Annotated in this window: 41 protein-coding genes; 29 read left to right on the top strand and 12 right to left on the bottom strand. The window is 53.8% G+C overall.

What is annotated here, in order from left to right; all coding sequences use genetic code 11:
- The first annotated feature begins 206 nt into the window (after positions 1–206).
- From SBI19_RS24610 to SBI19_RS24560, 11 genes are all read left to right on the top strand, one after another.
- Complete coding sequence (locus SBI19_RS24610) at positions 207–797, top strand: hypothetical protein (RefSeq protein WP_317972174.1); 591 nt, start codon at positions 207–209, stop codon at positions 795–797.
- Between the two features lie 87 nt (positions 798–884).
- Complete coding sequence (gene pdaA / locus SBI19_RS24605) at positions 885–1,661, top strand: delta-lactam-biosynthetic de-N-acetylase (protein ID WP_317972173.1); 777 nt, start codon at positions 885–887, stop codon at positions 1,659–1,661.
- A gap of 110 nt (positions 1,662–1,771) precedes the next feature.
- The gene (locus SBI19_RS24600) at positions 1,772–1,933 is read left to right on the top strand and encodes a hypothetical protein (protein ID WP_174812501.1); all 162 of its coding nucleotides are present in this window, start codon (positions 1,772–1,774) and stop codon (positions 1,931–1,933) included.
- Between the two features lie 260 nt (positions 1,934–2,193).
- Positions 2,194–4,362 carry a methyl-accepting chemotaxis protein gene (locus SBI19_RS24595; RefSeq protein ID WP_317972172.1) on the top strand — a complete coding sequence of 723 codons (2,169 nt, stop codon included), beginning with the start codon at positions 2,194–2,196 and terminating at the stop codon, positions 4,360–4,362.
- Positions 4,363–4,484: 122 nt separating this feature from the next.
- Positions 4,485–4,970: a cytochrome c biogenesis protein CcdC gene (locus SBI19_RS24590; protein WP_317972171.1), complete on the top strand. Its 486-nt coding sequence runs from the start codon at positions 4,485–4,487 to the stop codon at positions 4,968–4,970.
- A gap of 1,127 nt (positions 4,971–6,097) precedes the next feature.
- A complete protein-coding gene (locus tag SBI19_RS24585) occupies positions 6,098–6,715 on the top strand; it encodes a TVP38/TMEM64 family protein (RefSeq protein WP_317972170.1) in 618 nt (205 codons plus the stop codon).
- Between the two features lie 172 nt (positions 6,716–6,887).
- On the top strand, positions 6,888–7,817 hold the full coding sequence (locus tag SBI19_RS24580; protein ID WP_317972169.1) for an ArsR/SmtB family transcription factor: 930 nt from the start codon (positions 6,888–6,890) through the stop codon (positions 7,815–7,817).
- A gap of 193 nt (positions 7,818–8,010) precedes the next feature.
- Complete coding sequence (locus SBI19_RS24575; protein WP_317972168.1) at positions 8,011–9,768, top strand: glycoside hydrolase family 2 protein; 1,758 nt, start codon at positions 8,011–8,013, stop codon at positions 9,766–9,768.
- Between the two features lie 75 nt (positions 9,769–9,843).
- Positions 9,844–10,809, top strand: coding sequence for a C40 family peptidase (locus SBI19_RS24570; RefSeq protein WP_317972167.1), 966 nt, complete (start codon positions 9,844–9,846; stop codon positions 10,807–10,809).
- Positions 10,810–11,186: 377 nt separating this feature from the next.
- Positions 11,187–11,885, top strand: coding sequence for a ribonuclease H (rnhA, locus tag SBI19_RS24565; protein WP_317972166.1), 699 nt, complete (start codon positions 11,187–11,189; stop codon positions 11,883–11,885).
- A 225-nt stretch (positions 11,886–12,110) separates the two neighbouring features.
- Entirely contained in the window at positions 12,111–12,962 is an 852-nt protein-coding gene (locus tag SBI19_RS24560; protein ID WP_317972165.1) for a copper amine oxidase N-terminal domain-containing protein, read from the top strand.
- Positions 12,963–13,031: 69 nt separating this feature from the next.
- On the opposite strand, the gene SBI19_RS24555 is transcribed toward SBI19_RS24560, so the two are convergent.
- From SBI19_RS24555 to SBI19_RS24545, 3 genes are all read right to left on the bottom strand, one after another.
- Positions 13,032–13,439, bottom strand: coding sequence for a hypothetical protein (locus SBI19_RS24555; protein ID WP_317972164.1), 408 nt, complete (start codon positions 13,437–13,439; stop codon positions 13,032–13,034).
- Positions 13,440–13,626: 187 nt separating this feature from the next.
- Positions 13,627–13,842: a helix-turn-helix domain-containing protein gene (locus SBI19_RS24550; protein ID WP_317972163.1), complete on the bottom strand. Its 216-nt coding sequence runs from the start codon at positions 13,840–13,842 to the stop codon at positions 13,627–13,629.
- 10 nt (positions 13,843–13,852) lie between these two features.
- The gene (locus SBI19_RS24545) at positions 13,853–14,329 is read right to left on the bottom strand and encodes a DUF2975 domain-containing protein (RefSeq protein ID WP_317972162.1); all 477 of its coding nucleotides are present in this window, start codon (positions 14,327–14,329) and stop codon (positions 13,853–13,855) included.
- Positions 14,330–14,512: 183 nt separating this feature from the next.
- Between SBI19_RS24545 and SBI19_RS24540 the strand changes: the two genes are divergently transcribed.
- Positions 14,513–14,830 carry a thioredoxin family protein gene (locus tag SBI19_RS24540; RefSeq protein WP_317972161.1) on the top strand — a complete coding sequence of 106 codons (318 nt, stop codon included), beginning with the start codon at positions 14,513–14,515 and terminating at the stop codon, positions 14,828–14,830.
- Positions 14,831–14,941: 111 nt separating this feature from the next.
- Here the strand turns inward: SBI19_RS24540 and SBI19_RS24535 are convergent, their stop codons facing one another.
- From SBI19_RS24535 to SBI19_RS24525, 3 genes are all read right to left on the bottom strand, one after another.
- Complete coding sequence (locus tag SBI19_RS24535) at positions 14,942–15,124, bottom strand: twin-arginine translocase TatA/TatE family subunit (RefSeq protein WP_317972160.1); 183 nt, start codon at positions 15,122–15,124, stop codon at positions 14,942–14,944.
- Positions 15,125–15,215: 91 nt separating this feature from the next.
- Entirely contained in the window at positions 15,216–15,785 is a 570-nt protein-coding gene (locus SBI19_RS24530; RefSeq protein ID WP_317972159.1) for a RidA family protein, read from the bottom strand.
- A gap of 28 nt (positions 15,786–15,813) precedes the next feature.
- A complete protein-coding gene (locus SBI19_RS24525) occupies positions 15,814–17,421 on the bottom strand; it encodes a flavin monoamine oxidase family protein (protein ID WP_317972158.1) in 1,608 nt (535 codons plus the stop codon).
- Between the two features lie 345 nt (positions 17,422–17,766).
- Between SBI19_RS24525 and SBI19_RS24520 the strand changes: the two genes are divergently transcribed.
- The 8 genes from SBI19_RS24520 to SBI19_RS24485 all read left to right on the top strand — a co-directional run bounded on the left by SBI19_RS24520 (position 17,767) and on the right by SBI19_RS24485 (position 29,454).
- Positions 17,767–17,997: a MerR family transcriptional regulator gene (locus tag SBI19_RS24520; RefSeq protein WP_317972157.1), complete on the top strand. Its 231-nt coding sequence runs from the start codon at positions 17,767–17,769 to the stop codon at positions 17,995–17,997.
- A complete protein-coding gene (gene tatC, locus SBI19_RS24515; protein ID WP_317972156.1) occupies positions 17,994–18,746 on the top strand; it encodes a twin-arginine translocase subunit TatC in 753 nt (250 codons plus the stop codon). Before SBI19_RS24520 ends, tatC begins: the two co-directional genes overlap by 4 nt.
- A gap of 228 nt (positions 18,747–18,974) precedes the next feature.
- On the top strand, positions 18,975–19,766 hold the full coding sequence (locus SBI19_RS24510) for a formate/nitrite transporter family protein (protein ID WP_317972155.1): 792 nt from the start codon (positions 18,975–18,977) through the stop codon (positions 19,764–19,766).
- Positions 19,763–20,686, top strand: coding sequence for an L-lactate dehydrogenase (locus SBI19_RS24505; protein ID WP_317972154.1), 924 nt, complete (start codon positions 19,763–19,765; stop codon positions 20,684–20,686). The genes SBI19_RS24510 and SBI19_RS24505 overlap by 4 nt, the downstream gene beginning before the upstream one ends.
- A gap of 1,147 nt (positions 20,687–21,833) precedes the next feature.
- On the top strand, positions 21,834–25,997 hold the full coding sequence (locus SBI19_RS24500; RefSeq protein ID WP_317972153.1) for a choice-of-anchor I family protein: 4,164 nt from the start codon (positions 21,834–21,836) through the stop codon (positions 25,995–25,997).
- Positions 25,998–26,539: 542 nt separating this feature from the next.
- Complete coding sequence (locus SBI19_RS24495; protein WP_317972152.1) at positions 26,540–27,319, top strand: NUDIX domain-containing protein; 780 nt, start codon at positions 26,540–26,542, stop codon at positions 27,317–27,319.
- 102 nt (positions 27,320–27,421) lie between these two features.
- Positions 27,422–28,825: a nicotinamide phosphoribosyltransferase domain-containing protein gene (locus tag SBI19_RS24490; RefSeq protein ID WP_317972151.1), complete on the top strand. Its 1,404-nt coding sequence runs from the start codon at positions 27,422–27,424 to the stop codon at positions 28,823–28,825.
- 29 nt (positions 28,826–28,854) lie between these two features.
- Entirely contained in the window at positions 28,855–29,454 is a 600-nt protein-coding gene (locus SBI19_RS24485; RefSeq protein ID WP_317972150.1) for an adenylyltransferase/cytidyltransferase family protein, read from the top strand.
- A gap of 94 nt (positions 29,455–29,548) precedes the next feature.
- Here the strand turns inward: SBI19_RS24485 and SBI19_RS24480 are convergent, their stop codons facing one another.
- The 4 genes from SBI19_RS24480 to SBI19_RS24465 form a co-directional block, all read right to left on the bottom strand.
- A complete protein-coding gene (locus tag SBI19_RS24480; RefSeq protein ID WP_317972175.1) occupies positions 29,549–30,952 on the bottom strand; it encodes a sugar porter family MFS transporter in 1,404 nt (467 codons plus the stop codon).
- 244 nt (positions 30,953–31,196) lie between these two features.
- Positions 31,197–32,585, bottom strand: coding sequence for an AraC family transcriptional regulator (locus SBI19_RS24475; RefSeq protein WP_317972149.1), 1,389 nt, complete (start codon positions 32,583–32,585; stop codon positions 31,197–31,199).
- Positions 32,586–32,717: 132 nt separating this feature from the next.
- On the bottom strand, positions 32,718–34,199 hold the full coding sequence (locus tag SBI19_RS24470; protein WP_317972148.1) for a sensor histidine kinase: 1,482 nt from the start codon (positions 34,197–34,199) through the stop codon (positions 32,718–32,720).
- Positions 34,196–35,317, bottom strand: a complete 1,122-nt coding sequence (locus SBI19_RS24465; protein ID WP_317972147.1) for a substrate-binding domain-containing protein — start codon at positions 35,315–35,317, stop codon at positions 34,196–34,198. Before SBI19_RS24465 ends, SBI19_RS24470 begins: the two co-directional genes overlap by 4 nt.
- A 134-nt stretch (positions 35,318–35,451) precedes the next feature.
- On the opposite strand from SBI19_RS24465, the gene SBI19_RS24460 reads away from it, so the two are divergent.
- Positions 35,452–37,791 (top strand): stalk domain-containing protein, encoded by a 2,340-nt coding sequence (locus SBI19_RS24460; protein WP_317972146.1) that lies wholly within the window; start codon positions 35,452–35,454, stop codon positions 37,789–37,791.
- Positions 37,792–37,955: 164 nt separating this feature from the next.
- Entirely contained in the window at positions 37,956–39,101 is a 1,146-nt protein-coding gene (locus SBI19_RS24455; protein WP_317972145.1) for an RDD family protein, read from the top strand.
- A gap of 80 nt (positions 39,102–39,181) precedes the next feature.
- Here SBI19_RS24455 and SBI19_RS24450 read toward each other — a convergent pair whose 3' ends face one another.
- Positions 39,182–39,955 (bottom strand): Cof-type HAD-IIB family hydrolase, encoded by a 774-nt coding sequence (locus SBI19_RS24450; RefSeq protein ID WP_317972144.1) that lies wholly within the window; start codon positions 39,953–39,955, stop codon positions 39,182–39,184.
- Between the two features lie 162 nt (positions 39,956–40,117).
- Between SBI19_RS24450 and SBI19_RS24445 the strand changes: the two genes are divergently transcribed.
- From SBI19_RS24445 to SBI19_RS24420, 6 genes are all read left to right on the top strand, one after another.
- On the top strand, positions 40,118–40,264 hold the full coding sequence (locus SBI19_RS24445) for a DUF4023 domain-containing protein (protein WP_317972143.1): 147 nt from the start codon (positions 40,118–40,120) through the stop codon (positions 40,262–40,264).
- A gap of 253 nt (positions 40,265–40,517) precedes the next feature.
- Entirely contained in the window at positions 40,518–42,311 is a 1,794-nt protein-coding gene (locus SBI19_RS24440; RefSeq protein WP_317972142.1) for a cache domain-containing sensor histidine kinase, read from the top strand.
- On the top strand, positions 42,304–43,734 hold the full coding sequence (locus tag SBI19_RS24435; protein WP_317972141.1) for a response regulator: 1,431 nt from the start codon (positions 42,304–42,306) through the stop codon (positions 43,732–43,734). Before SBI19_RS24440 ends, SBI19_RS24435 begins: the two co-directional genes overlap by 8 nt.
- A 294-nt stretch (positions 43,735–44,028) precedes the next feature.
- Complete coding sequence (locus SBI19_RS24430) at positions 44,029–45,753, top strand: extracellular solute-binding protein (RefSeq protein WP_317972140.1); 1,725 nt, start codon at positions 44,029–44,031, stop codon at positions 45,751–45,753.
- Positions 45,754–45,882: 129 nt separating this feature from the next.
- A complete protein-coding gene (locus tag SBI19_RS24425) occupies positions 45,883–46,773 on the top strand; it encodes an ABC transporter permease (protein WP_317972139.1) in 891 nt (296 codons plus the stop codon).
- An 18-nt stretch (positions 46,774–46,791) separates the two neighbouring features.
- Positions 46,792–47,685: a carbohydrate ABC transporter permease gene (locus SBI19_RS24420; protein ID WP_317972138.1), complete on the top strand. Its 894-nt coding sequence runs from the start codon at positions 46,792–46,794 to the stop codon at positions 47,683–47,685.
- Positions 47,686–47,750: 65 nt separating this feature from the next.
- Here SBI19_RS24420 and SBI19_RS24415 read toward each other — a convergent pair whose 3' ends face one another.
- Entirely contained in the window at positions 47,751–48,632 is an 882-nt protein-coding gene (locus SBI19_RS24415) for a LysR family transcriptional regulator (protein ID WP_317972137.1), read from the bottom strand.
- A gap of 97 nt (positions 48,633–48,729) precedes the next feature.
- On the opposite strand from SBI19_RS24415, the gene SBI19_RS24410 reads away from it, so the two are divergent.
- The gene (locus tag SBI19_RS24410; protein WP_317972136.1) at positions 48,730–49,614 is read left to right on the top strand and encodes a DMT family transporter; all 885 of its coding nucleotides are present in this window, start codon (positions 48,730–48,732) and stop codon (positions 49,612–49,614) included.
- The last annotated feature ends 145 nt before the right edge of the window (positions 49,615–49,759 follow it).

Genomic DNA, 49,759 nt, shown 5'->3' with positions numbered 1-49,759 from the left:
AAATGCACCATAATGGCCAGCCATGGCCGATGGGGCCTGGATATGGTGCAGAAATGCACCATAATGGCCTGCAATGGCCGATGGGGCGCTGATATGGTGCAGAAATGCACCATAATGGCCAGCTCTGGCCGATGGAGCGTGGATATGGTGCAGAAATGCACCATATCGGCCAACCATGGCCTATGAGGCCAGGATATGGTGCAGAAATGCACCATATCGGCCAGCAATGGCCGATGGGGCCTGGATATGGTGCAGAAATGCACCATATTGGCCAACCATGGCCTATGAGGCCTGGATATGGTGCAGAAATGCACCATATCGGCCAGTCATGGCCGATGGGGCCTGGATATGGTGCAGAAATGCACCATATCGGCCAGCCATGGCCTATGGGGCCTGGATATGGTGCAGAAATGCACCATATTGGCCAACCATGGCCTATGAGGCGTGGATATGGTGCAGAAATGCACCATATTGGCCAGCCATGGCCGATGGGGCCTGGATATGGTGCAGAAATGCACCATATTGGCCAACCATGGCCGATGGGGCCTGGATATGGTGCAGAAATGCACCATATCGGCCAGCCATGGCCGATGGGGCCTGGATATGGTGCAGAAATGCACCATAATGGCCAACCATGGCCGATGGGGCCTGGATATGGTGCAGAAATGCACCATATCGGCCAGCCATGGCCGATGGGGCCTGGATATGGTGCAGAAATGCACCATATCGGCCAACCATGGCCTATGGGGCCTGGATATGGTGCAGAAATGCACCATATCGGCCTGTTCTTCGCATAATTCGCCTCCTCCAAGCAGACACTACAAGCGGTCTGTGCACGCATGATGCCGGCAGAGCCCGTCTATTCTACTATGAGGAGCATGCCTATGAAGACGCTTCGGATCTTTGCAGCGATCGTCATTTTGTTCTCCGCCCTGCAGGCGTCCGCCGCCCATGCCGACGGAGGCGTGTACCATTTTGGCTTCAAGAAAAGTGTGAATGGCCAGCCGCCCTCAATCGATGAGGAAGGCTTCAAAGCGATGCTTGCTCGTTATGGTGCCGTGTTTACTGGAGATATGTCCGCGCCAGAGCTGTACTTAACCTTCGACAATGGCTACGAGAATGGTTTGACTGCCGGTATTCTGGATGTGCTGAAGGAGAAGCAGGTACCCGCGATTTTCTTCGTAACAGGCCACTATATCAAAACACAGCCGGAGCTGCTGAAGCGAATGGTCAGCGAAGGCCATCTCGTTGGCAACCATTCGTGGAGCCATCCGGATATGAGCACGTTGTCCGCCGATCGAATTAAGACTGAGCTCGATCAGGTCAAATCGGAGGTCGCCGTTCTGACCGGGCAGCAACAAATGAAATATTTGCGCGCGCCGCGCGGCATATTCAATGAGCGTTCGCTGGCAGTCAGCCAGCAGCTTGGCTATACGAATGTGTTCTGGTCCGTCGCGTATAAGGATTGGGATACGAACGATCAGAAAGGTGCGCAGTACGCCTTCGAAAAAGTAATGGCGCAGCTGCATCCTGGTGCTGTCATTCTGCTGCACAGCGTATCGCGTGATAATGCGCAGGCGCTTGGCCGAATTATCGATGCGGCAAAGGCCAAAGGCTATCAATTCAAAAGCTTGGATCAAATGAACAAACGTACGCCTTAATATCCAGGTTCAATTGCGTGGTTCTATAGACCCATCGACGCATAAGAAGGTAGCTGTAGGCAGATGATACTTAAGGCATGCGACACGGGGCAGATGGGGAGGTGTCAATAATGGCGAAACAGAATAAAGCGAACAAAGCTGCCGTTCAGTCGACGGAGCTGAACAAGCTGCCGATCAGCAATGAGGCTGATACGGAGTTTGCGTCTGCGGAACCTGCTGCGGAAGCGGCGAAGGCGTTCCAGAACAAAGTTACGGACAAAAATCTGCAGTAAATCACATATCCGCTTATGCGGAAAAGGGATGCAAAACGCCACTTCAACGAGTGGCGTTTTTTATATTGTTTACATAAATGTTAAGAATGAAAGTTTTTCGGGACGATTTTCTTTACATTTTCGACGAATTTAGCGTTCTAGTGCTAAAGTTCTTTAAGGTTAATGCCGAAGTAATATATGTTGTGGATAATAAATTAAGACATACATTAACTATTTACGACAATTGTCAACTGGGTCAAGATGGAGAAGGGGGCATATCCATGAAGTTTAATGTAACCGATTACATCAAGAAGCCATTCAAGAAGGCGGAGCGTCCTGAACAAGCTGACGAGAGTGGTGCGGCACCGATTCGTACAAGCAAGAGCAGAGGGTTTAACTTGCATTCCATTAGCACGAAGCTGTTTTTGTATTTCTTTATCAGCATCGTATTGTTCGTAGCGGTTGTAGGCACAATGTCCTATATAGTATCCCGCGATACATTGAAGAGCAAGGTGGCTGAGGCGTCGGAGCAAACCGTTGAACAGACGACGGAGAAACTTGATTTCCTATACAACACCTATGAGAACATCGCAACTCAGATTGCAGTAGACCGTACGCTGATGGGGGATCTTGAGACGCGTCAGAATTTCATCGAAGGAGACTTCACATCGACGGACCGCTATGAAGTTGACCTGAAAATTCGCAATGCCCTTGCTGAAATTGCCTCGACGAATGACATCGGACTCCAGTTGTTCGATAAAGAGCCGTTCATGAAGCCGGATGCTCTGGAATTGACGGATGCGGCTTTCTACTCAACGGCGAATGGTTCCTCGTTGTATGCCGATTATACGAAGTACTTCGAGACGCTGGAGAAGGCGGCAGGCCGCGTTATCTGGTTAGGGTCGGTTGCGAAACAGATCACGACGGATGCGAAGACGAACTACATCACGCTTGGCAAAGTGCTCAAAGCCGGCACGGGCACCTTCTTCCTGTTCATCGAGTTTAAAGACGAAGCGCTGATGAGCGCGCTTGAGAACGTTAAACTCGGCAATGGGCATCAATTGACGATCAGCGACGAAGCGGGCAACGTCATCTTCAGCTTCGATCCCAAAGCGATCCGCAAGCCGCTCGGCTTGACGCTGCCGGTATCGAAGGATAAAGAGGATGTATCCGGGTCGTTCAATCAAGGCGATAATTTGGTGTTGTACAGCACGTCTGCGGTTAACAAATGGAATGTAACGGGTTCTGTTCCGGTTGCGGAATTGACAAAGGACATTAATCGTATTTTTGTCATTACGATTGTTCTGATTGCGGTCGCTATTGTCATCTCGCTGCTGATCGGTTACTTGATCGTTCGTACGGTTGGCAAGCCGATCAACCAAGTTCGCGATTTGATGGAGAAGGTCGAGCAGGGTGATCTAACCGTGCGCATGAACGTGAATCGCAAGGATGAGATCGGCAAGCTGGGCCAGAGCTTCAATCAGATGGCAAGCAATGTGGGTAAACTCATTCAGCGTACGAACGAGACGCTCGACTATGTCGTGAACACATCGGTTCAATTGCAGGACGTATCGCGCAAAATGGGTGATTCCGCGAAGGAAGTGTCGCTCGCTACCGAAGAGATCGCACGCGGCGCATCCGACTTGTCGCAGCAATCGGAGGATGGCAGCACGCAGGCGTTCTCGATGCAGGAGGAGATGCGCTCATTCATCCGCAACAACCAAGAGATGCAAGAGCAGGCGGAGGATGTGAAGAGCGAGAGTCGCAGCGGTATTGAGCAAATGGATGTCCTGCTTGGCAAAACAAACGAGAGCGAGAAGCTGACGAGAGATACGCTTAACCGTGCGCAGAAGTTGATGGACAGCACGAAGCAGATCGGGCAAATCCTGCAACTGATGGATGAAGTTGCGAAGCGTACGAATCTGTTGTCGCTCAACGCGGCCATCGAAGCGGCGCGGGCTGGCGAGCATGGCAAAGGCTTCGCAGTCGTTGCTAATGAAGTGCGCAAGCTGGCGGAGCAGTCGAGCGGTTCGATCGGCGTCGTAACGGAGATTATCGGTACGATTGTGGATGAAGTGGAACTGACGGTTAAAGCGCTGAAGGAGAACTATCCAATTCACCAAGAGCAGGTCAATGTCGCGAAGAACGTCGATCAGATTTTCCGCCAGGTGGACATCCGGATGAACGGCTTCGTCGAGAAAATCGCTCAGACGTCGGTGTCGATCGGCAATCTGCAAGCATCGCAGAGCACTTTATCCGAGATGATCCTTCAGGTAAGCGCGACGGCGGAAGAATCGACGGCGATCTCGGAAGAGGTTGCATCGTCAGCGAATGAACAGCTGGGCATCAGCACGGAGCTGGTTCAAACGTCCGAGAAGCTGAGCGAGTTGTCTAACGAGCTGCGCAACATTTTGTCCGAGTTTGTAACGGGTGCGCCAGATCAAGAATAGCGCTGGCGAGAGGGGGCTGGAGACAGCCCTCTCTTTTTGTTCATGTAATTGACAGAAGTTGCTTAATTAGGTGACAATAGTGATGATGTCTCCATAATTAACCATATTAGTGAGGTGTGCTTGTGACTGCAACTGAGCTGTACACGATCGTTTTAATTATTGCTGCGCTTGTGCTGTTTCGGTCGACGCGTAGTTTTTATCGGCCGATTCGGGGGAACGGCGTGCGTCTGCTGCTGCCCTTAGTGTACATGCTGCCGGCAACGTATGTACTTATGAATCCGGAGGCGCATGCGACTAGCAAGGAGTGGCTCGCTGCTGCTGCAATCGGGCTGGTCCTGTCGCTGCCGCTTATTTGGACGACGCAATATGAAGTGCGATCGGATAATCAAATTTATGCGAAGCGCAATATGTGGTTTATCGTCTCGTTCCTTGCGATTCTAGCTGTTCGTTTCGTGCTTCGTACGAGCATCCAAGATATCGATTCGCAGACGCTTAGCGCTTTGTTCGTGACGGTGGCTTTCTGCTATGTGATTCCTTGGCGTGTTGTATCGTACATTAAGTTCCGTATGGTCAAGTCGTCGAGCATGGGTAAGGGGTTTACTGCTTAGTTGAAAAAAGATGAATGATTTGAATGAATTGAATGATTTAAAAGCTGAAAGTATCACTGCGCAGATGAATGTTTCCTTCGATCGCTGTTGTCCTCGGATTGTTCTGATTTTATGAATTCAGAAGTGGTAACAATCCGAGTGACAAAGGCGAACGCTAAAAGCTTTTCGGAGAAAAGCTACTTCGGAAGCATACGCTCTGCTTCTACGGAAATCATTCATCTGCTTCGTTATGCAAGGGAGCATGCGCTCCGCCACTGTGGGTGGGGAATATGGGCACTCCTCGTTTTTATTCGCTTCGTGTCATTGGTGTGGCAATCTCGGCAATAGCCGAGGTGACCGACCTAGCCATTGCTCCGAAGACAATCCTCACTGCTAGACTCGATGACAAACCTGCGAGACAAGCCCCAGAGACAAGCCCCAGAGACAAGACCCAGAGAAAAGTCCCATAGACAAGTTCCATAGACAAGTCCCATAGATAAGTCCTAGAGAAAAGCCTTAGAGATAAGCCTTAGAAAAAATCCGCAGAAACAAAGTGCGAAGAAATAAACCGCAGAGACAAACCGCAGAGACAAACCCCAGTAACTAACCCGGCAACAACCGCAGTAACAAGCTCTGGTAACAAACCCCAGAGACAGACCTCGGCAACAACCCCGGTAACAAACCCTGGCAACAAACCCTGGCAACAAACCCCGGCAACAACCTCAATCGCCTCAACCCTGGCGGCAAGTAGGAGGGCGGACCCTTAACGAACCGCAGTAGCGCTATTCGTCTTGGGATTGACCTATCCTCGATATAAGGAACTCAGTGCGTGTTAGTTGGATGAAATCTTGGTGTTTGGAGCATCGGATGGACGAATAAGATCAATTGGGTTCGTTAGCGTGGTGCAGGGGCGTATCTGCGAGCAATAGTGATGTTGCGATTCGTTAGCGAGGTGCGGTGCGCATATACGAGCGATAGCATGGTGCGATTCGTTAGCGTGGTGCGGGGCGTATCTGCGAGCGATAGTGATGGTACGATTCGTTAGCGTGGTGCGGAGTCATATGGATGAACGAGGCGGTGATGTTTCGGTTCGTTGGCTCGCCGTTTATAATAGACGAATACAGATGAGTCGGATGGGGGACGGCGGGATGAAACGACAGTGGTGGGTCGTGCTGGCGTATGCGGTGCTGATGGGGGTGTTGTTTACTCAGCGGCAGGTCATAATGGACTGGTTGGAGCGAGGGGATGCGCCGATTGGATGGCTGTTCGTCGTGGCGGTTGTTCTGGCGTTCGTGCCGGTCGTTCCTTATAAGCTCGTTATCGGTACGTTAGGCATTCTATATGGCCCGTTGACGGGGGCGGCGTTAAGCTGGCTCGCGACGACAATCGCATCGGTCGTTATATTCGGTCTTGTCCGCTCCTTCGGTCAAGAGCAGGGGAGGGCTTACTTGGCGCGTAATCGTCATACGGAACGATTGTCGCTGTTGATGGAGCGTAAGCCATTTATGTCCATTGCATTGGCCAGGCTGCTTGCTGTGTTTCCGAGTCTGATTGTTAACGTCTATGCGGCGCTGCTCCGTATTCGTTTCTCCACATTCATCATGGCGACAGCTATCGGCAAAATCCCGGCTATGCTCACGTTCGCCTTCCTCGGCCACGAATTGCTGCACGATTGGCGTACCGCGCTTGCGACAGCGCTGATCTATGTCATATTCATTGCGCTGCTGCTCGTTATCTATCGGAGATGGGAGCGGCGGCAGACCTGATAACAGACGCTTTCTGCATGCGCGGGGAGTGTCTTTTTGTTTGCGGACTGGATCATTCCAATGTGGAGAGTGCAGAGTCGGCGATATTACACAATTTCCTTTTGTCACCAAGGGGCGGATGACGTACAATAGCAATAAATAAAAGAGGGTAGGACTGCTTGGGGGTACAATTGTGCTGGAATTGGACATTAACGAACCGGACAAGCTGGTAACGGTAGCGCATGCGTTGTCGACGCGTGCGCGAGTTGAGATATTGCGGCTTCTTAACCAGAAGAGCTTGAACATTGTCGAGATTGCGGAGGCTCTGAAGCTGCCCGTGTCCTCCGTGGCGAACCATGTGCGGGTGTTGGAAGGGGCGTGGCTCATTCAGACGGAGCTGCTGCCTGCGGTTCGCGGGGCGATGAAAGTGTGCACGCGTACGTACCACGATGTGCATATGCAGTTAAACACAAGCTTCTTAGGCGCCAAAGGCGAAGAGCAAGTTTACGAGATCGATATGCCGGTCGGTCATTACACGGACTGCGAAGTGGCGCCTACCTGCGGAATGGCGGATGGGAATGGACTGCTTATTCCTGCGGACGAGCCGGCCAGCTTTTATCATCCGCGGCATGTGAGTGCGCAGTTGATCTGGTTCCGCCGAGGGTACCTGGAGTATCGGTTCCCGCTGGAGATTCCGCCGAACAGTCGAATAACAGCGTTGGAATTTACGATGGAGTTGTGCTCGGAGGCGCCGAATTACGATAATAACTGGCCTTCGGACATTACGGTTTCGGTCAACGGCGTGGATATCGGCACTTGGACTAGCCCGGGCGATTTTGGCGATCGACGAGGAAGGCTGAACCCGGCTTGGTGGGGCGATCATGCAACACAATATGGGCTTCGCAAAATATGGCGGGTCGACGATGAACGAAGCATGGTCGATATGCATACGGTTTCTGACGTCACATTGGCCCAGCTTGAGCTGGCAAGCCAATCGGGGATTCGCCTTCGCATCGGGGTCGGAGAAGATGCGAATCATAAAGGCGGCATTAACATATTCGGCCGGCAATTCGGCGATTATGAACAGGACATTCAAATGCGCGTTCACTTTATTACGGAGTGAGCGCGTTTTTCTATTTATTAATACAATAATTTTGTAACAAATATACGCAAGTGAAATACTTTGTGTAATGCGCGTTGTTTGATAACGACAGTATTGACAGCTAGGTGTATGTCTCTTATGATCGGACTATAATTACATGAAATTTGTAATAAAACAATGAACTACTAACGATAAGCTTAAGGAGACGGTGACGATGACATTGCGCAATGAATATCCGCGTCCGCAGCTGGTGCGCCAAGAGTGGCTTAGTCTGAATGGGGAATGGGAATTCGCGTTTGATGATGAAGTAGTCGGGGAGCGGGAGCGTTGGTATGTCCCGGGCAATGAAGGTTTTCCAATGCGCATTCAGGTGCCATTCTGTTTCCAGAGTGAGCTGAGCGGGATCGGCGACACATCCTTCCATGACGTTGTCTGGTACCGTCGGACGATTGAGGTGCCGGAGGCGTATGCGGGCAAGCGGCTGCTGCTTCATTTTGGCGCGGTCGATTATGAAGCGAAGGTGTGGGTCAACGGACAGCTTGTTGCGACGCATGAAGGCGGTCACACGCCGTTCTTCGCCGACATTGCCGATGCTGTACAAGCCGGCGAGAATACGATTGTCGTCAGGGCGGCGGACGATGGACGTGATGTATCGCTGCCTCGCGGTAAGCAGTATTGGAAGGAAAAGTCCGAAATCATCTGGTATACGCGGACGACGGGGATCTGGCAGAGCGTCTGGCTGGAGCCGGTGTCGGATACGCATATTAGCCGTATTCGTCTGACGCCGGATATCGATAACGGTGAGCTATGTCTGCAAGCTACCATCGCCGGAGTGCGGGCGCGTTCGAATGCGAAACTTCAACTGCGTGCTATGCTGACGTTCGGCGGCGAGTTAGTCTCGGACGACCTCTTCTCGGTCACGAACGGTGTTGTAACGCGCAGCATGATGGTGAGCGTGCCGAATGATCTGCCTGAAGCGCGCTGGTGGTCGCCGGAGCGTCCGAACCTGTACGATCTTGAGCTGACGCTGTTTGTTGATGGCGCGCCGGTCGATCATGTTGCGAGCTATGCGGGCATGCGCAAAATATCGGTTGAGGACGGCGTCGTCCTGCTCAACAATATGCCTTATACGATGAAGCTGGTTCTTGATCAAGGCTACTTCCCGGAGGGCGTGCTGACGGCGCCTAGCGACGAAGCGCTGCGCCGCGACATTGAATTGACGAAGGAGATGGGCTTCAACGGCGCTCGCAAGCACCAGAAGATCGAAGACCCTCGCTATCTGTATTGGGCGGATCGCCTTGGCTTGCTCGTCTGGGGCGAGATGGCGAATGCTTATCAATACAATGAACAGTATGTCGGGCGCATGACCCGCGAATGGCTGGAGGCGGTGGAACGGGATTATAACCATCCATGCCTCGTTGCGTGGGTGCCGATCAATGAGAGCTGGGGCGTTCGAGAGATTCTGGTCGACGAGGCGCAGCAGCAGCATGCTTTGGCGCTTTATCACATGACGAAGTCGCTCGATACGACGCGCCTGGTCATTTCCAATGATGGCTGGGAGATGGTGCGAACGGACCTCGTCACGATTCATGATTACGAGTGGCGGCGTAATGTGCTGGCAGAGCGTTATGAGACGAAGGAACGCGCCCTTGCTTCGCGTCCAGGCGGACGCTGGATTCTTGTGCCGGGCTTTGACTATGAGGGACAGCCGCTGCTGCTGACGGAATTCGGCGGCATTTCGTTCAAGAAGAGCGACTGGGATGGCTGGGGCTACTCCGGCGCATCGGATGATGCGGATTTCTTGAAGCGGCTTGATGATGTGTTCGCGCCAGCGCTGCAATCGCCTGTATTGCAGGGAGTTTGTTATACGCAACTGACGGACGTTGAGCAGGAGATTAACGGTCTGCTTACCTATGACCGCCAGCCGAAGGTGCCGCTGGAAGCGATTCGCCGTATCGTAGAGGGCCGTTAACCGCAGGCAGGCGAAGTTGAATAATTTAGGAAAGATGGAAGACCCTATTTCTAGTTCGGAAAGGGGTCTTTCTTGATGTCGACAATTCTTTATTCGGCAAAATGTGTTCTTCTTACAGCTGCCTGCGGCGCGTTGTTGTTGGCCGGCGGGGGTTGCGGCGAAGCAGATACGAATCGACCGCAACCATCGCCATCCGCATTGGCGAAGCGATCGGCGCGTATTATGGCGGCAGACTCGGCCATCCCTTCTCGCCGCATACCGATTCTGGAAGAGCGGCTGAACGGCCGCGTCTGGATTCCGCTCGACGAAGCGGTTGCTCCGATGGGGCTGCGCCTGCATGAGACGAAAGGCCGTGTTGCGATTGGTGACTCGGATGCTGCTTATAAGGTGCGTGCGAGCAGCAAAGAGGCGATGTCTGGCGATACGAAGATTGATCTGCCGGATGCGCCGAGACAGATCGATGGCGAGCTGTATATGACGCCGCGTGCGCTCGCGTCGCTGCTGCAAACGGATGTGAAATGGGATGACCATACTTCTGATTTGCATATTCGGATGCAAGATGACAGCTATCAAACGAAACAAATATTGATTCGAGAGTCTGACCTGGCAAACGGACCAGGCGGAGGCTTCAAGCCGTTTGCGCAGGTAGATATTGACCCGCAGGAAGTGGTTCGTTATGCGAAGACGTTCGTTGGCGCGCCTTATGAATTTGATGCGGATCATTATACGAAGTCTCATCGATTCGACTGTTCTTCCTTCATGCGATATGTGTATGATCGATTCGGCGTCGATCTGCCTCGTTCTTCGCGCGCGCAATCGGGAATGGGGACGAAGGTTGACTTGGATAGTCTGCAGCCCGCGGACTTGATGTTCTTCTACACGCCTGGCCGTTATGACAGCAACAAGGTTGTTGGACATGTTGGCATGTACATCGGCATGGGCAAATTCATTCAAACCTATGGCGATCCGGGCGTTGTCATTACCGATCTGAACGGGTATTGGAAGGGACGGTTCTTGTTTGGCAAGAGGGTGGCGAGATAGGCGATTGGCCTGAGGAAGGAAGTATAAATAATACTCAATACTTTCAAAACCGTCCGCTCTGACCCCGAAGAATAGGCGGGTTATCAGATTGGACGGTTATTGAAGTTCTGCATGGGCTAATTCTCTTTCTCATTCTTTCTGGCACGCTGAATCATCCGAAAGACGACTATGCCGACGGCGACGAACAAAATCACTTGAATGATCGCCATGTAGATAACGAAACTCATGAAAGCTTGCCTCCTAGCGGGACATCTATGCGATGAGTATACCACATCTGGCTGGCGCGCATGCTGCGGCGTCCGTGCAATGTCGTTCTGAAGCCTGTTGGCGAATGATTATCGAATGCGGTAATCTAGTAGCATTGGAGGGATGCAGCAATGGCGGGCAGTAAGCATTATGTCGTATGGGTTGGCCGCAAGCCGGGCGTTTATTCGGTTTGGGCGGAGTGCCAGAAGCAGACGAACGGGTTCGAAGGCGCGAAGTTTAAGTCGTTCGAATCGAAGGCGGCGGCGGACAGCGCATTCCGCGACGGTTGGGAGAAGCACTGGGGCAAGTCGTCGGGAGGCAGCAAATCAGCAGGAGCGGGAGCGAGCGCAGGCGCCGCTGCCTCGAATCGATTCCGTTCGGCAGGGCGGACCGCTTCGTCCGCGTCGGCGCAGACGATAGAGCCGATCGATTACGACAGCATCTCGGTCGACGTCGGCACGAGGGGCAACCCGGGTCCGGTCGAATATAAAGGCGTTCATACGCAAACGGGCGAAGTGTTGTTCTCCGTCGGTCCGATTGCGAAGGGGACCAACAATCTTGGCGAGTTTCTGGCGATTGTCCATGCGCTGAGATACACGCAGGAGCGCGGCAGCAAGAGCACCATCTACAGCGACTCCATGAACGCGATGAAATGGCTGCGGGAGAAGAAGGTGGCGACGACGCTTGCGAGGGATGCTTCGACTGCTGAGATTTGGCGGCTTGTCGACGAGGCGGAGGCGTGGCTTCGATCGAATCGATACGATAACAAAGTATTGAAGTGGCAGACGAAGCTGTGGGGCGAGATCAAGGCCGACTACGGACGTAAATAAAGGGTATGTGCGAATCAGGAATGAGCGGATTATATTCTGCTTGTTCCTGATTTTTTTTGCTGCATCGAGGTTAAGGGACAGGGCGGGGCTGACAATTAGAAATTCCTCATGAACATAATGCGAACATATCTCGTCTATAGGGGAGATGGAGATCATGGGCAAGGAGATAACGATAGCGATTCCTATGTATTTCCGCCCGATTATAATGAGAAGGATTGATTATCGATGAAGAAGATTATCCCTGGTATTGCGCTTGGACTCACTCTAGCTTTTGCATCCGTGCCTGCTTATGCTGCGGACAATCCTAGCATTCGTATAGATGGCATTGCGATCGGGTCCGATGTGCAGCCGGAAGTGAAGAACAGCCGTACGATGGTGCCGCTGCGCGTCATTAGCGAGAACTTGGGGGCGAAGGTCAACTGGTCGAACTCGGAAGCAACGATTACTAAAGATGATAGCAAAGTAACATTGAAGCTGAACAGCACATCGGCTGTTGTCAATGGCAAAACGGTAACGCTGGATGCGGCGCCTTATATCAAGAACAACCGAGTCGTTGTTCCGCTGCGGTTTATTGCGGAGACCTTTAATTGTACGGTTCATTACGACTCTTCGTCTGTCACGATCAGTTCCAAGCCATTGGTCATAGATGGTGTTGAAGTGAAAACGTTGCAGCAAGAATACCATATGACGATGGGCGGCGTTGTGCAGCAAATTAATGCGAAGGCAACGAACAAAACGATCTATGAAATCTTTGAGGGCAGCAAGGGAGATAAGGTGGAGGCTCCTGCCAGCTATTCGTGGATGGTGAATATCGATGTGCCGGGCTCGTACTATAAGAACGGGCAGTATGACTTCTTGGATAACCAAGGGAAAACGGTGAAACGCTATGATATCTATACATTAGTGAATGCCTTTCCGGAAGATGAGTTGAAAGGCTATTCGAAGGCGCTTCTCTATGATGCTTCCGAGGATCAGTGGTATGTGTTCAGTGAGGTTGGAGTGTCCGTTATTGGCAACCTGGTAGATACGGCGTACGCGAACGGTGTAGTGGAGATCATCAGCAACACGGTTGTTTAGCATAAAAAAAAAGACTTCTCGCCTTCCGTCCGTGACGGAGGGTGAAGTCCTTTTTTGCGTGAGGTAAGATTACAAGCCGTTCTTTCGTCCGGTGAATCGCTTGAATAGGAAGACGGCAAGCTCGGCGAGCGGGCCGATAATGAGTCCGAGAAGAACGCACTGAACGAAGGCGAGCAGGCTGGCGAGGTCCTCCCAGCCGGTATCGGTCGTAGACATGCTTGCCATCCATATGAGTCCGATTAATGTGCCGAGCATAGTGAACAACCACATGAGGCGGGCGCCGAACCAACCTGCTATCCCGGCAATGGCGCATAACACGACGGCAAGCAAGGTGAATCGAAGTAGGATGGTGAAGGAGAATGGCTGGCCGAACAATACGAAACGAATCAATAGAAGCATTGCGGCGGTAATGATGGATGTTAACGGGATGATGAGTTTGTACCAGACGCGGCTTCGCGCCGCGGGGATGGCGAACATGAGTGGCACCTCCGTGTGTTTTATGCAGGATGTTTCTATTTTGTAAATCGATATCTTCATTATAAGGCCTGCATGCATGTATGTAATGGAGGAATTCGCCTATTGCGATAGTTGGTTTGGGATATAAAAAAAGGACCTCATCTTCCACGCTGCAGGTGGAGGGTGAAGTCCTTTCGACTATAGAAATTTACGATTCCTCATCCATCTTGTACTCGAGAATGTCGCCGGGCTGGCAATCCAACGCTTTGCAAATGGCTTCTAGCGTGGAGATCCGGATCGCCTTCGCCTTGCCGTTCTTCAAGATCGAGAGATTAGCCATCGTAATGCCTACTCTCTCTGACAGTTCGGTCACGCTCATTTTGCGTTTCGCCAGCATGACGTCGATATTAATAATAATGGTCATGTTCGTCACCTCAGACTGTTAAATCGTTCTCGGATTTAATATCGATAGCGTTCTTTAACAGCCTCTGAAGAACGGCGGCGAACACGGCGACGACGAATGCGGCGCCGGCGAAGGTCATTCCGATCAGAATCACGCCCGGGGCGTCGTCGTTCTCGGCTATATAATAGAAGAGCGGCAAGGCAATCGCATACAAGAAGCTGAACGTAAACGCGCTGTATTTGATGATCTTGAGCGCCTTCACGGACAACTCGGAGAAAGCGATGTTCTTGTCGATATAGCTGAGCAGCTTATAGGATTGAACCAATGCCGTGAAATACGGGATCGCCGACGCGTATCCGAGAGCGACCAGGAGATATACCCAATACGCTGGATAATCGTCGCCGGGATCCATCGCGATTCGGGGTAGTCCGTATACGCACAACGCAAGCACCGGAAGGGCGATAACAATTAGCGTCAGCTTCAAGAATAGGGTTGTTCCGCGTTCCACACCATGCACCTCATTTCGTATTGTCACTTCCAACTTACCATAAGATTTATCGTTTTACAATAAATCTTTGTTGATATTAGCTATATTCGCATCATCTGGTTATATTCCGTCTTCTGGCTATTGAATAACGAATCAGAAATCGCTACATTGAGATGACGGGCATGTGGAAGGGGAGTGGGCAAGGTGACGATTGCCGAGTGGACGGAGAAGGAATTGCTCGGGCGAGTGGAAATGAAGGAAGGGCGAGAGGCGGTGCTGTTCTACACGGCGATGTGCGGCACGTGCAAGGTGGCTGAACGAATGCTGGAGGTTGTCGAGGCTACGGGCGTGCAGATCGGCATTCATAAAATCAATATTAACTACGCGCCTATCCTGCGAGAACGCTGGCGTGTGGCGAGTGTGCCATGTCTTGTGCTGCTGGAGGAGGGTGAGCCTGTCCGCATGGAATATGCGATGGGCTCGGTCGATCATTTGTACCGCATGCTGCAGGAGCATAGATAACGCTGTTGCTAAGAAAAATGGGCCGTCCCCCTCTGTCTGCCATCGGCAGGCGAGAGGGGGACGGCCCTTCGTGCGTTCTATCTCTCTATCGCACGGTGCGAACTAGCCGGCTCAGGACTTGCTGTCGGCCGGCTCTTCTTTCACGTCCGCTACGAGTTCCTTAGCGGACGACTTGAACTCGTGCAGCGTGCGGCCGACGGCGCGGCCGAGCTCCGGCAGCTTGGAAGGTCCGAAGATGATGAGGACGACGACCAAGATCATCATTAAACCAGGGAAGCCTACATTGGATAACATAGCGCTCAGCTCCAATTCATTTTGGGATAAGGGATGGCTTATGAAAGCTTGTTTGACATTGGGAGGTGCGAGAGTTCTTGCTTGTCTGACGTTAGTCTTGGTTATGACCGCTCGGATAAGCGGCGACCGCTTCGATCTCGATCAGCCAATCGGCGTTGACGAGGCTCGCTACGCCTACGGTTGAGCGTGCCGTCTTCGTTGGGTTCGCCTTCGTGTTGAAGAACTTCGCATACGCCTTGAACCAGCCGTCATAGTCGAACTTGCCGCCTTTCGCCGCGTCTGGCGCGACATACACCCGCAGGTAGATGACGTCCTTCATCGACAGCCCTTGATCAGCGAGCTGCTTCTCGATGTTCTGCAAAATGCTCGTGCCTTGCGCTTCTGTATCGCCATATTTCTCGTAGACGGTTTTGCCTTCCTTGTTAATGACGGAAGGGGTCGTGCCGCTTGTCAAGAAGGTGGCTGTGCCTGCCGGAACGGCAACGGCGCTGGCGATTGAAGAGGATGGGCTGCCATAGAACTCCGGCTCGTAGATCGGAGTGAGCGGCAGTTTGTTAGGTGTCGACGTTGTCGTTGTCCAAGCGGCATAAGCGCTTGCGGTAGCCATGCTGGAGATGATGATCGTACCGATAATGACCTTCAAGTTTTTATGAATGCGCATCGTGCTTCCCTCCCGAGAAATTTAGTAATTAGGCCTTCATGACGCGTTCGTGAATATCGGTAACGACCGAGCGTGCCGATTCAATGCCGCCTGCCATCCATGCCGTTATGTAGCTGATATGCTCGCCGGCAAGGTAGAATCGGCGGTCAGGCTTGCAAAGAACAGGGTAATTCGTTTTCCGTTCGTCACCCGAGTAAGATACCCAGCTGCCGAGGTTATATTTGATCGTCTTCCAGTTGACGGAGAATGACGACTCGAATTCTTTGTAGTACTGCGGGTGAATCTTGGCGCCTTGCGCAAGGGCGTGCAGCTCGCGATCCTTGAATGACATGGCGCCGATCTTGTCGGCGTTAGAGCCTTGCGCATAGTAGCCGAGCAGAAGGCCTTTCTTAGAGAAATATTTGGTCGGCGGATAATAGATAGAGGAGATGTCCATGTTCGTCAGCGTGTTGCCGCCAAAGATTTGATCGTCTTCCTCCCAGAAGCGCCGTTTGAACTGCATGCCGATTTTACCGGCATTCGCGTATTTGGTGTTGTTGATAGCTGTCGTCAACTCGGAGGACAAGTCGTGCTTGATCGTCTTAAGGACGGACAGCGGTATCGTACATATACAGAAATCGCCGACGATTTGCTTAGGCAGCCCTGTGAACAGGTCGGTGTACGTGACCTCGACGGTCTCGCCGACATGCTTGATCTCCGTTACTTCGGCGTTGAACTTAATGCGTTCTGATCCGATCCGCTTCTCGAACGCCTTCGGAATCGCGTCCATGCCGCCGACCGGGTGGAACATCATCATTTGCTGATCGTAGCTGTATTCGCTGCTGAAGAAGCTGCCGAAGCCGGAGTTGATGATCGCCTTCATGCTGAACGGATCGCGGATAACGCCGGCGTCAAGGCGTGAGCCGGGTTCGTCCTTGTAACCTCCGCGCGAAGAGCCTTTGTAGAACAGGTCGGCGTCGAGGTTGCCTTCTGAACGAAGGTAAGCGACGACCTTGTCTTTCTCCTCTGGCGTAAGCGGCAAGTCGAGGCCTGGTTGATTGACAGCCTTCGCCAGCAATTCGCTGACATAGCCTCTGTAATCGGCCTTGCCCGCACGTTTGCGGACACGTTGGCCGGACAGCTCGCCAACGCCTTCGTTGTAATAGTAGGCGCTTTCGTTGACGTTGTTGAATGGCTCGAGCTCAATGCCGAACTCTCGACAGTATTCCATCGTGACATGGAATTGCGGGATGCGCATTGGTCCAGCGTTGAGGTAGTGGCCGTCATCGAAGCGGGCGACTTGCTTCTGGCCGCCGACCTCGGTGACGGTCGTGCCTTTGCGCACCGACCAGGCGCGGCCGCCGGAGCGTGCTCTCGCTTCGAGGATCGTGCAGTCATAGCCGGCTTTGCCGAGCTCATAGGCTGCTGTCAGACCAGCGACACCTGCGCCGAGGATGACGATCTTTTTGCCGGAACGGTTCGTGCCTTTCAGATCCCAACTGGATGGAGGTTCGTATTCGGCAGCTTTCATCGTCTCTGGGGTGAATAGCCCCATCGTGCCCATGACGCTGAATACGGCCGCTGCGCCGCCGATCTTGCCGACTGTCGTTAGAAATTGCCTGCGGGATACTTCATTGGGCGTTTCTTTCGTCTCCATGTGCTCAGCTCCTTTGGTAGGTCGTTGTCTGACTCTGCCCACACTGTAGCATGGGGGATGAAAGATTCGCCAACTCTTTGTAAGGAAACCTAACATAAATAAAAGTTATCGATGCGATAATTAAAATGAATCGAAACGTTACAAACGCGATAAAAACGGCTGTTTTAACGTAGTTTATTTTAAAAAGCCTATGAAAATAGTTCTAATAGCCCCGTTGAGTTTTCAGGAGGATGCTGATAATATTTCGTCCAAGGAAGTTCTGTGTAAGGTTATATAACATAAACTTCTGCGGGGCTCTCGAGCCCGAGACCACTAACGAGACGCAGTAGGGGAGGCAGTTGGGCGATGAAGGAGAAGGTAATGAGCATCGGAACTGTGTGCGACTTGACTGGTTTGACGGAAAGACAAATCCGGTATTACGAGGAGAAACAGTTGGTTTTCCCGATCCGGACGAAGGGCGGGGCAAGGAAGTTCTCATTCGAAGATGTGGAGAAGCTGAAGGAAATTAACGAACGGCTGCGGGACGGTTACAATACGTTCGAGCTCCGCAAGCTTGGAAGGGTGAGCAACGAATGAAGATTAGCGATGAAACGACAATGACCGTCATTGCGCATCTGTCGGAGCTGCGCACTAGGCTGTGGCGTATATTAGCCGTTGTTCTTGTCTCTATGGCTGTCGGGTTGTTTCTTGCGCCGAAGGTATTGAACTATCTCAAGAGTGTTCCGCCTGCTTCCAGCATTACATGGAACGTCTTCTCGCCGTGGGATGGCATTCGCTTGTATATGAACATTGCGTTCCTCTTCGCAATTGCCGTATCGCTGCCGTTCATTTTGTTCCAACTATGGGGGTTTGTTAAGCAGGGCCTGCATCCTACGGAAAGGTCGGCAGCGCTGCGTTACGTACCTTACACCACGGCATGCTTCGTCATAGGCATCTCGTTCGGTTATTTCGTCGTCTTCCCAATGAGCTTCCGCTTTACGACTCAGATTGCGCAAAGCATGCAGCTTGTGCAAACGTATGGTGTTTCACAATATTTTGGCTTCATGTTCAGCATCGTTATTCCGCTAGCTATTGCGTTCGAACTGCCGGTCGTGGTCATGTTTCTAACCCGCATCGGTCTGCTGACGCCGACGGTCTTGCGCCGCATGCGACGTTACGCTTATCTGATTCTAGTCGTAGTTGCAACGCTTATATCTCCGCCGGACTTGATCTCGCATTTGATGGTATATGTACCGCTCGTGCTGCTGTACGAGATAAGCGTGGCGCTGTCTCGGATCGTTTATGGCCGCAAGACTGCGATGCCGCTGGCTGAAGCGGCAGGGTAATCGGTTTCCATTAAACATGTTAATCGTTTTAATGATAAGAAGTTGTTCAGTAGGCCAGTGCTTATGGCTTATGGATCAACTTCTTATTTTTGTTAAAATTATACGGATTGGGATTGCTGTTGTTATAAATGGGTGCTTCGCCCGCTCGATTGTGACAAACATCACAGCGGAATGAATGAGCCGGCCCTATAATGAAGGCTATCCTTAAGGCGGCAGGAGGCGGGAAATATGGAGCATATCCCATTGCAGCAAGTCGAACAGCTTGCGTTGAAGAAGCATCATATTTATGAGGTAAGCAAGCTGACATCCTTGCTCCGCGCGATGCTCGCCAGCATGTTCATCGGCTTCGGCGTCATCGTGGCGTTCAAGTCCGGCGGCGCATTCTTCAATGAACACAGTCCGCTTGCGTACCCAATGGCTGCGCTGACGTTCGGCTCGGCGATCATACTTATCTCGTACGGGGGCGGTGATTTATTCACCGGTAACACGTTCTACTTCACGATTGCGGGTTTGCGCCGGAAGCTGGCGTGGCCGACGGTTGCCCGAATGTGGCTGCTCTGCTATATCGGCAACGTGCTGGGGGCGTTCGCATTCGCGCTGCTTATCTGGTCGACCGGCTTGTTCCGAGATGTTTCAGTGAATGGATTTCTTCTAAGCGTAGTCGAGAAGAAGCTGCACGCCTCTACCTTCGAATTGTTCTTCCGGGCGCTGCTCTGTAACTGGCTTGTCTGTCTGGCCTTCTTCATTCCGATGGCGATGAAGGGCGACGGGCCGAAGTTGTTCACGATGATGTTATTCGTCTTCTGCTTCTTCATATCCGGTTACGAGCATAGTGTCGCTAATATGTGCACGTTCGCGATCGGCTTGGTCGTTGGGGAGCCTGGACAGGTTACTTTAAGCGGTATTATTCATAATCTAATTCCCGTGACGCTTGGCAATATGGTCGGCGGCGCGATATTAATGGGCTTCATGTATCACACGGTTAATAAACCATTCGAAGAAGAGGGGAATCAACCATGAAGAAAACAAGAGTTGTTGTAATCGGGGTAGGCGCGGTAGGCTCGACGACTGCTTATACATTGCTGCTGCGGGAACGTGCGGATGAGCTGGTGCTTATAGACGCGAATCAAGCGAAGGCTGTTGGCGATGCGCTGGATATGAATCACGGCATGCCGTTCGTCGGCCAGACGAAGGTGTGGGCGGGCACTTATGAGGACTGCGCAGGCGCAGACATTATTATCATTACGGCAGGCGCAGCCCAGAAGCCGGGCGAAACGCGCGTCGATCTGCTGAAACGAAACATCGCCATCTACGACAGCATTGTGTCGGAGGTGCTGAAATATAACGAAGACGGCATTCTGCTGATCGCGACGAATCCGGTTGATGTAATGAGCTACTTCTGCCTGCGCAAATCGGCATGGCCGACGAACCGGGTCATCGGCTCGGGTACGCTGCTCGACAGCGCTCGATTCCGCTATCTGATCGGCGAAGAGCTGGAGCTCGATCCGCGCAGCGTGCATGCTCACATTATCGGCGAGCACGGCGATTCGGAGCTGCCGGTATGGAGCCTTGCCAACGTAGCGGGCTCGCAGCTGAAGCTGGATGAAGAAGCGAAGACGCGCATCTACACGAATACACGCGATGCGGCGTATCAGATTATTGAAGCAAAAGGCGCGACTTATTATGCGATCGCGCTGGCGCTGGACCGGATCGTAACGGCGATCCTGCACAACGAAGCGGCTGTATTGAACGTATCGACGCTGCTGAACGATTACCATGGCGTATCGGATGTGTACTTGGGCGTACCATGCGTCGTCGACCGCCAAGGCGTTCGCGAGGTGCTCGACATCGTGCTGACAGACGAAGAGAGAACGCTGCTGCACAAGTCGGCGGATAAGCTGAAGTCGCTTATTCAGTCGATTGAGACTGCGGTCGGCTAGAGAGTGTATCGATGAGGCCGGCGCTATTGCGCCGGCTTTTTCGTTGTGCGCGGGGCTTAGATAGAGCATTAAAGTGTGTTAACTGTTAATTGTTGATTGTTTACTAAGTGGCAGGGTAAGCCGTTGTGCGGTAGTTCAAACGTTCGCTAATTGTCCATATTATGGAACAGGATACAACTGAAGGAGTGGCGAAGATATGTGGAAAAACCGAGCGCACACCTCGCTCTAGTTAGTGAATGATAACGGGGCTGGCATGGGACGTGGTCAGGGGGGATTAGATTGAACATTGTCGATAAGCGATTGAAGAAGCTGGAAACTAATATCTACATGTATTCCTTCCTTACAACGGTCATCCTTTATTCGGTCGGTGCTGCTATGCTTTCCAGAGACGATGGCGTCATCTTTAATTTTCAAACATTTTTTGCGGTCTGTCCGTTTGTATTCATTGCGGTATTTCTCTTTGGTATGCCAATAGCGTTCGTAATTAATCAGATTATGTTGAAGTTGAAGATCAAATCGAAAATAATAGCGCTGCTTCTAGAAACATTTCTATACCTGTCCCTTTCAGTGATTGGGACTTTCTTGACTCTTCTGTTGTTATTCAGAGATTTGTCGGCTTTGATTCAAGATTTTATATTCGGTGATGGTATATTCATGCATCTCTTTGTTGTGCCAGCCGTAATCCTATTCCAACTATCGATGCACTTCTTCACATGCATTCATCGTTTCTTCCTGCAGAGGAAATATAAATCAGTTCCACAATGAGGTAAGTCAAACGGCTAGTAAGTGTTGATTAGTTAGACAGGTGCGATGGCGCCTGTCTTTTCTTGTTTGTTCGGAAACGATTGCTATAAAGATACAATGGACTGATGGATGAAGTGAAAGTATACAACGCCGTGCTTAGCTCGGAAGCGCAAGCGTGGTCAGCATGAGATTGCTATTCTAGCGGTAGTTGAGTAATATCACGTTCTGTTGATGATCGCAAAGAATGAAGAAGGAGGTGGCCCCCGAGCATATGAGTGCTTGAGGGTCATCTTTTGTTTGCATTTCCATTTACAAACCTTTTAGAAAATGAACATGTCCCGTTTACAAGCCCATGCTATTCTTTCTCAGAATAATGAGAATACACATGGGAGGTTATAAATACATGTTCACGCGTTACACCCGCAAATTCGGTACGGCAATCGCGTTATCGGCTATTATTCTCAGCACGACTTCGGCGTTCAGCGCTCCGGCTGCATTCGCTGCAGACAGCGCTGCGGCGGTAGGGACTCCGTATAAAGCAGACGGCAGCTATGATAAGACGGTGCCGCACATTATTATAAACCAGGTTTATGGCGCAGGGTTGAGTGATGCAACGGATGCTTATGCTACACACGGATTCATTGAGCTTTATAATCCTACAACGACCGATATCAATCTGTCTGGATGGACGCTGCAATATGCGGACCGAGGTACGAGCGCTACGACAGGCCCAACGAATGATTGGGAGACGCTTAACCTGACAGGCGTCATTAAGGCGAATTCGAGCTTCTTGATCGTAGGCAAAGCAACAGGAACAGCGGCAGCGAGCGCTAAGGTGGATCTGACAGGCAAGGCGGATCTGGTGTGGGATCGGTATATCAATAACAAAGGGTTGAAGGTTGCGCTTATTAAAGGAACGGACAAGCTGACCAGCGTGAATCCGTTCGATGTTGACGGCAGCGGCGCGAAGGCGGCTGGCTATGTCGATATGGTAGGTACGGGCAGCAACGACAGCGGCAGTACAATGGATGGCTATGAGACGGCATATCTGAGCGGGTCGACGGAAGGGACATCGAAGAAGAAGGCGATTCGCCGCATCGATCGAATCGATACGGATACGAATAAGACGGACTTCCAACAAATCGATTACAGCGCTGCAAGCACCGTCATTGCTGAGGTGGGACCGCGCAACACCGCCTATGGTCCATGGGGGGTAACGGTGCCGCCGATCAGCATCTCGACGCAATCGCTTCCGACCGCAACAGTTGGCATTCCATACTCGGTGACAATTGCTGCCTCCGGCGGAACAGCGCCATATACGTTCTCCGCTGAAGGCTTGCCGCAAGGGTTGTCCATCAATCCGGCAACAGGCGTGATCGCCGGTACCGTTAGCGCACCTGTTGATGCGGCTGCTGTTACGGTTCACGTATCGGATTCGACAACGCCGGCATTGACGGTCTCGCATTCCTACACGATTAGCGCGGACGCAAGCGCCTATACGGACCAATTCACGGTCAGCCAGATCGGCACCTACTCCGTCGGCAAAACAGATCCTGAAGGCGGCGTAGCGGAGATCGTGAAGTTCAATAAGGATAACGGCAAGTTTTATCTCGTGAACGGCTCGACCGAACCGGCAAGTCTGGAAATCGTCAGCCTGGCTGTTGGAGACGGCAGGAGCCTGAACCATTTGGCGAAGGACACTACCATCAACGTGGAGGAATTATCTGAGCGTGACGGTCATTTCGTATACGGCGATTTGACGAGCATTGATATTAACACGAAGAATAAACGTGTTTACTTATCCGTACAAGAATCGGATCCAACGAAGAATGGCCTCATCCTCGAGCTTGATTATGAGGGCAAACTGATTGCTTCTTATGAAGCGGGCGTACAGCCGGATATGATCAAATCGACGCCAGACGGCAAGCATGTGCTGACGGCCAATGAAGGTGAGCCTCGTGCAGGCGTCGACCCGAAAGGCAGTGTGACGATTCTCGATACGACGACGGGCACGGCAACGAACGCAGAGTTCTCTAACCCAGCGGTTATCGATGATAAGGTTCATATTCGCGGCGCGTCTAATGCGTCGGGAGTCATTACGGGCAGCGGTTCGAAGGAAGATGCGCTCTATGATCTGGAGCCGGAATATATTGCCCTGTCGGGTGACGCGCTGACGGCGTATGTATCGCTGCAGGAGAACAATGCGATCGCAACGCTGGATCTGACAAGCAAGCAGTTCACCGCGGTGAACGGGCTTGGACTGAAGGATCTGAGCCTCCCGCGCAACAGTCTGGATCTTCTGAAGAATGGAGAAATCAAATTCGAGAACGTACCATTCAAAGGCGTATATATGCCTGATGGCATCGCTTCTTATACGGTGAACGGTCAGACCTACGTCGTCAGCGCGAACGAAGGCGATGCAACCGAGTGGCCAGGTCGCACGAACGCAGGCAAAATCTCCAGCGTGAAGAGCGGACTAGATCCTAATTCGGAAGCGGCCAAATTCGTAAGCGGCACAACGGCCTATGACAAAGTCGAAGTCATGACGGATATGGGAACGGACGGCATCTACATGTATGGCGGACGTTCGTTCTCGATCTGGAATGCGAGCACGATGGCGCAGACGTACGACAGCGGCAATGATTTTGAGAAAATTACGGCAGAGCGGATTCCGGACTTCTTCAACTCCGGGCACGACACAACGGAGAAGGATGCCCGCAGCTCCAAGAAAGGTCCCGAGCCGGAAGATGTAAAGGTTGGACAAGTCGGCGAGCGTTCTGTTGCGTTCGTAGGGCTGGAACGTATCGGCGGCGTTATGATGTACGACGTAACGAACCCGGCAGATGCGAAGTTCTTGAACTATACGAATTCGCGTGTCTTTACGCCCAAAGATAACCTGAATACCGATACGGGTCCTGAAGGGATCGAATACATTCCAGCCGAAATCAGCCCAACGGGTCTGCCGCTGCTGCTCGTTGCTTATGAAGTGAGCGGAACGGTTGCCGTGTTCCAGCTGAACGTGTCGAAGCTGTCGCTGGATGCAACAACGCTCAGTCTTACGGCTGGCAGTATGGCGGGCCAATTGACGGCAGCGGTTGTGCCGGCTGCAGGCGGATCGTCGGCAGTAACATGGACGTCGTCCGACCCATCCGTAGCAACGGTCGATAATACGGGCAAAGTAACGCCAATCCAAGCAGGTACTGCTGTCATCAAGGCTGTCAGCGCAGATCAATACGCCGCTGCTGCTGCAACCGTAACAGTCAATGCAGCGTCGACGGGCAGCATTACGCCAGGGACAGGCTCTAATCCGGGTGCCAATGCGGGCGAAGCTAACAATAGCTCTGAAGCAGGCGAAGGCAAGGCTGTGACAACGATAAGCGATGGCACATCGCATACGACGTTCGAGCTGTCTGCAGGTAAAGATGAGAATGGCGATCCGCAGTCTGTGCTGACTGCAGAACTCGTCAATAAAGCTTTGGCTGATCTGAAGGATGCCAAGGCAGACAAGAATGAGCTCGTTATCCAGGCTGAAGTGTCGGAAGGCGGAACGGTCGTACTGAATGCGAATGCAGTTGAGCTGCTGGCTGGCTTGACGGGTATCGAATCGATCATGCTGGAGACGAACCTAGGAACGATTGTGCTGGATGCAGACGCTTGGAAGAGCCTGCTCGCTTCGATTGGTTCCAATGGGAATGGCAGCGTTAAGATCCAACTGACAACGGAAGAGGGTACTGGGGCGCTTGCAGGCAAGCAAGTGGTGCGCGTTCATCTGCTCGTTGGCGGCAAGGAAGTAACTTCGCTGCAAGGCGGCTTGTATATTGGCCTGCCGTACAAGCTGGCGCAAGGGAATAACCCGCTTGCGGTCATTCCATATACGGTATCGTCGAATGGGGCTGCTTCTCCAATTATTCTCGGCATCTATGATGCTGAAACGGGTCAAGTGCTGTTCCGCGTCGATACGCTGCGCAATGGTTTTGCAGCTGATTACAGCGAGAAGACGTTCTCGGATACGAAAAACAACTTCGCGTCAGAAGCGATTACGTATCTCGCGGCACGCGGCGTTATTGGCGGCGTAGGCAATGATCAATTCGCGCCGGCAGCGAACCTGACGCGCGCTGATCTCGTTCTGATGCTGTCGCGTATCGCAGGCGTACAGCCAGGCGCATATACGAGCGCGAGCTTTAACGATGTAGATGCGGATGCTTACTACGCGCAGGCAGTGGAGTGGGCAGCAGATCTCGGCATCGTATCAGGTACCGGCGGCGGCGCATTCCAGCCGAATGCGCCAGTAACGCGCGAACAGCTGGTGACGATGCTCGTTCGATTCCTAGGCACGCTGGGCTATGAGCTTCAGTCGGTTGTGGCGCCTATCGAATTCACCGATGCAGATGCGATTGCTGGATACGCAGTTGACGCGGTTAACGCTGCCCAGCAAGCGGGCTTCATTACGGGCCGCCCAGTCGCTGGCGGCGAAGGCGTTGCCTTCGCGCCGAATGCGCCAGCAACACGTGCAGAGACGGCGAAGCTGCTCGCACTGCTGCTGCTCAGTCTGACGAACGGCCAATAATCGAGAGCTCAATTAAATAGATATGCCATGAGTTAACGAAAGGCGTAGAGCATGGGAGAGAGATCTTCTATCTCCTGCGCCTTTTTTTATTATGAACAAAGAGGGGACAAGCAGGGGAACAATTTCGGAGGATGCTGAGAGCAATTATAAAGCTGATAACGAGATGGTAAGGGCTGGTTATGCAACGGCTGGTGTTATCTCCTTTAACGGTTGTCAGCGATGCTATTACATTAGAAAGTACCGATTAATGTAGAAAGCTAAGAGAATAAGTACTGTCTCATCCGTTAGTATCAATAAAGCCGTGCTTTATGAGAAATAAGCACGGTGGCATCCTTTAGGGAGTCAATCACTAAAGACGCAATGTCGACCAACATGGGTTAGGGAGCCGACCATCGGCGTGCCGTGGGCTAACCTTTCCCTTTCTATAGTGCTCTCATTTATTTTTTTAATAGGGAGCAATAAATCGGGCATTAATTCTATAAAGTCGTATTGACAATATAGATTAATCCCGCGTATACTGGAAACATCAAGGAGGTGCTCGAATGACACACCAACAACCGAAACAATACCGGTCACCGGACGGACTGCCGGTCGACATCGCCATATTCACGATTACATCGCACGCCAAGCAGGGCAATTACCGAATGCTCGCCGATCGCAGACTCGACGTTCTGCTTGTACGGCGAAGCGCATCCTCCGAAGCGTACCCAGGTTATTGGGCGCTGCCAGGCGGATTCTCGAAGGAAGGGGAGACGCTGCTTGAGGCAGCGTACCGCGAGCTGAAAGAAGAGACGAACGTCGATCAGGACGTGATGATCGAGCAGATCAAGACCGTCTACTATCCGGGCCGCGACCCGCGCGGGTGGATGCCTTCCGTTCTCTATTGTACCCTTGTGAAGGAAGCTTATCTGCTGAAGCTTGCCGCCGATACGGATGCCGACGAGGTGAGGCTGTTCCCGCTCGACGAGGCGCTGAAGATGCAGCTGGCGTTCGATCATAATGAATTGCTGCAGGACGCGCTCACTTATGTGCAGACGAAGATGATGACGACGACGATTGCGAAGCAGTTTCTGCCGGAGGAGTTCACGATCCGCGAGCTGTATCAGGTCATCCAGACGGTTGTTCCTTCCTTCGAGGAAGACATCGCGAACTTCAAGCGCAACCTGATGACGACGAAGGCAAGACAAGGGCTGATCCGCGAAGCGGTGACCGAAGGCGGCCAGCCGAAGACGACCGACCGCAATTCGAACCGCCCCGCACAGCTGTATGTGTACACGGACTACGAGCCGCGCATCTCGATTTATAATTCCGGGCTTTTCTAAGCTCGGATATATTTTAGATCATCTATATAGTCGAATTGACTATAAATTAACTGCCGCACGCAGCCGAAATACAATAATATCCAATTAACGGAGGTCATTATTATGTTGAATACACTTCGCAATAATCCGCTGCTTCTGACGGACAGCTATAACCTGTCGCACGCTCGCTTGAAATGCAATATGGACTGGGAAGTCAGCCATCTGTACAACCGGAAGGAAGGCATGATTCTGTATGGTCTGCGCCAGACGGTGACGGAGCTGCTGTCGATCCGAATCACGGAGGCGCATGTGGCAGAGGCTGAGCGCTGCGCGGCAATGCAAGGTCTTACCTTCCCGTCGGAGCTGTTCCTTCGAGTGGTGAACGAGTGCAACGGTTTCGCGCCGATCGCGGTTGAGTCGGTTCCAGAGGGTACGTGGTGCCCGGCGGGTACGCCTTTTGCCCAAGTGTACAATACGGTTGAAGGATTCGGCGAGCTGGTGACATGGTGGGAGGGCATGTTCATGCATGCTTATTTTCCGAGCGGATGCGCGACGGAGGCGTTCCACATGCGCCGTTATTTGGAAGCGAAACAAGAAGAGCATGGCGCGGATGGCGGCTTCCTGTGGCGGATTCACAGCTTCGGTTTCCGCGGACATCGGAGCCTGGAGGATGCGTACTGGGCGGGCACGGCTTGGAACTTGTCGCTGCAAGGAACGGATGATTATCACACGACGCGCCACACACCGCAAGCGGTGATCGGCAGCATCGCGGCGCTGGCGCACAAGGTGACGCAGCAGTATGACGATGAACTGGCATGCTTCATGCACGCGATCGACTCGACGGCTGATGCAGGCGAGAAAATCGTTGCACTGGTGATCGATACGTATGATGCGAACCGCGTTATCGAGCAGTATTTGCCGGAGCTGGGCCGTCATGCGCGTAAGCGGGGCGTACGGATTGTGATGCGTCCGGACAGCGGCGATGTATTGGAGCAGGCGATCGCGATTTATCGGGTGGCGCAAGCGCATGATCTGCTGGATGCCGTCGGCGTCATCATCGGGGAAGGCATGAACTTCGAACAAGTGAAGCGTTACGACGCAAGACTTGAGGCGGAAGGCGTGCCGCTGGCGTTCGTCGCATACGGCGTCGGATCGGGCTTCTACAACCACATCGACCGCGATACGTACGGCTGGGCGATGAAGACGGCATACAGCAACGGCAAGGATCGCATGAAGTTCGCCATGGTAGCGCTGAAGCGGAGCATTCCGGGCCGCGTGAAGCTGGTGCGCATAGACGGTGAGTTGATCGCGGTGGCTCATGACGAGGCTGCAACGGCCGGGGAAGACGTATACGAAACAATCTATAGGCACGACGGAACGGGCGAGCCGCATATGATGGATGCTGGGGCCGTATTCTGGAATGAAGTTCGCGATCGGATTCGAGTGCAAAATCCACAGCAGCAAGCGATCAAATTATCGGCTGCCATTGAGAGGAAAATCGCTGCGCTCGCGGAACAGTATTTATAAATGACGGTTCAAACAAGGAGGCGCTGCCGATGTCGAAGAGCAAGCCTTATCGATTCGGTTTTATTCTAGGACGGTTCCAGCCGCTGCATATCGGACATGAACGAATGATCGAAACGGCGCTGGATGTGTGCGACAAAGTGCTGGTGCTGGTCGGCTCCGCACAGCTTCGCGGAACGGTGCGCAATCCGCTGGATATCGAGCTTCGCGTACGTCTGCTGCGCAAAGTGTACGGCAAACGGATCGAGATCGCGCCGCTTGTAGACTATTCGCATGAAGGCGACCACAGTCATGCGTGGGGACTGTATTTGCTCCATGCAGCGCAGCAATACGGCATTGACCGCCGATTCCCTAAGCTCGACCTCATGATTGCAGGGGATGACGAGGAGCGCGGACAATGGTTCCCGGAGGACGCCATAGCGGGCATTCATCAGCTGGCCGTGCCTCGCGCGGACATTCCGATCAGCGCTACGCTGCTTCGCGAGGCGGTTATCGCAGGTGACGAAGGATACTGGCAAGTATACACGAACCCTGCCTTACACGACGAGTTCGAGACAATCCGAACGGCGCTGCTGGAGATCGACTATTATCGGGAGCGGGCTGAAGAAGAGGCGGCTAGTCTCGAATTGTAATCCGTTAATAGGTAAGCGTGTCGCGCGCAAAAAAAGCGGTCAACCAAATCCCGTGAGGGGAGAGGTTGACCGCTTTGTCGTCCATCCGAATCGATTAATGCTTGCTGCCGGACTTCCACATCGTCTCGATTTCCTCGAGCGATTTGCCTTTCGTCTCTGGAATGACGCGCCATGTGAATACGACCGTAATGACGCCCATCACGCCGTAAATCCAGAACGTCGAAGCGGCGCCGACCGATTCGAGCATCGGCGGGAACGTCTGCGAGACGACATAGTCAGCCGCCCACAACGCCATCGAGGCGATAGCCGTGGCCCGTCCGCGAATATGGTTCGGGAAAATCTCCGCGAGCAGCACCCAGACAACTGGTCCGAGCGAGATTGCGAATGCCGCAACGTAGACGAGCAGCAGGATGAGAACGAGAACACCCGACGTATGCCCGGTATGGAAGGCAAAACCGATAAACAGCAAGCACAACGTCATGAGCGCGGAGCCGATGAGCAGCAGCGCTTTGCGACCGACTCTGTCGATGAGGCGGATCGCAATAATGGTGAACACCACGTTGATCAAGCCGACGAGAATCGTCTGGACGAGCGCGGCGTTCGTGCCGGCGCCTGTTTCTTTGAGAATCTCTGGCGCATAATACAGCACCGCATTAATACCGGTTACCTGCTGCAGCACAGCGATAACGACGCCGACGATAAGTGCGGTACGAAGACCCGGCTTGAACAGCTGGCGCAGCGAGCCGCGCGTTTCCTGTTTGAACGATTCCTTAATGTCGAGCACTTCTTGACGAGCGCCGTTCTCGCCATGAATTTTCACAAGAATATCAAGCGCCTGCTCTGCACGGCCTTGCTTGATGAGCCAACGCGGGCTCTCCGGTACGAGGAACAGCAGGGCCATGAAGATGGCGCCTGGCACAGCGCCTACGCCTAGCATCCAACGCCAAGCAGTCGAGATATCCCAAGCATCATCGCCCATCGAAGCGAAAGCGTTATTGACGAAATACGTCAGGAAGATACCGGTTACCGTTGCGAGCTGGTTGAACGCAACGAGACGTCCGCGGTAGCGCGCCGGCGCGATCTCCGCATTGTACAACGGGCAGAGGGTAGAGGTAATGCCGATACCAAGTCCGCCGATCATGCGGAAAATGATATAGCCCGTAAACGTACTCGGCAAAGCCGAGCCGATCGAACCGATGATGAACAGCAGCGCAGCGACGATCAGCACTTTTTTGCGTCCGAAACGGTCGCTTATCACACCGGATGCGCCGGCGCCAACAATGCAGCCGACGATCAAGCTGGATACCGCCCAGCCGACCTGCACCTCGCTGAGGTCGAATCGATCCTGCATAAAGCCGACCGCGCCGGAGACGACGGCCGTATCGAAGCCGAACAAGAGCCCGCCGAGTGCGGCGATAATCGATGCGAGCATGACGAACTTCATGTTGATCCCGCTGTCATCAGCGGTATGGTTATGTTTCGATTGGGTTGCAATCATAGGGGCAGCCATAAGTCCATGCTCCTTCTCTCGGAATTAATGAATGGACCGCCTGTGCCTATAGCTTAGGAGGCGGCGTCACTCATTATAGCACCGGGATAGCGGAGCAATGGGGTCGATGAACAGCACTATATTGCCCGATTGCCGCACATTTCACTTACGACCGTTCGATTATTGGCTAACGATTCCGAGCGCTATCACTATTTTGTGCTGGCAGCACAAAAATGTCCTCTTCCCACGCGTTTCACCCCTGCGAATCGCTTCCCTTCGAGCTGTTCGTCCGATAGTCCGACGGTGTTACTCCGGTTACTTTCTTGAACACGCGGCTGAAGTAGTTCGGGTCCTTATACCCGACTTCGAAGCAGATTTCCTTCAGGCTAAGCGCCTCCTCGTCAATGAGTTGTTTGGCACGCTTAATGCGCAGCGAGGTGAGGTAATCGATAAACGTCTCCCCGACGTATTGCTTGAACACCTTGCTTAGGTAAAATGAATTCAAATGCACATGGTCCGCGACTTCTTCCAGCGACAGCTCTTCTGTGTAGCGCGATTCGATGTAGCGTCTGGCGCGATCGAGCGCCGATATCGTCTGATGCTCGCGCATTTCGCGGCTGCGCCGCAGGGCGGACAGTACGTATTCGTTCGTCGCCTCGTCCGCATGGGCGTCTTGGCTGTCCGCCGCGCCGACATCGCTGCTTATGGCAGCGGTGCCGCCATCGCGAGCAGGGCTGCTGCGCTGCAGATCGGCGAATAGGCATAGTCCGCCGCCGCTTCCGCAGCAGGAGGATGCGAATACCGCCTCGACATAGGAGCGGCGAAGCCCCTCAATGTCAGCATGCAGCACGCCAACGCCGATAGATGCGGAATGGCCGAGCCGATCGGCGGTCCACTCCGCGAGCCGTTCGCCGATAGTGGCGGCGCTTGTTGCGGGCGCTGAGCCCTGCTTCGAAGCAGGGAAGAACAGCGCCATGTGGCGGTCGATGATCGAGCTGACTAAACATGGACCAAGCGATTTGGCGAACGCACGCACTTCCTCGAACAAGGCGCGCCGCTCCTTCTGATCCGGCGGAAGCTCGGCCCATGCGGCTACAACAGCGAAACCGCCGTCGAGCGGGAATGAGATCCACTCCGCCAGCTGCTCGGCTTCTGCGCCGATGATCTGATCGACCATGAACATGAGGGCCAGCTCGTTCTCCATGATGGGCTCCAGCTCCGAGAGGCGGTCCATCAGCTGCAACCGCTCACTGCGAGCTTGCTTCTCGCTATCAAGCTCTTGGACGAGCCGCTGCAGCAGGGAGGTGATCTGTTCGCGGCCGGCAGGCTTCACGATATATTCCTTCACGCCGATGGCGACCGCTTCTTGCGCATAGGCGAAATAATCGTACGCCGTGACGAGCACCAGCTTCGTGTCGGGCATCCGTTCGCGAATTAGCCTAAGCGCTTCAAGGCCTTGGATGCCGGGCATATGAATGTCCATGAAGATGATATGCGGGCGGTGTTCGTCCGCAAGCTCCAGCGCCCTGCGGCCATTCTCCGCGAATATCATCTGGAATGTATCAGGCATCGCTCGCCGGACGATCCACTCCAGTCCTTCTCGTTCAAGCGCCTCATCATCGGCGATTAACAGCCTATACATCGGCAGCACCCCCTTTCGCAAGTTAGTCGCATCAATCATAAATCTCATGAAGCATAAATCTCATAAAGCATAAATTCCATTAAGCATAAATTCCATTAAGCATCAAAATGCTATTCGGATGCAAGCAGCATCTTAATGATTGACGTCGCTAAATGAGTCGTGCTTGTTGGCCATGGGGAGCGTGACGGTAAGGCGCGTGCCTTGTCCCGGCGCACTCTCAATGGCAATCACATCACGTTGTTTGAAGTGCAACGCCAGCCTGCGAAATACGTTGCGCATGCCGAGCCCGGCGGACTGGGGAAGCTTCGCGTTCGTGGATGCGGCACCTCCCGTTACAGCAGGCGGCGCATCGTCGGAAGCGGCATCCAGGAGCCGCTGCCGTACCTGTTCCGTCATGCCTTTGCCATTGTCCGCAACGGTAATGACAACGGTATGGTCATCCGGCAAGAACGCGATCGACAGGGAGATGACGGCGCCGAGCTCCATCTCTTCCACGCCATGAACGAAGGCGTTCTCGACGATCGGCTGCAGCGTAAGCGGCGGCAGCATCGTCGTAAGAGCCCGTTCATCGATATGCCGCTCGAACTTGATTCGGTCGCGGAACCTTGCTTGCTGGATGGTCATATAAGCATCGACATGGGCCAGCTCCTCGCGGAGCGTGACAGGCCGATCGAGACTTTGCAGGTTATAACGAAGCAGGGAGGACATGGAGACGATCAGATCGCTTGTCCGTTCCGCTCCTTCAATCAGTGCGAGCTTGGCTAATGCATTAAGCGAGTTGAACAGAAAATGCGGCCGAATCTGGCTCTGCAGCGAGCGCAGCTCCAATTCACCCAGCAGCCGCTGCTGCTCGCTGCGTTCGCGCTCAAGCCGCGCGATCTCGCGAAGCCCGCCCAGCATGCCTCGGAACGCCTCGGCCATCATGCCGAGCTCATCCCGGCTGGTCAGCTGCGGCGGCTCGGCGGCGAGTTCTCCTCGTGCGATCCTGCCGGCCGATTCGACGAGCATGTCGATCGGCCGGGTAATGCTGCGGGAGATCCATAGCGCGAGCAGGGCGGCGAGTACGGTTTCGATGATGAGCACGGCTGCGCCGAGCCGAAGAAGCCGGATATTCTCGCGCTGAATGCGGTGGAATACAGGCTGATCGGCTTCCAGCTCCGCATCGACCAGCTGGCTGCCTTCCTCGTAGATGAAGCCGGCCGTATCCTCTGCTTTCTCATACAACGCGAGCGCTTCAGCCGGCGTGGAAGATGCGCTTGCGGCCTGTGCCTGATCGAGCAGCGTACCGAGCATTTGAGCGTAGCCGATGGAAGCGGAAGAGGTGGATAGGCTGGACCCGTCTGCAAGCAGTTGAGCCTGAATCCCTCGAAGCTCGCTCTCCAGCTGATGCAGATGCGCCTCTGATGCATCCGTCGGGTCGTCCCGATTGCTGTATAACGATTGAAGCAGCAGGCCGGACGTCTGCGCAGCCTGCTTGTACAGCAGCATCCGCGCCATCATGCCGTCATAGCTCCGCTGTACGACGTTCGTGCTTCGGAAGAGCAGAAGCGTAATCGATCCGACCAGAAGGACGAGCAGCGGAATGAACAGCAGCAGCTTCGTACGGATCGTCATGGACAGCTTCCTTGCAAGCCGAGCTTTGATCTGGTGATGACGATCGTCTCGGTCAGAATGTTCGCCGGCTTCCGATCGGCGGGGGTTAGTCCGCGCAGCAGCTTAACCGCTTCGTAACCCATCTCATAAGGCTTCTGCACAACCGTGGCGGCAACGGTACATTGCGTAATCGCATCACGAGTGCCCGGCAGAAGGTCGAAGGCGTAAAGGGCAGGCGGCTGCCTAGTGGCCTCGGGTGAAGATTCAGCGGCCGATGCAGCACCAGATACAGCAGATCCAACAGCAGATATCTGTTCTTCGTTATGATTGTTGCCGACGTATCGTACCTCGTCCGCTCCGCCAACAGCCGACTCTGCTGTCATCCGCCGAACCGCTTCCGCCATGCCGGGTCCATCAAGAGCGCTTAAGCCGACGATGGCGCGGATCTCGGGATGCTGCTGCATAAGCTCGGTCGTCTGCTCCACGGCACGCAGCCGGGAATTGCTCGTCGTGCGGGTGTCGACTATGCGCAGCTGCGGATATTGCGCAATCGCATCCCGGAAGCCTTGCAGCCGCAGTTTCTGGTTAATGGCGCTGCTGCCCATCAGCACGCCGATATGGCCCGTGCCGCCTGTATCGGCCGCGACCTTCTCGCCGAGCTGACGGCCTGCCTTGCGGCTGTCGCTCCCGACATAAGCAAGGCGCTTGCTGCCCTGCTCGTCGGCATCGATCGTCACGATGGTGATGCCGAGGTTGTAGGCTTCGTCGATCAGCGCGCGATAGTTCGGGTCGTTCAGTCCTTGCACGATGATGGCGTAAGGCTTCGACGTAATGATTTTGGCAAGCAGCCGCAGTTGTTCTTCCGGATTAATTCGCGTTGGACCGATATAGGAGAGCGACAGCTCGAACGTCGCTGCTGCAGACTGAGCGCCCTGCTCGATCTCGCGCCAGAACGGATTGTCGGTCTCTTGCGCGATCAGCACGACGCGAGGCTGCTGAACCTGCTCGGCAGATGGCGAGATTACCAGCGATTGAGTCAGCTGCTGGACGCGGAAGACGGACGTGAAGAAGAGGACCAGAAGAACGGCGAATAGAGCAATGAGAACAAGGGATATCCATGTAGTGATTCGTGTAGACATAGCAGCTCCTTCGACCATTAGATGCATCCTATAGCGTGTGTCAAATCGCAGGAAACAATTACACATATACGTAAATCGGCCCGTTATAATACGATGGTTTCATTCTTAAATAGAGGCAGGGATTACGAATCACAATGAAGTGGCTGCGTACGGTATTAATTGTTGCACTTATTGCTGGCTTATGGCCTCAGACGACCCATGCGGAAGGAAGCGACTTGTCCGTCATGTTCGACGGGGCCGTTATTCTGATGACCGGATCGCCTAATGCGGTTGCCGACTCGTCGGATGTCATTATTGATGAGGACAATTACGGTGTTGTTCCTTATACGAAGAACGGCCGGACGCTCGTTCCGCTCCGGTTCATCGCGGAGAGCCTTGGCATTCGCGTAGGCTGGGATGCTGCGACTTCGACATCGATTCTGCAGAGCGGGACGAAGGATGTTCGAATCAAGGCAGGCAGCAAGACTATGACCGTGAATGGCAAGTCGGTGGCGCTGGAAGCGCCTGCGGAGAATACGCAGTCCCGCTTGTTCGTGCCGCTGCGTGCGATTGGCGAGTCTTTCGGGCAGTATGTATTTTACGATAGAGGCGTCATTGTTGTCAGCAAGAAATCGGTTCTGAACGCCGTGAAGGATCGAGAAACGATCGATTACTTGGCATTCATGCTGAAGCCGTTCGCGAAGGACCCGTACACGGGGAAGACGCTGTCGACGGAGAAGCTTTCCTTGATGGAGCAGAGCGTCGTCATCCTGGGATCGTTCGACAAATACGGCGAGCCGCTTGGCTTCGGCAGCGCGTTCGCAGTCGGTCCAGGCTTATTCTTGACCAACTTCCATGTGGTGAACGAAGCGAGCAGCTATGTCATTGCGACCGGGCAGGACCGGTATTATGACGTGGAAGGCGTTGTGGCCGCATCGGAGGAATATGACCTGGCGCTCGTGAAGACGGCGATTCGGACGAATGTGCCGACGATGCATCTCGGTACGTGGCAGGGGCTGGTGAAGGGGCAGCAGGTTTTCGCGATCGGCAATCCGGAAGGTTTGCAGAATACGGTGTCCACCGGTATCGTCAGCGCGCTGCGTACGATCGAAGGCATGAAGCTCATTCAGATGACGGCGCCGATTACGTTCGGCAGCTCCGGCGGACCGCTGCTGAATATGAAGGGCGAAGTTGTCGGCATCAATACGATGGGCAGCGATGACGGCAGCCTGAACTTCGCAGTGCCGATCGACTATGCGAAGAGCTGGATCGCGACTTATACGAAGAAGGCATTCCATGCGGTTCAGGTGCTGGATCAGCAACGTTTTGCAGAGACGTATGAGGATGAAGAGGATGACGCTAGTGCGGGGATCGGAAGCGGCCCAGGTACCGGCACAGGTACGGGGACAGGAACTGGAACTGGAATTGGTTCTGGTACGGGAACTGGAACGGGAACCGGAACTGGCGGCGGCAGTCAGTCGCATGTCGATCCGCTTATTGCAGGTGAACCCGCAGCGATGGGGACGTCGTCGATCATGGAGCCGAATGTTCATCTTCTCGACGGTTTACAAGCTTCTATGACGGCGCTGGATCCTCAGCAGCCGATTGCCTATGTGGCGGACGATAAGTCATCATCGATTCTTGCTTACAACTATTCGACAGGCCGATATACGGCGTCATCGCCGCAGTTCGCACGGCTGGTGCGCGGCCTTTATTACGCAGACGGAGAACTGTATGCGATCTTCAGCGATGCGGAGTACAGTCCGTATCGATTCGAGGATGAAGGGCAGCAAGGCGGCGATATTGCGGTATTGGACCCTGTCACGCTGCAAGTGAAGGACCAGTGGCGCACGGATATTGATCCGTACGATATCGTCGTTACGAAGGGCCATATTTATATGGCCTCGGGCTCCGGTCAATGGACGTACCTGAACGGCTATGACCGTGCGACTCATGAGTTGATTACACAAAAGTCGATTCGCAACGCCAGTCCGATTGAGCTTCATCCTTCGGGCACGATGATCTATGCGGTTACGACCGATACTTCGCCCCGCGATGTGTCGGTCTATCGGATTAATGCTGCGACAGGCGTGATCGAAGACAACTATGATTCACCTTACCATGGCGACTACCCGTTATCGACGGTGATCGGCATTACACCTGGCGGCGACTATTTGTTGAATGGATCGGGTACGGTACTGACGGCTTCGAATCGGAAGGATTCGAATATGCAGTATGATGGTGCGATCGGGACGTTCGATCTGATCACGGGCAGCGCAGCCAGCGGCAAAATCTACACCGGAACCTCGAAGCAAACATCCGTCCAGGAATATGCTTCAGGATCGTTAATCAAGCAGCGTTCGCTAGCAACGAAGGGGACGCTCGTCGCCTTGCTTGGCGTCGATGCGAATGGCTCGTTGATTGCGATGACCAAGGTGCAGGCGCCCAAATCGCTTGTGCCAACCTATGCGATAGAGCGGATTCAACTATCCTAGCGAGCTTGTCATCTTGTTCATTCTAATCGGCCTGTAGAAGTGTGCGAATTGCGCTTCTGCAGGCTTTTTGCATAAGGGGAACGGAGAACGGTTGCGTCATAGCCATAATTTGGATTGTGTGCTACGATCAAGTTATTGGACATATAGGAGAAAGGAAATGGGACGTGGAGCATATACCAGAACGTTCGGAGAATGAGTTTGCATTCACACCTATTGAATACACGGATCGGTGGAAAGCGGCAGGCGAGGAACCTGATGCGGAGAGCATCGTATCGCGGTACAGCGAGTCCGTGTTTCTGAGAAGGTTCGGGGCTTATCTGATTGATTATTTGATTGTTGCCATGTTATTGGCCGGAGCGATGTTTCCGATGATTATGCCAGAGGCTATGCAGGATGATTGGGTGCCTAATCCGTTGCCGATCTTGGGTGTTTCTCTTGCTGTATTATTTGGTTATTTTGCAATACTGGAATCGATTAGCGGGTTTACGATTGGCAAATGGGTGCTGCGTATTCGCGTCGTGGGGCATGACCGCTCCGTTCCTGGTATCGGCAAGCTATTCGTTCGCAACATCATCAAGCTGGTTGAGTTGAGCTTCTTCATGTTGTGCGGGATCGTGTCCACGATTCTAATTCTCGTAACGAGGAAGAAGCAGCGGCTTGGCGATATGGCAGCGGGTACTTTCGTGCTTAAAGTACAGGACGCAAGGCAGCCTAGCAGAGGTCGTCTTGTTGTGACTTACCTTTCGTTCGCTGCCGTAACAGCTGCTGCCGTCATCATGTTGATCATTGGCATCGGCACGTTAGTGAAAGAGCCTGGTCATTATAAGACGGCGGATGGGCAGTATGAAATTCAGGCACCTATGAGCTGGAGCGCTGCGGCGGATGATTATGAAGGTGAGTTGTTCATTAGCAATCTGCTCGGCGACGAGCTGGTGCTCATCGGATCCGATGATGAATATACGCTCGATGGCCGGGTGACGCTCGAGGAGTACAACGACATTATTGCGGATTGGCTTCCTGGTGCGCTGGAGGTTGAACACGATGGTGGAGCGTCCGAGAAAATCAGCTTGAACGGATTGCCGGCCTACCGATTCACGATGAACGGCTATGGAGATGGCGAACGGCAGGCTTACAATGTAACGGTGACGGGCAATGAGGACAAATATTATTTCATCGTCGCATGGATATCCGAGACGGACAATGCCAATTGGACAATCGAGGATTTCCGGATTCGCTGGCAGGACAAGCTGGATCATCTTGATGGGATCGTCGGATCGTTCAAGTCGGTGCGAGGCGTAGTAAGTCTATAGGATGGTACAAAATTTACGCATATCATAAAATGCCCTAACCCGGGACGGGTTAGGGCATTTTATATACAAACTCTCTCGGCCTACAGCAGTCCCGCGTGCTTCAGACCTTGGCGAATGCCGCCTTCGTCTACGTGAGCCGTCACGTAGTCAGCGTGCGGGATGAGCTCAGGGTGCGAGTTGCCCATTGCGACGCCGAGACCGACAGCCGCGAGCATTTCTTTATCGTTCAAGCCGTCGCCGAACGCTACCGCTTCTTCCACTGCGATGTCGAGGTGACGCAGCATGGCATCAATGCCGAGCGCCTTGGAGCCGTCATCAGGCAGCACGTCCATGGCGTTCTTGTGCCAGCGAACGAGGCGAAGACCTGGCAGCGCGTCGGCGTAGAGCTCTTCCTCATGCGCTTCGCAGTGGAGGAACGCTTGATAAATGCTCTCTTTGCGCCAGAAGTCAGGATCATGTCCCGGCGGCGTAATGCGTAACGAGTTAACGGACGTCATCATATTCACGTTATCCGGCGTATTGGCATAGTAGGCTTCGCCGCCCTCGAACACGAGCGGGTGGTTGTTCTTGCCTGCGTGCTCGACAAGTGCCTCAAGACATTCGCGTGCAATCGGGCGCTCGAACAGAACGCGGCCTTCGTGAACCACGTATGCGCCGTTCAGGCTTACATACGATTCGATCCCGAGCTTCTCGAGGATCGGCTTGAAGAAGTACGGTGCGCGGCCCGTTGCGATAACGGGAATAACGTCCGTCTGCTTCAGTTCGCGGATGGCGTCAATCGTGTCCTGCGGAATTTGCTTCTCTTCGTTAACGAGCGTACCGTCAATATCGAAAAAAACGATTTTATAGCTCATGTTGTCCGTCTCCTATCCTATTATCTCTATTTAATTCCGAACTCATATACGGCCTATCATACTATGGATGGACGCTCTGCGTCGAGACATGAGGCGGATATTGGAAGCATAAGCGGCGCGCGCCAAGGATAACCTAATGGTTGGAAAAGGAGGCGACTTTCGATGTGCATTATCCACAGTGGCGACACGAGCCAATTCGTTAACGCAATTAACGAGCAGCAGTACAGGCAGCGGAAGAACAAGGAACGCTTCGGCAAAGGCAAACCAAGCCAGAAGCTGCAAACGAAGCAGCATACGAACAATCCATAACAGCGAATACTTAGGTCGTTAAATAAGCAAGTCACATGCAAACAAGCCGTCCCGAGCGCGCCGCAGCCGCTTCTTCGGGGAGGCTTTTTTTTTGCTGCATAAGAATTTATAAGTTTTCAAGTCTCTCTAATGGCCTCGATAGAGGTTTTCTCGCTATGCGATTAGGACAAGATTCCTGCATTCATAGGGCAAGGAGGTGTGCTATAACTATAAGTACGACAATTGAACCCGCAGTTGGAAAGGTGCGAGCGCGATGACATTGAAGCTTGGCAGGCTGGGACAGCCTCGAAATCCGTTCCGGACAGGCGGCTTCGGACCCCGCCAACGGGACAAACGATCGCTCAGGCGGACGCTCGTTTTCTATGTCCTGATCGGCAGCCTGCTGCCGCTGGCGCTGCTCGGCGTCATGACGTACAGCCTGATCTACAACGTGATGACGAACAAGGTGCAGACCGGTATCGAGGCGACGCTGAAGCAGGAGGCGGCGAGTCTTGAGAATACGATTAATAATCTTGATTTTGCTTCCAAACAGTTCGCGCTGGACGGCGGCGTGGTCGATGAGGTGGCGGCGTTCCTCCAAGAGCCTGAAGTGTATAAGAAGCTGCAGATCATGACCCGTATCAACGAGAAGATTAACCTTGTTAACTTCACGAATCCGTATCTCGGTGTAACCGCTTACATTATGCCGAGTGCACCAGATCCGATCTTGTTCACGAACTTGAATCTGTACAGCGACGTTAACTTGGATAAGCTGCCGCCGTTCACGACGTACAACGGAGGCACTTACTACGGCCCGCACCGCACGCTCTACAGCGCCAGCGATAATACGGTGTTCTCGGTCGTCCGCAAGGTGCGCATGGACGATGACAGCGAGGTCTATGTGTACCTGGAGACGAACTATAATCAGTTTCGCAAAATTTTAAATACGGAGTCCTACGGCATCAAAGTATCGCACTTGCTCATCAATCGCGACGGTCAAGCCACGTATATCGATCTGGACGATAAGCCGGAGCTCGGCCTGAATGCGAAGTGGAAGAGCGGGCAGCCGTTATCGGATACCTACAAGGGCTATCGGGATTTCCGCTACACGAGCACGCAGGGCTGGCAGCTCGTAACGCTTGTGAAGAATTCGGCGTTCAACAGCGAGATCAATGTCTGGTTCGTTCAGCTGGCGCTGCTGGCATTCGCGACGCTCGGGTTCGCCGTGCTGCTGGCGCTGCTCATCTGGCGGTGGATTTATCGGCCGCTCAACAAGGTGAATCAGCAGATTGTGCGAATGTCGGACAATCGGACGACGCCGGTATCGTTCACGAATGTAGAGGAATTCGATTTGCTGCTGACGAGCTTCAAGGAGATGAAGACGCGTATTAACGATCTGATTGATGAGGTGGAGCACAAGGAGAAGGAGAAGAGCCGAATCGAGATCGAGAAGCTGTTGAGCCAAATCAATCCGCATTTTCTGCACAATACGCTTAATACGGTGCAGTGGCTGGCGCGGATGAACGGCCAGAAGGAGATCGACCGGCTCGTCACGCTGCTCGTGAAGGTGCTCCAGTACAACCTTGGGAAGCAAAGCCTCATTGTAACGATGCGCGAAGAGATTGAGGCTGTACAAAATTACATGGAGCTGCAGCGCATCCGCTACGATTACGAATTCGAGTTCAGCCTGGAGCTGGACGAAGCGGCGATGGCGGCCGCAGTGCCGCGCTTTCTGCTGCAGCCGCTCGTCGAGAACGCGATTTACCACGGGGCAAGCGAGTCGAACGGGAAGGTGACCGTTTCGGTTCGAACGGCTGCCGGAGATCGACTGATGCTCGTCGTCGAGGATAATGGCGAGGGCATCAGCGAGGAGAAGGCGAAACAGCTGCTGGAGGAAGACCCAGAAGGCCGCAGACAGGGGCTCGGCATAGGACTGTCTTATGTGAACCGGATGCTGAAGCGGTTCTACGGGGAGCGGGCAACGATGCAGATCGGAAGCAAGGCCGGTCAAGGCACCGTCATCGCCATTACGATTCCGAGAAGGACGGAGGAGGAATTCCATGATTAGAGCACTGGTCGTAGACGATGAGAAGCTTGTGCGCAAAGGGTTCATCTCGATCATCGATTGGGCATCGCACGGCATCGTTGTCGTCGGCGAGGCGAGCGATGGCGCCGCAGCTTTGGAATGGATGAACGGCAATGAGGTCGATTTGTTGTTCACGGATCTTACGATGCCGAGGATGGACGGCTTCGAGCTGATCCGCCAGGTGCGCCAGCAGTTTCCGCAGACGCAGTCGGTCGTGCTGACCTGCCATCATGAGTTCGACTACGTGCAGGAGGCGATGCGCCTTGGCGCCATCGATTATATCGTGAAGACATTGCTTGAGGTGGACAGCAGCGATACGGTCATCCGTCGAATCGTGGAGCGCTGCCGCTGGGAACGGGGGAAAATGGCCGGCGCAGCCGAGCTGTCCTCCAGACAGGCTGCTGTGCCATCTGCTGGACAAGTCATCGCCTTCATCCCGCGCGAACGCGGTGCCGCCGACAGCGGCGAGCTGTTCCGACTGCCGCTCGCCAAGGGCAGCCGGCTCATTCAACTGGCGGCTGGCGCATGGCTGACGCAGCCGGCCTCGCCGTATACGGCGGCCGAGCTCGAACGGGAGCTGGGCGATCGACTGCTTGGCAGCTGGCGGCCGGTGCTCATGACCGGTTTCGAGCCGTGCACCGTCGAGGAGGCGGGCCGCCTCGTCGAACGCTCGTCGCTGCTCAGCCGATTGTTCTATGCGCCTGAACAGCCGGGCGCGATCTCGCTCGCAATCGGAGATTTGAAGCCGCAGCATGCGCAGAGCGGATTGGATGGGAAGCAGCAAGCTGACGCCATCCCAATGGTTCCCGAGCACTGGCACGCGCTGCGATGGACGCTTCATACCGATGAATGGAAGGCGATGCTGACTGACGCAGAGCATTTGATGGTGCAGCCCGAAGCATGGCATGCGTTCGCGAGCCGGCTGTGCGCCGACTGGTCCGGCCTGCTGTTCACAGCGGACGAGAGCAAGCGGCTGATGGAGGAGCGCGATCGGAATCGGACGTGGCGGGACTGGCGCGATTGGCTGGGCCGCGCGTCATCGCTCGTTCGCAGTCGGATGGACGAGCTGGCGCTGTCGCGCGAAGTGATGGGCTGCTTAATCGGAGCGGTCATCTACATGCGGCAGCGCGCCGGGGACAAAATCAACCAGTCCGACGTCGCGATGCATGTCTCGATGAGCCGGAGCTACTTCAGCCAGTGCTTCGCGAAGCTGGCAGGCGCTTCGTTCGGCGATACGCTGCGGACGTTGCGGATCGATCTCGCCAAGCGGCTGCTCCGGGAATCGGATGCGCCTGTGTATGAGATCGCGGAGCGGGCAGGGTTCGAGGACGACAAATATTTCAGCCGCGTCTTTCGCGAGCGCGTTGGCTTGCTGCCGTCGGAATACCGCACGGCTAATCGTTAGATAAGGAGGGAGCTGCTCCACGCATTGATTTGGATAATAACGGTAACGTTTTCGATTAGCGGATGGCTTGCCTGCTTGGTTCGAAATCGGTTTGCGAAGTCAGCTTGACCGGCCGTGGCGCGCATCAACCACGGCGCCATGGTGAGAAAATCGTTCAGCAAGGTAGGAATTTGGTTCACAAACCTCAGACGGGCGAGCGTGAACGGAAGGCAGCTTTCAATCCCGCTCCGTCTCGCTCCTTCGCTACAATGAAAACGTAAACATTAACAACGAATCGCAAGGGGGACTATGGTGATGGCAAACTACAGAACATCCAAATGGATGGCAGCACCTATCGCTTTGGCAGTATTGCTTAGTGCTTGTGGCAGCGGCGGCGACAGCGACGCCGGAGACAGCGGCAAGAGCTCGACGTCATCGGATGCCGGAGACAAAGGCGCGACGTCGACTCCATCCGATGCGAAAGGCGACGCGCTTGCTTATGAGAAGTACAGCGAGCCCGTATCGATCAGCGTCGGCTTCAAGGTTCCGGACGACAAGCTGGGCGCAGGCGACACCAACGACAACAACCCTGTCTCGCGTTACTTAGAGAGCATTTCGAATATTAAAGTGACGCACGCTTGGGAAGCGAAGGGCGACGATGCTTTCAAGCAGAAGGTGAACCTCGCGATCGCGAGTAACGACCTGCCGGATGCAATGGTCGTCGACCGCAACCAGCTGCGCAAGCTGATCGACAACGACATGGTCGAGGATTTGACCGATGCGTATGCGAAGTATGGCTCCGAGCTCGTAAGAGCAATGTACGACTCGACCAATGGTCTCGCACTAGCAGATGCGACCGTGGACGGCAAGCTGTACGGCCTGCCGAACGTGGCGATCGAAGCGGATGCGCCGTCGCTGCTCTGGATTCGCCAAGACTGGCTCGACAAGCTGAACCTGCAGGCGCCGAAGACGGTGGATGAGCTTGCGGCGGTGGCGAAGGCGTTCATCGAGCAGGACCCGGACGGCAACGGCAAGCCGGATACGCTCGGTCTGACGGGCGACAAGCAAGTCGTTTATGGGCAAAAGCCGAGTCCGAACGGATTTGATTCCATCTTCGGCGCGTATCATGCGTTCCCTAAGAACTGGATCAAGGACAAGGACGGCAACGTCGTCTACGGTTCGATTACGCCGGAGAACAAGGAAGCGCTGGCGAAGCTGGCGGACATGTACAAGGCTGGCCTGATCGACCCGCAGTTCGCGCTGTACAAGGAGACGCAGGAGCCGATCGTCGCGAACAAGACGGGCATGTTCTTCGGCCCTTGGTGGATGCCGTATTGGCCGCTTGCTGACGCGGTAACGAACGATACCAAAGCAGAGTGGAAAGCTTATGCGGCTCCGCTCGACAAGGACGGCAAGTTCGTGACGCACATGGCTCCTGTTACGGACCGCTATCTCGTCGTACGCAAAGGCTATAAGAATCCTGAAGCAGCGGTCAAGCTGCTGAACATGTTCACTCGCATCGAGCGTCGTCAAGATCCGAACAAGGATGAAGTGAAGAAGCTCGACGATTATGCAACGACGAACACGGTGCAGAACCGCAACTACTATCCGTTCGACCTGCTGCTCGACTACTCCGACGCGGTTGTGAAGCGTAACAAAGACATTCAAGCGGCGCTTAAGGGCGAACTCGATCCGGCTACGTTCGATCCGGATACGAAGCAGGTATATGACTACACGGTCATCGAGAAGGAGAATCCGAAGAAGAACATGGACGCGTGGAAGCCGGCCAAAGCGTATGAGCTCGGCGGCGGCGTGCTGGCTAACACGGACATGGAGAAGGTATACAGCTTGTTCTATGGCACGACGAAGACGATGGAGACGAAGTGGACGTCGCTGCAGAAGCTGGAGAACGAAACGTTCCTGAAGATCATCGTAGGCGACCTGCCGATCGATGCATTCGATTCGTTCGTGAGCGACTGGAAGAAGCTCGGCGGCGACCAGATTACGAAAGAAGTGTCCGATCTGACAGCAGGGAACTAATGAGCTAGGTTTGGGATATGGAGATTCGCTGATCGGAGGCTTCGGCGTTCGCCGGGGCCTCGGATGGCGTCTTGTTTGCGGCCGGAGCGGCCGTGTGATTCCTATTAAACAGTAAAGCGGTGAGAACCGATGTTGTGGAGAAAACGCGCGTTTCATTATCATCTGATGGTATGGCCGGGCATCGTGTTCCTGATTCTGTTCAGCATCGTTCCGATGTTCTACTCGATGATGGCATTCCAAGATTTCCGTCCGCGGCGCGGCATTACCGGCTCGGAGTGGGTAGGGTTCGAGAACTTCAAGTACATGTTCGAGCTGCCGGACAGCCGAACGATTTTCTTCAATACGATATTCCTTGCGCTTATGAAAATCATTGCCAACCTCATCGTGCCGCTCGTGTTTGCGCTTCTGCTTAACGAGGTGAGGGTACGGTTCATGCGGAGATGGATCCAGACGATCGTCTATCTGCCGCACTTCCTGTCCTGGGTGCTGCTCGCAACGGTCTTCTTCGATGTATTCTCGCTGGATGGCATCATGAATAAATTGTTCGGACTGTTCGGCGTTGATCCGATTCTATTCTATCAGAGCAACAAGTGGTTCCCGGCCATTATTATCGGCACGGACGTGTGGAAGGAGTTCGGCTTCGGCGCAATCGTCTATCTGGCGGCGCTGACCGGCATTAATCCCGTGCTCTACGAGGCGGCGGAGATCGATGGCGCTTCCCGGTTCCGTCAGTTGATCCACGTTACGATTCCGGGCGTGAAGACGACCGTCATTCTGCTGGCGACGCTGGCGCTCGGCAACGTGATGAATGCGAACTTCGACCAAATCTTCAACATGTACAACCCGCTCGTCTACCAATCGACCGACATTATCGACACGTACGTGTATCGCGTCGGCTTGAACGATCTGCAGTACAGCTTGGCTACCGCGGTCGGACTGCTGAAGTCTGTCGTCAGCTTCGTCCTCGTGACGGTGTCGTACGTGCTGGCTTCGCGGTTCGCGAACTATCGGATTTTCTAAGGCGACGAGGTGACCTCCATGGTAGGAAGAAATAATATTCAGAATCGGATCATCGACCAATCGATCATCGCGGTGCTCGTCATCGTTACGCTGGTGTGTCTCATTCCGCTGTTGCATACGGTGGCGGTGTCGTTCAGCGATAAGTCGGCGGCCGACGCGGGCCGCGTGCTGCTGACGCCGATCAAGCCGACGGTCGCCAGCTATACGAAGGTGCTCGACGATTCGCAATTTTTCACATCGTTCTACATCTCGATCAAGCGCGTTCTGCTTGGCGGGCTGCTGAACTTCGTTATTACGGTCATGATGGCTTACGCGTTGTCCAAGGATTCCAAGCAGTTCCCGCTTCGCAACGTGTATATGTGGTTTCTCGTCTTCACGATGATGTTCAGCGGCGGTATCGTGCCCTGGTTCATGACGGTCAAATCATACGGCTTGCTCGATTCCATGTGGGCGCTTGTGCTGCCGCATGCGGTGCAGACGTTCAACGTTATCCTGCTCATGAACTTCTTCCGCAATCTGCCGAAGGAGCTGTCCGAAGCGGCGGAGATCGATGGGGCCGGGCCGTGGTACACGATGGTCCGCCTGTATGTGCCGCTGTCGCTGCCGGCGATCGCCACCGTGACGCTGTTCAGCATCGTCTTTCACTGGAACTCGTTCTTCGACGGGCTCATCCTGATGAACCATCAGGAGCATTACCCGCTGCAGACGTACATTCAGACGCTCGTTGCCCAGCTCAGTGCGCAGGCGATGACTGCTATGACGCCGGAGCAGCTCGCGGAAGCGATGGCCGTCTCGAACCGAACGTTCGGCGCGGCGAAGATCATCGTCTCGATGATTCCTATCCTCATCATCTACCCGTTCCTCCAACGCTTCTTCATCCACGGCATTACGCTGGGGTCGGTGAAGGAGTAGGGGGATAGTTATCTGGATAAGCACAAGCCCCGATTCGCGCAATGCGGATCGGGGCTTGTGCTTATTCAGGACAGGTCATGTGGCGGAAACAAGTCGAGCGTCGTTCTAATGAACAATTTGACCGCGTGGGACGACTCGTCGATGGATGGAATCGCAAGTCGAATATCCCGATAAGCACTCGGTTCAAGCTCGCGCTTTACGAGCCCCGGCGGGAGCGAATTCAATGCGAGCTCAGACAGAATGGGGAAGCCAAGCCCCTCTTTGGCCATGTGAAGAGCCATATTGACGCTCTGGACGATATATTTGGACTGCATATGAACTTTCGCTCGTTCGAATAAGTCCATGATCGGCGGCTCGTATCCGGCTTTGCACGTAATTAACGGCTCCGACGACAACCGACCGACTTCGATGATCGGCAGGCTGCTCAGCGGATGATCCTCCCGCAGCACCGCGAACATTTTCTCTCGATAAAGTGGAATGATGTCCCAATCGCCATCCGGCGGAATGAGGAATGCGACGTCGATCATTCTCGTCTCCAGCCAGCCTCTAAGCTCGTCGATGTTGCCTTCATGAAGCTCGAACTTGATGCCTGGATGCAGCTTGGCAATAACGCTAATAATGCGGGGCAGGAAATGGGCTGCTGCCACGGGAAAGGCACCGACACGAATCGTGCCGACTTGAAGCCCTTTCTCGTCCGCAATGACTTGATCGACCTTAGCGAACGTGCCGAGAATCTCGCGGAACAACACAACGATTCGTTTGCCTGCGTCAGTCAATTGCACGCCGCTGCGGCGGTCGCGAAGCAGCAGAGGGATATCAAGCTCCGACTCCAGCGAGGAGATCGCGCGGCTGACAGAAGGCTGCGTCATATTCAGCTCGAGACCTGCCTTCGTGAAGCTTCCCGTCTCCGCGATCTTAACAAACAGTTTGATCTGCGTGTATGTCATAACGTTAATGTTATGCCTCCTATAAGAAACATTCATTTTCATCATGTTTCAAAATAGTGTATCATTCGGATGAACCTTCTAACAAGGAGTGAGTCGTATGTCGGACACATCATTATCTCGCAAACAGACGTTATTTTATTTGGCCTTCTTAATCCTGATGTGGGGCGTCAACTGGCCCTTGTCCAAATATGCGCTCGAATTTACGCCGCCGCTTCTATTCGCGGGACTTCGCACACTGATAGGGGGAGCGATGCTGATCGTCATTGCGCTGCCGCGCTGGAAGCAGCTTCGGCTTCGCGAGACGTGGCTGTATTATGTGTTCTCCGCTTTTCTCAGCATCGTATTCTATTACGGCTTCCAGACGGTCGGCCTGCAATACATGCCAGCGGGTCTGTTCTCGGCAATCGTGTTCCTGCAGCCTGTATTGCTTGGACTGTTCGCTTGGATGTGGCTCGGAGAGAAGATGCATGCTCGCAAAATGGTCGGACTGCTGCTCGGCTTCGGCGGAGTCGCAGCGATGAGCATCGGCGGATTGGAGGGAGGCATCTCTGTTCTTGGCATAGTGCTTGCCTTGGCATCCGCTCTCAGCTGGGCGCTCGGAACGGTGTACATCAAACGGCAGGCAGCCAAGGTAGACTCGCTGTGGATGACCGCCATGCAAATCACAATTGGCGGCATCGTCATGACGGGATATGGCTCGACCGTCGAGAACTGGTCGGAGGTGCGTTGGACTGCGGCCTTCGTATATGACACGCTGTTCATCTCCGTATTCGTCATTGCGCTCGGCTGGCTCGTCTACTTCAAGCTGATCGGTTCAGGCGAGGCATCGAAAGTTGGCTCATTCACGTTCCTCATACCGGTCGTATCCATTATCTGCAGCATCCTGTTCCTGAATGAACATTTGACGATGAACTTGGTTGCGGGCATGGCGCTCATCGTCGTCAGCATCCTGCTCGTCAATCTGAGGCCGAGACAGGTTTAATTGTGAGCTAGCCGGTTATCTTAAGCTTTCCAGAGGAAGTTGAGAAGACCCGATATAAGAAGAGGGACCATCCGACGGATGGTCCCTCAGATTGTAGAGAAACCCACGTTTTTTTTCAAAACGCTGGGTTTCTCTTTGTGTTTAA

Source organism: Paenibacillus sp. CCS19, from assembly GCF_033239625.1.
Taxonomy (GTDB): Bacteria; Bacillota; Bacilli; order Paenibacillales; family Paenibacillaceae; genus Paenibacillus_T.
This window is presented reverse-complemented; position numbering and strand designations above follow the sequence as displayed.

Excerpts from the sequence above, each read along its gene's own strand:
- SBI19_RS24610 (WP_317972174.1), top strand. The coding sequence starts at position 207 with ATGCACCATATCGGCCAGCAATGGCCGATGGGGCCTGGATATGGTGCA.
- pdaA (WP_317972173.1), top strand. The coding sequence starts at position 885 with ATGAAGACGCTTCGGATCTTTGCAGCGATCGTCATTTTGTTCTCCGCC.
- SBI19_RS24600 (WP_174812501.1), top strand. The coding sequence starts at position 1,772 with ATGGCGAAACAGAATAAAGCGAACAAAGCTGCCGTTCAGTCGACGGAG.
- SBI19_RS24595 (WP_317972172.1), top strand. The coding sequence starts at position 2,194 with ATGAAGTTTAATGTAACCGATTACATCAAGAAGCCATTCAAGAAGGCG.
- SBI19_RS24585 (WP_317972170.1), top strand. The coding sequence starts at position 6,098 with ATGAAACGACAGTGGTGGGTCGTGCTGGCGTATGCGGTGCTGATGGGG.
- SBI19_RS24575 (WP_317972168.1), top strand. The coding sequence starts at position 8,011 with ATGACATTGCGCAATGAATATCCGCGTCCGCAGCTGGTGCGCCAAGAG.
- SBI19_RS24570 (WP_317972167.1), top strand. The coding sequence starts at position 9,844 with ATGTCGACAATTCTTTATTCGGCAAAATGTGTTCTTCTTACAGCTGCC.
- rnhA (WP_317972166.1), top strand. The coding sequence starts at position 11,187 with ATGGCGGGCAGTAAGCATTATGTCGTATGGGTTGGCCGCAAGCCGGGC.
- SBI19_RS24560 (WP_317972165.1), top strand. The coding sequence starts at position 12,111 with ATGAAGAAGATTATCCCTGGTATTGCGCTTGGACTCACTCTAGCTTTT.
- SBI19_RS24555 (WP_317972164.1), bottom strand. The coding sequence starts at position 13,439 with ATGTTCGCCATCCCCGCGGCGCGAAGCCGCGTCTGGTACAAACTCATC.
- SBI19_RS24550 (WP_317972163.1), bottom strand. The coding sequence starts at position 13,842 with ATGACCATTATTATTAATATCGACGTCATGCTGGCGAAACGCAAAATG.
- SBI19_RS24535 (WP_317972160.1), bottom strand. The coding sequence starts at position 15,124 with ATGTTATCCAATGTAGGCTTCCCTGGTTTAATGATGATCTTGGTCGTC.
- SBI19_RS24530 (WP_317972159.1), bottom strand. The coding sequence starts at position 15,785 with ATGCGCATTCATAAAAACTTGAAGGTCATTATCGGTACGATCATCATC.
- SBI19_RS24525 (WP_317972158.1), bottom strand. The coding sequence starts at position 17,421 with ATGGAGACGAAAGAAACGCCCAATGAAGTATCCCGCAGGCAATTTCTA.
- SBI19_RS24520 (WP_317972157.1), top strand. The coding sequence starts at position 17,767 with ATGAAGGAGAAGGTAATGAGCATCGGAACTGTGTGCGACTTGACTGGT.
- tatC (WP_317972156.1), top strand. The coding sequence starts at position 17,994 with ATGAAGATTAGCGATGAAACGACAATGACCGTCATTGCGCATCTGTCG.
- SBI19_RS24510 (WP_317972155.1), top strand. The coding sequence starts at position 18,975 with ATGGAGCATATCCCATTGCAGCAAGTCGAACAGCTTGCGTTGAAGAAG.
- SBI19_RS24505 (WP_317972154.1), top strand. The coding sequence starts at position 19,763 with ATGAAGAAAACAAGAGTTGTTGTAATCGGGGTAGGCGCGGTAGGCTCG.
- SBI19_RS24500 (WP_317972153.1), top strand. The coding sequence starts at position 21,834 with ATGTTCACGCGTTACACCCGCAAATTCGGTACGGCAATCGCGTTATCG.
- SBI19_RS24495 (WP_317972152.1), top strand. The coding sequence starts at position 26,540 with ATGACACACCAACAACCGAAACAATACCGGTCACCGGACGGACTGCCG.
- SBI19_RS24490 (WP_317972151.1), top strand. The coding sequence starts at position 27,422 with ATGTTGAATACACTTCGCAATAATCCGCTGCTTCTGACGGACAGCTAT.
- SBI19_RS24485 (WP_317972150.1), top strand. The coding sequence starts at position 28,855 with ATGTCGAAGAGCAAGCCTTATCGATTCGGTTTTATTCTAGGACGGTTC.
- SBI19_RS24480 (WP_317972175.1), bottom strand. The coding sequence starts at position 30,952 with ATGATTGCAACCCAATCGAAACATAACCATACCGCTGATGACAGCGGG.
- SBI19_RS24475 (WP_317972149.1), bottom strand. The coding sequence starts at position 32,585 with ATGTATAGGCTGTTAATCGCCGATGATGAGGCGCTTGAACGAGAAGGA.
- SBI19_RS24470 (WP_317972148.1), bottom strand. The coding sequence starts at position 34,199 with ATGACGATCCGTACGAAGCTGCTGCTGTTCATTCCGCTGCTCGTCCTT.
- SBI19_RS24465 (WP_317972147.1), bottom strand. The coding sequence starts at position 35,317 with ATGTCTACACGAATCACTACATGGATATCCCTTGTTCTCATTGCTCTA.
- SBI19_RS24460 (WP_317972146.1), top strand. The coding sequence starts at position 35,452 with ATGAAGTGGCTGCGTACGGTATTAATTGTTGCACTTATTGCTGGCTTA.
- SBI19_RS24450 (WP_317972144.1), bottom strand. The coding sequence starts at position 39,955 with ATGAGCTATAAAATCGTTTTTTTCGATATTGACGGTACGCTCGTTAAC.
- SBI19_RS24445 (WP_317972143.1), top strand. The coding sequence starts at position 40,118 with ATGTGCATTATCCACAGTGGCGACACGAGCCAATTCGTTAACGCAATT.
- SBI19_RS24440 (WP_317972142.1), top strand. The coding sequence starts at position 40,518 with ATGACATTGAAGCTTGGCAGGCTGGGACAGCCTCGAAATCCGTTCCGG.
- SBI19_RS24435 (WP_317972141.1), top strand. The coding sequence starts at position 42,304 with ATGATTAGAGCACTGGTCGTAGACGATGAGAAGCTTGTGCGCAAAGGG.
- SBI19_RS24430 (WP_317972140.1), top strand. The coding sequence starts at position 44,029 with ATGGCAAACTACAGAACATCCAAATGGATGGCAGCACCTATCGCTTTG.
- SBI19_RS24425 (WP_317972139.1), top strand. The coding sequence starts at position 45,883 with ATGTTGTGGAGAAAACGCGCGTTTCATTATCATCTGATGGTATGGCCG.
- SBI19_RS24420 (WP_317972138.1), top strand. The coding sequence starts at position 46,792 with ATGGTAGGAAGAAATAATATTCAGAATCGGATCATCGACCAATCGATC.
- SBI19_RS24415 (WP_317972137.1), bottom strand. The coding sequence starts at position 48,632 with ATGACATACACGCAGATCAAACTGTTTGTTAAGATCGCGGAGACGGGA.
- SBI19_RS24410 (WP_317972136.1), top strand. The coding sequence starts at position 48,730 with ATGTCGGACACATCATTATCTCGCAAACAGACGTTATTTTATTTGGCC.